This window comes from Photorhabdus sp. RM71S (assembly GCF_042879355.1).
Classification (GTDB): Bacteria; Pseudomonadota; Gammaproteobacteria; order Enterobacterales; family Enterobacteriaceae; genus Photorhabdus; species Photorhabdus kayaii.
The window spans coordinates 1-57,671 of record NZ_JBHFKV010000025.1 but is presented as its reverse complement, the minus strand read 5'-3'; the positions used below and the strand labels follow the sequence as shown (position 1 = coordinate 57,671).

The 57,671-nt window shown below is 42.2% G+C and carries 49 protein-coding genes, 1 tRNA gene, 2 other RNA genes and 7 pseudogenes (1 of these 59 running past the window's edge); 13 read left to right on the top strand and 46 right to left on the bottom strand.

Going from position 1 to position 57,671, the window contains the following annotated elements:
- The 14 genes in view from ACGF5R_RS14180 to ACGF5R_RS14115 are tightly spaced (at most 57 nt apart) and all read right to left on the bottom strand, a layout consistent with a single transcriptional unit that may run on beyond the window.
- On the bottom strand, positions 1 to 42 hold the start of the coding sequence (locus ACGF5R_RS14180; protein WP_011145751.1) for a hypothetical protein. 333 nt of this gene lie to the left of the window's left edge; 42 of the gene's 375 nt are visible here — the first part of the coding sequence; the start codon lies at positions 40 to 42; the stop codon falls past the left edge of the window.
- 20 nt (positions 43 to 62) lie between these two features.
- Positions 63 to 701 carry an FMN-binding negative transcriptional regulator gene (locus ACGF5R_RS14175; RefSeq protein WP_387691364.1) on the bottom strand — a complete coding sequence of 213 codons (639 nt, stop codon included), beginning with the start codon at positions 699 to 701 and terminating at the stop codon, positions 63 to 65.
- 10 nt (positions 702 to 711) lie between these two features.
- The gene (locus ACGF5R_RS14170; RefSeq protein ID WP_262980787.1) at positions 712 to 1,176 is read right to left on the bottom strand and encodes a VOC family protein; all 465 of its coding nucleotides are present in this window, start codon (positions 1,174 to 1,176) and stop codon (positions 712 to 714) included.
- 13 nt (positions 1,177 to 1,189) lie between these two features.
- Positions 1,190 to 1,468 carry a hypothetical protein gene (locus tag ACGF5R_RS14165; protein WP_387691362.1) on the bottom strand — a complete coding sequence of 93 codons (279 nt, stop codon included), beginning with the start codon at positions 1,466 to 1,468 and terminating at the stop codon, positions 1,190 to 1,192.
- A gap of 25 nt (positions 1,469 to 1,493) precedes the next feature.
- Positions 1,494 to 2,285 carry an aminotransferase class I/II-fold pyridoxal phosphate-dependent enzyme gene (locus ACGF5R_RS14160; protein WP_387691360.1) on the bottom strand — a complete coding sequence of 264 codons (792 nt, stop codon included), beginning with the start codon at positions 2,283 to 2,285 and terminating at the stop codon, positions 1,494 to 1,496.
- 41 nt (positions 2,286 to 2,326) lie between these two features.
- Complete coding sequence (locus tag ACGF5R_RS14155; RefSeq protein ID WP_387691358.1) at positions 2,327 to 3,517, bottom strand: MFS transporter; 1,191 nt, start codon at positions 3,515 to 3,517, stop codon at positions 2,327 to 2,329.
- A gap of 57 nt (positions 3,518 to 3,574) precedes the next feature.
- Positions 3,575 to 6,037, bottom strand: coding sequence for an ATP-grasp domain-containing protein (locus tag ACGF5R_RS14150; protein WP_262980790.1), 2,463 nt, complete (start codon positions 6,035 to 6,037; stop codon positions 3,575 to 3,577).
- Positions 6,037 to 7,290, bottom strand: coding sequence for an acetyl-CoA carboxylase biotin carboxylase subunit family protein (locus tag ACGF5R_RS14145; protein WP_262980791.1), 1,254 nt, complete (start codon positions 7,288 to 7,290; stop codon positions 6,037 to 6,039). The genes ACGF5R_RS14150 and ACGF5R_RS14145 overlap by 1 nt, the downstream gene beginning before the upstream one ends.
- 39 nt (positions 7,291 to 7,329) lie before the next feature.
- Complete coding sequence (locus ACGF5R_RS14140) at positions 7,330 to 8,079, bottom strand: cyclase family protein (protein WP_262980792.1); 750 nt, start codon at positions 8,077 to 8,079, stop codon at positions 7,330 to 7,332.
- A 32-nt stretch (positions 8,080 to 8,111) separates the two neighbouring features.
- Complete coding sequence (gene ilvE, locus ACGF5R_RS14135) at positions 8,112 to 9,041, bottom strand: branched-chain-amino-acid transaminase (RefSeq protein WP_262980793.1); 930 nt, start codon at positions 9,039 to 9,041, stop codon at positions 8,112 to 8,114.
- Positions 9,042 to 9,055: 14 nt separating this feature from the next.
- The gene (locus ACGF5R_RS14130; protein ID WP_387691355.1) at positions 9,056 to 10,678 is read right to left on the bottom strand and encodes an FAD-dependent oxidoreductase; all 1,623 of its coding nucleotides are present in this window, start codon (positions 10,676 to 10,678) and stop codon (positions 9,056 to 9,058) included.
- A gap of 9 nt (positions 10,679 to 10,687) precedes the next feature.
- Complete coding sequence (locus ACGF5R_RS14125; protein WP_387691353.1) at positions 10,688 to 11,974, bottom strand: hypothetical protein; 1,287 nt, start codon at positions 11,972 to 11,974, stop codon at positions 10,688 to 10,690.
- Positions 11,975 to 12,022: 48 nt separating this feature from the next.
- Positions 12,023 to 13,165, bottom strand: coding sequence for an aminotransferase class V-fold PLP-dependent enzyme (locus tag ACGF5R_RS14120; protein WP_387691351.1), 1,143 nt, complete (start codon positions 13,163 to 13,165; stop codon positions 12,023 to 12,025).
- A gap of 5 nt (positions 13,166 to 13,170) precedes the next feature.
- A complete protein-coding gene (locus tag ACGF5R_RS14115) occupies positions 13,171 to 13,872 on the bottom strand; it encodes a tryptophan 2,3-dioxygenase family protein (RefSeq protein ID WP_387691349.1) in 702 nt (233 codons plus the stop codon).
- A gap of 405 nt (positions 13,873 to 14,277) precedes the next feature.
- On the opposite strand from ACGF5R_RS14115, the gene ACGF5R_RS14110 reads away from it, so the two are divergent.
- Positions 14,278 to 14,406, top strand: a complete 129-nt coding sequence (locus ACGF5R_RS14110; protein WP_387691347.1) for a hypothetical protein — start codon at positions 14,278 to 14,280, stop codon at positions 14,404 to 14,406.
- Positions 14,407 to 14,621: 215 nt separating this feature from the next.
- On the opposite strand, the pseudogene ACGF5R_RS14105 reads toward ACGF5R_RS14110, so the two are convergent.
- The 11 genes and pseudogenes from ACGF5R_RS14105 to sdhC all read right to left on the bottom strand — a co-directional run bounded on the left by ACGF5R_RS14105 (position 14,622) and on the right by sdhC (position 26,036).
- Positions 14,622 to 15,382: pseudogene (locus ACGF5R_RS14105) on the bottom strand (IS5 family transposase).
- Positions 15,383 to 15,417: 35 nt separating this feature from the next.
- A complete protein-coding gene (locus tag ACGF5R_RS14100) occupies positions 15,418 to 15,699 on the bottom strand; it encodes a hypothetical protein (protein WP_387691375.1) in 282 nt (93 codons plus the stop codon).
- Positions 15,700 to 15,740: 41 nt separating this feature from the next.
- A pseudogene (locus ACGF5R_RS14095) lies at positions 15,741 to 15,839 on the bottom strand (hypothetical protein); the annotation flags it as partial.
- Between the two features lie 429 nt (positions 15,840 to 16,268).
- A complete protein-coding gene (gene sucD, locus ACGF5R_RS14090) occupies positions 16,269 to 17,144 on the bottom strand; it encodes a succinate--CoA ligase subunit alpha (RefSeq protein WP_262980800.1) in 876 nt (291 codons plus the stop codon).
- 3 nt (positions 17,145 to 17,147) lie between these two features.
- A complete protein-coding gene (sucC, locus tag ACGF5R_RS14085; protein ID WP_112895774.1) occupies positions 17,148 to 18,314 on the bottom strand; it encodes an ADP-forming succinate--CoA ligase subunit beta in 1,167 nt (388 codons plus the stop codon).
- A gap of 162 nt (positions 18,315 to 18,476) precedes the next feature.
- Positions 18,477 to 19,697 carry a 2-oxoglutarate dehydrogenase complex dihydrolipoyllysine-residue succinyltransferase gene (gene odhB / locus ACGF5R_RS14080; RefSeq protein WP_262980801.1) on the bottom strand — a complete coding sequence of 407 codons (1,221 nt, stop codon included), beginning with the start codon at positions 19,695 to 19,697 and terminating at the stop codon, positions 18,477 to 18,479.
- 14 nt (positions 19,698 to 19,711) lie between these two features.
- Positions 19,712 to 22,519, bottom strand: coding sequence for a 2-oxoglutarate dehydrogenase E1 component (gene sucA / locus ACGF5R_RS14075; protein WP_112876194.1), 2,808 nt, complete (start codon positions 22,517 to 22,519; stop codon positions 19,712 to 19,714).
- A gap of 266 nt (positions 22,520 to 22,785) precedes the next feature.
- Complete coding sequence (locus tag ACGF5R_RS14070; RefSeq protein ID WP_036780842.1) at positions 22,786 to 23,502, bottom strand: succinate dehydrogenase iron-sulfur subunit; 717 nt, start codon at positions 23,500 to 23,502, stop codon at positions 22,786 to 22,788.
- A 36-nt stretch (positions 23,503 to 23,538) separates the two neighbouring features.
- Positions 23,539 to 25,305 carry a succinate dehydrogenase flavoprotein subunit gene (sdhA, locus tag ACGF5R_RS14065; RefSeq protein ID WP_112895771.1) on the bottom strand — a complete coding sequence of 589 codons (1,767 nt, stop codon included), beginning with the start codon at positions 25,303 to 25,305 and terminating at the stop codon, positions 23,539 to 23,541.
- On the bottom strand, positions 25,306 to 25,653 hold the full coding sequence (sdhD, locus tag ACGF5R_RS14060) for a succinate dehydrogenase membrane anchor subunit (protein ID WP_112876196.1): 348 nt from the start codon (positions 25,651 to 25,653) through the stop codon (positions 25,306 to 25,308).
- Positions 25,647 to 26,036, bottom strand: a complete 390-nt coding sequence (sdhC, locus tag ACGF5R_RS14055; RefSeq protein WP_112876197.1) for a succinate dehydrogenase cytochrome b556 subunit — start codon at positions 26,034 to 26,036, stop codon at positions 25,647 to 25,649. Before sdhC ends, sdhD begins: the two co-directional genes overlap by 7 nt.
- Positions 26,037 to 26,905: 869 nt before the next feature.
- Here sdhC and ACGF5R_RS14050 point away from each other — a divergent pair.
- Positions 26,906 to 28,189 (top strand): citrate synthase, encoded by a 1,284-nt coding sequence (locus ACGF5R_RS14050; protein WP_112876198.1) that lies wholly within the window; start codon positions 26,906 to 26,908, stop codon positions 28,187 to 28,189.
- A 426-nt stretch (positions 28,190 to 28,615) separates the two neighbouring features.
- Here the strand turns inward: ACGF5R_RS14050 and ACGF5R_RS14045 are convergent, their stop codons facing one another.
- The 5 genes and pseudogenes from ACGF5R_RS14045 to ACGF5R_RS14025 form a co-directional block, all read right to left on the bottom strand.
- On the bottom strand, positions 28,616 to 29,014 hold the full coding sequence (locus ACGF5R_RS14045) for a Panacea domain-containing protein (protein ID WP_112876199.1): 399 nt from the start codon (positions 29,012 to 29,014) through the stop codon (positions 28,616 to 28,618).
- A gap of 152 nt (positions 29,015 to 29,166) precedes the next feature.
- Positions 29,167 to 29,286 (bottom strand): annotated as a pseudogene (locus ACGF5R_RS14040) (tail assembly protein); the annotation flags it as partial.
- Between the two features lie 55 nt (positions 29,287 to 29,341).
- On the bottom strand, positions 29,342 to 30,085 hold the full coding sequence (locus tag ACGF5R_RS14035) for a type 2 GTP cyclohydrolase I (RefSeq protein ID WP_162120198.1): 744 nt from the start codon (positions 30,083 to 30,085) through the stop codon (positions 29,342 to 29,344).
- A 66-nt stretch (positions 30,086 to 30,151) separates the two neighbouring features.
- Positions 30,152 to 30,361, bottom strand: coding sequence for a YbfA family protein (locus tag ACGF5R_RS14030; protein WP_112876201.1), 210 nt, complete (start codon positions 30,359 to 30,361; stop codon positions 30,152 to 30,154).
- 715 nt (positions 30,362 to 31,076) lie between these two features.
- Positions 31,077 to 31,670: pseudogene (locus ACGF5R_RS14025) on the bottom strand (helix-turn-helix transcriptional regulator); the annotation flags it as partial.
- A gap of 175 nt (positions 31,671 to 31,845) precedes the next feature.
- Between ACGF5R_RS14025 and ACGF5R_RS14020 the strand changes: the two are divergent.
- Positions 31,846 to 31,938 (top strand): helix-turn-helix domain-containing protein, encoded by a 93-nt coding sequence (locus ACGF5R_RS14020; protein WP_387691344.1) that lies wholly within the window; start codon positions 31,846 to 31,848, stop codon positions 31,936 to 31,938.
- Positions 31,939 to 32,102: 164 nt separating this feature from the next.
- Here the strand turns inward: ACGF5R_RS14020 and ACGF5R_RS14015 are convergent, their stop codons facing one another.
- A complete protein-coding gene (locus ACGF5R_RS14015) occupies positions 32,103 to 33,281 on the bottom strand; it encodes a MalY/PatB family protein (RefSeq protein WP_112876203.1) in 1,179 nt (392 codons plus the stop codon).
- Positions 33,268 to 34,278 (bottom strand): annotated as a pseudogene (locus ACGF5R_RS14010) (Na+/H+ antiporter NhaC family protein); the annotation flags it as partial. The gene ACGF5R_RS14015 and the pseudogene ACGF5R_RS14010, both read right to left, overlap by 14 nt.
- 1,589 nt (positions 34,279 to 35,867) lie before the next feature.
- Between ACGF5R_RS14010 and kdpF the strand changes: the two are divergent.
- Genes kdpF through kdpE form a run of 6 tightly spaced genes read left to right on the top strand, consistent with a single transcriptional unit; the run spans position 35,868 to position 43,735 of the window.
- Positions 35,868 to 35,957, top strand: a complete 90-nt coding sequence (gene kdpF / locus ACGF5R_RS14005) for a K(+)-transporting ATPase subunit F (RefSeq protein WP_041379999.1) — start codon at positions 35,868 to 35,870, stop codon at positions 35,955 to 35,957.
- Positions 35,958 to 37,664 carry a potassium-transporting ATPase subunit KdpA gene (gene kdpA / locus ACGF5R_RS14000; protein ID WP_387691342.1) on the top strand — a complete coding sequence of 569 codons (1,707 nt, stop codon included), beginning with the start codon at positions 35,958 to 35,960 and terminating at the stop codon, positions 37,662 to 37,664.
- Between the two features lie 20 nt (positions 37,665 to 37,684).
- Entirely contained in the window at positions 37,685 to 39,751 is a 2,067-nt protein-coding gene (gene kdpB, locus ACGF5R_RS13995; protein ID WP_387691340.1) for a potassium-transporting ATPase subunit KdpB, read from the top strand.
- An 11-nt stretch (positions 39,752 to 39,762) separates the two neighbouring features.
- Entirely contained in the window at positions 39,763 to 40,344 is a 582-nt protein-coding gene (gene kdpC / locus ACGF5R_RS13990; RefSeq protein WP_112876209.1) for a potassium-transporting ATPase subunit KdpC, read from the top strand.
- An 8-nt stretch (positions 40,345 to 40,352) separates the two neighbouring features.
- Entirely contained in the window at positions 40,353 to 43,046 is a 2,694-nt protein-coding gene (gene kdpD / locus ACGF5R_RS13985) for a two-component system sensor histidine kinase KdpD (RefSeq protein ID WP_112876210.1), read from the top strand.
- Positions 43,043 to 43,735 carry a two-component system response regulator KdpE gene (gene kdpE, locus ACGF5R_RS13980; protein WP_192880967.1) on the top strand — a complete coding sequence of 231 codons (693 nt, stop codon included), beginning with the start codon at positions 43,043 to 43,045 and terminating at the stop codon, positions 43,733 to 43,735. Before kdpD ends, kdpE begins: the two co-directional genes overlap by 4 nt.
- 70 nt (positions 43,736 to 43,805) lie before the next feature.
- Here kdpE and ACGF5R_RS13975 read toward each other — a convergent pair whose 3' ends face one another.
- The 6 genes from ACGF5R_RS13975 to ACGF5R_RS13950 form a co-directional block, all read right to left on the bottom strand.
- Positions 43,806 to 44,618, bottom strand: a complete 813-nt coding sequence (locus ACGF5R_RS13975; RefSeq protein ID WP_262980808.1) for a Cof-type HAD-IIB family hydrolase — start codon at positions 44,616 to 44,618, stop codon at positions 43,806 to 43,808.
- A gap of 29 nt (positions 44,619 to 44,647) precedes the next feature.
- Positions 44,648 to 45,322, bottom strand: a complete 675-nt coding sequence (locus tag ACGF5R_RS13970; protein WP_112876212.1) for a formyltransferase family protein — start codon at positions 45,320 to 45,322, stop codon at positions 44,648 to 44,650.
- Positions 45,319 to 47,175 carry an aminotransferase class I/II-fold pyridoxal phosphate-dependent enzyme gene (locus ACGF5R_RS13965; RefSeq protein ID WP_262980809.1) on the bottom strand — a complete coding sequence of 619 codons (1,857 nt, stop codon included), beginning with the start codon at positions 47,173 to 47,175 and terminating at the stop codon, positions 45,319 to 45,321. Before ACGF5R_RS13965 ends, ACGF5R_RS13970 begins: the two co-directional genes overlap by 4 nt.
- 111 nt (positions 47,176 to 47,286) lie before the next feature.
- On the bottom strand, positions 47,287 to 48,483 hold the full coding sequence (locus tag ACGF5R_RS13960) for a hypothetical protein (protein ID WP_112876214.1): 1,197 nt from the start codon (positions 48,481 to 48,483) through the stop codon (positions 47,287 to 47,289).
- Complete coding sequence (locus ACGF5R_RS13955) at positions 48,476 to 48,871, bottom strand: ParB N-terminal domain-containing protein (protein WP_387691337.1); 396 nt, start codon at positions 48,869 to 48,871, stop codon at positions 48,476 to 48,478. The genes ACGF5R_RS13960 and ACGF5R_RS13955 overlap by 8 nt, the downstream gene beginning before the upstream one ends.
- Entirely contained in the window at positions 48,837 to 50,069 is a 1,233-nt protein-coding gene (locus ACGF5R_RS13950; RefSeq protein ID WP_387691335.1) for an MFS transporter, read from the bottom strand. Before ACGF5R_RS13950 ends, ACGF5R_RS13955 begins: the two co-directional genes overlap by 35 nt.
- Positions 50,070 to 51,044: 975 nt before the next feature.
- On the opposite strand from ACGF5R_RS13950, the gene ACGF5R_RS13945 reads away from it, so the two are divergent.
- On the top strand, positions 51,045 to 51,473 hold the full coding sequence (locus ACGF5R_RS13945; protein ID WP_387691333.1) for an EamA family transporter: 429 nt from the start codon (positions 51,045 to 51,047) through the stop codon (positions 51,471 to 51,473).
- A gap of 63 nt (positions 51,474 to 51,536) precedes the next feature.
- On the opposite strand, the gene pgm is transcribed toward ACGF5R_RS13945, so the two are convergent.
- The 5 genes from pgm to ACGF5R_RS13920 all read right to left on the bottom strand — a co-directional run bounded on the left by pgm (position 51,537) and on the right by ACGF5R_RS13920 (position 56,285).
- Positions 51,537 to 53,177 carry a phosphoglucomutase (alpha-D-glucose-1,6-bisphosphate-dependent) gene (gene pgm / locus ACGF5R_RS13940; RefSeq protein WP_387691331.1) on the bottom strand — a complete coding sequence of 547 codons (1,641 nt, stop codon included), beginning with the start codon at positions 53,175 to 53,177 and terminating at the stop codon, positions 51,537 to 51,539.
- A 61-nt stretch (positions 53,178 to 53,238) separates the two neighbouring features.
- The gene (gene seqA, locus ACGF5R_RS13935; RefSeq protein ID WP_112876220.1) at positions 53,239 to 53,763 is read right to left on the bottom strand and encodes a replication initiation negative regulator SeqA; all 525 of its coding nucleotides are present in this window, start codon (positions 53,761 to 53,763) and stop codon (positions 53,239 to 53,241) included.
- 798 nt (positions 53,764 to 54,561) lie between these two features.
- A complete protein-coding gene (glk, locus tag ACGF5R_RS13930) occupies positions 54,562 to 55,527 on the bottom strand; it encodes a glucokinase (RefSeq protein ID WP_112876221.1) in 966 nt (321 codons plus the stop codon).
- A 135-nt stretch (positions 55,528 to 55,662) separates the two neighbouring features.
- Positions 55,663 to 56,016, bottom strand: coding sequence for a hypothetical protein (locus tag ACGF5R_RS13925; protein WP_112876222.1), 354 nt, complete (start codon positions 56,014 to 56,016; stop codon positions 55,663 to 55,665).
- Complete coding sequence (locus ACGF5R_RS13920; protein WP_262980811.1) at positions 56,013 to 56,285, bottom strand: hypothetical protein; 273 nt, start codon at positions 56,283 to 56,285, stop codon at positions 56,013 to 56,015. Before ACGF5R_RS13920 ends, ACGF5R_RS13925 begins: the two co-directional genes overlap by 4 nt.
- Positions 56,286 to 56,471: 186 nt before the next feature.
- Here ACGF5R_RS13920 and ACGF5R_RS13915 point away from each other — a divergent pair.
- The 3 genes and pseudogenes from ACGF5R_RS13915 to nadS all read left to right on the top strand — a co-directional run.
- Positions 56,472 to 56,570, top strand: a pseudogene (locus ACGF5R_RS13915) (addiction module toxin RelE); the annotation flags it as partial.
- A gap of 124 nt (positions 56,571 to 56,694) precedes the next feature.
- Positions 56,695 to 56,862: pseudogene (locus ACGF5R_RS13910) on the top strand (type II toxin-antitoxin system RelE/ParE family toxin); the annotation flags it as partial.
- Position 56,863: 1 nt separating this feature from the next.
- The gene (gene nadS, locus ACGF5R_RS13905; RefSeq protein WP_387691329.1) at positions 56,864 to 57,148 is read left to right on the top strand and encodes a NadS family protein; all 285 of its coding nucleotides are present in this window, start codon (positions 56,864 to 56,866) and stop codon (positions 57,146 to 57,148) included.
- Positions 57,149 to 57,217: 69 nt separating this feature from the next.
- On the opposite strand, the gene ACGF5R_RS13900 is transcribed toward nadS, so the two are convergent.
- The 3 genes from ACGF5R_RS13900 to ACGF5R_RS13890 all read right to left on the bottom strand — a co-directional run.
- Positions 57,218 to 57,342, bottom strand: a non-coding RNA gene (locus tag ACGF5R_RS13900) — RtT sRNA.
- Between the two features lie 50 nt (positions 57,343 to 57,392).
- Positions 57,393 to 57,532: transfer RNA gene (locus ACGF5R_RS13895), tRNA-Lys, on the bottom strand.
- A 39-nt stretch (positions 57,533 to 57,571) separates the two neighbouring features.
- Positions 57,572 to 57,671, bottom strand: a non-coding RNA gene (locus ACGF5R_RS13890) — RtT sRNA; the annotation flags it as partial.

Here is a 57,671-nt window from a genome sequence, read left to right as displayed (position 1 = left end):
ACTACAAGTTTCAGATAAGTCATTAATAGTAGGATTATTCATAATGTTTTTACCTTTCTTTTTTAATTTTCAATGGCTTGTGCTATTTGTTTTGCGACCTGATGTGCACTAGGATCGGATTGAGTACGCAAGCCTTCTATAATGGCTAAGCGGTCATCAATGTTACGTTGCTGCATCAACTGCCTTTTTCCCAGTAGATTGTGAATAGTCAGCTCGATCCCAACGACATGCTGTTTTAAGCCGTCTATAAAATCTTTCGGTGCTTCTGCGACTTGCCATGGATCCGGTAATCCTGCTTCAAAACAATTAACGGATTGCTCAAAATGCGCCTTTATCCAACTGTCATCATCAATAAACTTGATGGAACACATGGCATGAACTGCCGTGTAAGCCCAACTAGGTTGAACTCGACCATTGATATGTCGTCTAGGTAACCAACCAGGTGAAATATAAGCGTCTGGTCCTTGGAAAATAACCATCACTTCATTAGTTTCAGCCACGCTTTTGTGCAAAGGATTTCCGCGTGCAATGTGTGTTTTCAGCACGCCTAGCTCTAAACCATGCCTATCTAAAGTAAAAGGCAGATGATCAGCACTCAATCCATAACTGCCATAGACGGTCAAAGCCCCCAGAGGGTTTTGCTCTATCAAGTCATGCAAAACAGAGATTCGATTTTCTTCAAATACTTTTTGTATATACATTGCTTGAATCTTATGAGTTCAAAGAAGACAAAGGCTCACTATAACCTTGTTCTTCAAGCTCCCGTTGTGCATGGTCGTTTTTCTTCAAGTCTGCTAATCCCATACCATTGAGAACACCAGGAGACTTAGTAAATTTAATATTCTCGTAGCTGACCACTTCGATATGATTGCCCCAAGGATCCAGAAAACCCAAAAATCGGCCAGGCAAAGGTTCAATATTGAATTGCTTTAATGCCTCACGAACCTTTTCTTTATCATCAACAACGAACCCAAAGTGACCTGGTTTGTGAGCTTGTTCTCCTTGGCTGCAAGTAAAGGCAATAAACTGATCACCCAGTTCAATCGATCCCTCAGTCTCTGATAACGGCCCGGGTTTAATGCGCATAAGCGCACCATAAAATGCAGCGGCTTCATTAATGTTACCAACTTCAATAGACACATGGTTGATCCCTACGGCTCTGGCCTTCTCTGTCATGATTCCCTCTTCATCAAATTTTTTTTAAGTTCAATTTGTCTACAACGATATCAAGTGCCGAAATAAATTTTTCGCAATGTTCGAGCTGTGAAATGGTTACTCTCAGCCAACCTTTTAAATTACTCTGTTCAAACGGACGTCTGATTAAAATACCCTGCTCTTGAAACAATTGTTCTATCTCTTTTGAATCGTATCCGGCAAACTGTACCAACATGAAATTGCCGTGAGTATCTTTGAAAGTCTGTTTTCTTTCGGTTAAAGCTTCTATCATATAGGCTTTTGCCTGCCTCATCTTCTCCTGAAAACGTTCAAGCACTTCAGGATGATCTAGCAGCCCATGCCGATAACGCACTAATCTCATATAGCGGTCTGACATTTGAAATATGGCCGATTAACTCTGTCTCTCCGATCAAAAAGCCGACTCTTGCTCCTGCCAATCCATGAGCTTTAGAAAGAGTTTGTGCCAAAATAACGTTCGGAAATTTCTGCAAGATATTCAGGTTTGCGCTTTGTTTTCCTTCTACATATAGATAGGCTTCATCAATCAGCAGCAACACACCCTTGTTATAAAGCGCTTCAGCCAAGCCATGCATTTGGGAATAAGATAAACGCGTGCCGACAAAACCACTCGGATCTTCTACAACCACTAATTTAGTATTTTCTTTGACTGCATCGATAATAGCCGCTACATCAGGTTTCCAATCTTCGGTGACCGGTGTGGACGAGATTGATACCCCAGCATACTTTGCGTAGTTTTCAAACATAAAGTAGCAAGGGTTATGTAAAACCACATGGTCTCCCTCTCTTAAGCATGCATCAAATAATGCTTTTATCGCCAGGTCTGAACCCGAGCCGAGGTAGATGTTGCGCTCTTCAACGCCAACCAGTTCGGCTATTTTTTTATATAAGTTATTTAGCACCGGATAATTACACAAATGCTCTGGTTTTAATGAGGCTCGAAACGCTTCAAAAAGATCTTCATCCATTGGATGGTGATTCTCATTTTTATCTAGCATCAAGTAATTGGGACGTTCTTCCAGATAGTTCCATAAGCTTTCCCTTTTATTTTCAACTACATGCTCTTTGATTACTGCTTGTATATTGAACATTTATTTTTTCCCTAACTTTTAAGAGTGAGCCATTTGTCCATCTAAGATGAGGATTTGCTTTCAATGGCTAGTGATTGTTTTATGCTGATTGCAACAAATAAAATTTGACCAATAGTAATTACAGCTGCGGTTGCAAGTGCGTATTGGAAGCCTAATTCATGTGCGTAAGAGATCACCATGGCGACAATCCCGATATGCACTGAGGATACGATATACTTAATACTACTTAGCCTACCTATCATGTGAGATGGCAGCTGTTTATGTAGCAGTGTGCGCCAGTAAATACCTGAGTAACTTTGAAACAAACCGATACTCACAATCGCGAGCGGCATCAAATAGACCGCCTGTTCTGTAAAACATAAACCCAGATAGATTAGAAAAGCGACCTGAATAGCGATAACATCGCTTAGAGAAGTACTTTTGTTCCTTATTTGCTTCGCAATAACAGCGCCACCAACAAACGCACCAATAGCGAATGAGGCATCTAATCCGGCAAGCCAGTATGTGCTGCCGTCAAATGCCTGACTGACGACGGAAACCAGCATAATGTTGAATATGGCTACAGTGACGAAGTCAAAATTACTTAGAACAAAATAGCGCATGTAGGGTTTACTAGCTTTAAACAACTGCCACAGGTTTTCTGGATCTTCACGTTTATCTATATCTGAAGGAGACTCAGCTAACGTCAAATTGGCTGTTGCTCGCCAGTAAAAAAAGCTCGCGGCACTATATAGACAGACGACAAATATCAAAATTGCTATAAAGTCAAATTTATCCAGCAACCAGGCAGATAAGGCCATACCAATCAACTGACCGCCCTGAAATGCGGAAGTCAGTGTACCGTTATCTTTTTCTAAGCGATCATGTTGAGAAAGAAGTGGTGTAACACTGAATAAGGCCATTTTTGAAATTGGCCCAAGAAAACTCAAAAACACCGATATTAGCAATAAAATCGACACAGACATGCCCAATTGCGTCAATGCCAATACACCTGCCAAACAAAAGACAACATGACAAACGGCTGAACCAATAAGCACCTTTTTAATACCTTGGTTATCAACCGACTTGCCAACCAATATTGGTAAAATGGTTGAGATCAAGATTTCAGCGATGAAAATTAAGCTTATTTGCCATATTTGACCTGTTTCATCATACATAAATTTGGCAAAGCTCAGTAGCAATATAGCTTTACCTATATTGATGAACAACTCTGCAATTGCTAACGACTTCATTCATGTTTCCCTTCAGTTAGATACAGTACTAAGTACTTGGATGAACCTATGGTTACACTACTTACCTACAACAAATTCAAGTTTCTGAATGGCTTCCTCTGCAATACTTAGCGCCTGTTCAGCACTGTCGCACAACACCAACACTGAGGCTGAGCGGTCGAAGCTGTTTCCTATTTGGGGCAATACTTCACCTGCCTGATGAGTGATAGATACATCTTCAACACCACTCCAATTTTTGATTTCTTCCTCGCCGTTCACTCGAATAACCTTTTTCCCAGGATGATCGTTGAGTTTAAATTTGATACACGCATGTTTACCGTTTAGTTTTGGTGTTAATTCGTCTTCATCGATAGGCAAACCCAAACTTTGCAGAGCTTGCAGACGATACATATCTATTCCTGTCGTCATCTGTACCAGGTCAAAAATTCTATCTCCACCTACTCGAGTGTGTGTTTCTATTAGCTCTATCTTTTCACCCAACATAATTTCGCTGTGCGTAATACCCGACACAACCCCTAGAGCAGGTAGCACCTTGGCAATGAATGCAGCAATTTTCTCGTGCTCATCGCTAGATAAACGGGCAGGCACCAAATGCCCTGTCTCGATAAAGCTTTGCGCATCTTTGAATTTTTCAGTGATTGCAAAAATATAGCATTTACCTTCTTGCATGAATGCTTCGACACTGAATTCGCGACCTTCGACAAACTGTTCCACCAGCACAGGGTAAACGTTGTCTAAGTTAGCGGTTTCAAGCTCTTTACGTTCTAGCGATCGAACATTTTCACTACCTGTACCAGCAACTGGTTTAACGATAACTTTATCTATTTGTGGATAAAGCTTGAAAAAATCATGTAAATCTTGCTCATTCTCCGCTATCGCCGATTGCACTTCTGTCAGGTTTTTTTCGCGTAAAATCCGGCGACTTAATTGTTTATCTCTCGTGTTGACTATAGCCCCCATTGACAAACTAAAAGGTAGCTCTAGAGCATTTGCAATAGTCAATGCATCAAGCTGGGCTCCATCATGAAAAGACACAACTGAATCGATTTTTTGTAGTTGATCAATTGAACGCGCTAAACTGATTAACTGAGTTGCAGACTCGTTGCTGTACATTAATATTCGCTCGCAACGATTGTGATCTTCAGTCGCATGCGTAAAATTAGGTACTTTTTTATACATCCAAGAAATAGCATATCCCTGTGCTTCCAGTGTCTTATGAGGTTGGCGAACATTGCCAATCACAAGAACGTGTTTCTTTTTCTGGGGTATACACTCGCTGTAAGGCAAAGGAGTATCGACAGATATTAGTTGTAACTGTCCAAACAACCTATCAATCAGATCTGTTAGTTCTTTAGCGGATTTGGCTTTTAATAATCCGGCTAACGGAATTTCACTTTCTTTATAAGTAACCGCTTTGACTAAAGGTTGTTGCATCGTAAGCTGATTCAGCATTACAATCTCTTCCTTGCCATAAAGAAACTCATGCCCCGACACCAAGCCATAGTTTCCTGGCAGCTGGTGTCCAGGCACAATAAACCACGCATATTTGTACCCGGTATCATAGTTAAGTTCGAATTTGAAGTCTGGGTCTAGCAACAATCCAAGTTCCAGTATCGATGGATGAATCCCTGTCTGTAGCGTCAACGTTTCAGCTATTCTAGCTCCCCCGATACGATGAGCGACTTCAAGAAACACCGGCCCTGTATCTGTTTGAATCGCTTCCAGGTGGAACGCCCCCAAAGATATATCAACCGCATTTAAGATTTGAAGCACCCAAGTTTTCATCTCTTCCGTGGTTTCTAACTGCACAGACCCTGCTGGATAGCCGTTGGCAAAATCCAGCAACGTATTGATATATTGGCTGACGACAATCATCTCTATTTGTCCGTTACGGATCATGCCGTCGATATGCAATACAGGACCAGATACAAATTCTTCAACTTCAAAGTTTTCAATCCGTTCAGGTGTTTCTTTATCAAGAGCCACAATTCCAGTTGTGCGATCTATAAGCGCCTGTTCCAAAACTTTCTGACTGTCAAACTTGACCACATCAACTGACGAAGCGCCATCCAGAGGCTTCAAAATAACTTGTGAAGAGGGAAGAATCGCTAGTCGTTCTGAGTTCATAAAATCGGACAAAGACATGTACTGCGGAGTACGAATATTTGCAGCGCCAACACAGTGTTTCATCACAATTTTGTTTCGAACTTTTTCGACATCGGCCACTTTAGGGCCCGCAATGTTGAGCTTTTCTCGTATCAAGGCAGCCTCAATCAATTCAAACTCATTAATTGAAACAACGTGATCAAAGCAAACATCAAGATTTTCTATTTGTTCGAGGACTTCTTTGTGTACAGCATCCACGCCGGGTCTTACTATTTTTGTACAACGTAGATCGGCAGGGATTTCATTCAGATTTTCTTCGATACCAATGTAGTAAACATTATGTAGTTCGTGATCGATGGACTGATGGTAAAGTACGTCAACATACCTAACTCGGTGTAAAATAAGTATATTCATTAGCTTTCACCCATTTCGAAAATTTGTTCAGTCAATTGTTGTGTAAGCATCAGGTACTCTTTCGGTTTTCCATTTAGCTCATAGTCTGGCCAGAAGAATTCAACATAACCCTCAAGTTCTGCGTTGCTGTATAGTGGATTGACCCGAGCTCCTTCGGATGTCCAAAGTTGTAGTCCAAACGCCTCTTTTGGTAACTCGTGCTGAGCCGGCAACTTAATTCGCTCAATCGTTCCTTGCTTAGCTTTCATAAATCCAATCGCAGCTAGTCCAGACATGTGATATGCAGGTACTTCAACTTCATCGTATAGATAAGAGCGAGAGTGAAGCTCGAGCATATTCACTCCGGCTATTTTCTCGAATATTTCAGGAATGCCGCCGCCTGGAGTACGCGCATTCAACTCCAGTAGGTAAATCTTGCCACTGTGATCAATCATAAATTCAACATGAGCTATACCATGTTCAACATCCAAGACTTCACAGGCTTTAAGCGCTGCTTGTTTAAGCGCTTCGTTATCAGATTCTATACTAGGTAAGGAATGGCCGATTTCAACGAAATGAGGCAACGGGGTCAGTTCTTTATCGGTCACTGCCAATACACGTCTTCCAGTTTTGGTATTTAGTACTTCAACCGAAAGCTCAATTCTAGCATCGACAAACTGTTCTATCTGATAGTCGTTATCTGCCATACCAAACTTACTACCATAATTTTCGGTCACTCGACGCAAGTTAGCAAAAGCACTAGCCAAATCATCTTTGCTAGCTACGTAGGTTACACCTTCACTACCCCCAGCGTTGGTCGGCTTTACAACTGCTGGAAAAGGAAAATCTTCAGCAAGGGTCGCTAGCTGCTCAAGGTGATTAAAACGTGCAAACTTCGGAACGTTCAACCCACCTGCATGTGCAGCCTTACGCATTTCAAATTTGTTGCGGGTTAATGTCAGCGCTTTTTCAGACAAATAATTTAAATTATAGTACTGAGCGATACGAGCTCCCGGGGCTATCGTCATTTCTGTCAATGGAACAACTGCGCCCGGTTGCATTCCTTCTCGCTCGGCAAAGGCCTGTACTGCAACCAGAGCTTGTTCAATGTTTTCTGGGTTACCCTCAATCACTAGATCAGCGTAACGGTTTCCATTAACATAACCACTTGGGGCCATGATCGCTATTTTCATGTTGGTTGCCCTAGCCGTAGCAACCAATGCACGAAATCTGTTTTTCTCTGTTCCTAGTAACAAGCAGTACTTTGAATACATTGACTTTTCCTTAAAAACTCTTCGCAAATTAACTTTGTGTTATTCAACAAGCGCCAACACCCTGCAAGGGCTTCCTGAACCACCAACGATGGGAAGCGGCGCTATCATGATCACTGCACCTGTTGGCGGTAACTTTGCTAGGTTCTTCAACTGAGTCAGGCCATATTTTCCCGCCCCATGAAAGTACCAGTGTACGGGGTAAGGTTGTTCAAATTTTCCAGCTTGACCTGCGTCGGTTCCAACAGTCTCCACCCCGATACCTATAATTGGTGTTTGCTCAGCCAACCATTTTGCACAAGCTTCACTTACCCCTGGAGTATGGCCATGATTAAGAAAGGTATCAGCATCTGAGTCTCGACTGTCCCAACCTGAGCGGAATAGCAACCAACCACCTTCAGGTAAAGGTCCATGGACTTCGCACCATTGATCGACATGTTCACGTTCGAGTAAAAAATCTGGGGCTGTTACTTGATCAGATACATCAATTACAACGGCAGGCGCGACCAAGTGCCCAGGAGGTACACTTGAGACATCGATAGAATCTTTACCTGACCGCCAATGAACAGGGGCATCAAAATGAGTCCCTGTATGCTCGGACATCTGGATATTATTCCAATAAACTTCTTTGCCTTTTTCGTCATAACGGCTTATTTTTTCCAACTTAAAAGGCCAAGGTTGCCCTCGTTCAGGCGGCAAACGGATCACAGGTGTTTCCGTTGACAACGGCGCTGTAAGGTCAAATACCTCAACTTTCCCCTGCATGAACTTCGCATAGATTGAAGATGTCATAGTATTAAGATTTCCTTATTCTCATTATGGGTTTAATAGACAGGGGTTGAATATTCAGATGCCGAATTCGACATCACCTCGTCTTCATAAGCAACCTGAAGCTTACGGGTCATCAAACCTGGACGCCCGTCCCCAATAGACTTTCGGTCAACACTAATCACAGGAACGATTTCAGCGAGAGTGCCACAGGTGAAAACTTCATCAGCCAAATACAACTCGGTACGATCAATTTCTCTTCGTTCACATTCAACCGAAAACTTATCCTTCGCTAGTCTTATAATGCTGTCTACTGTAATCCCTTCAAGTACGCCTGCTGAACCTGGCGGCGTGATCAGTCGGTTATTTTTGACCATCATGATGCAAGATCCAGGGCCTTCAGCCACAGTGCCTCTGTGATTTAGAAAAAACGCAGTATCAAAACCATTTCGCATCGCTTCATGCTGAGCTAAGCGGCTATTATGGTAATTTGCTCCTGTTTTAATCCTCGGTGGCATTGAATCGTCACTGATTCGTCTCCAAGTTGAAAATGAAGCCGTCATCCCTGTTTCATAACGCGCAGACCTTGGCATAGGTAATGCTGTAATATGCATACCAGTGTCTTCGGTATAAATAAGCGGATCGAAGTTTTTCCCCATCGCAAAATAAGGAGCGATAACCAGATGCACATGTCGCTTAAAGTTGTTTTTTCGTACTAGGTCGATGCAAGCTTCAACAATCTCTTGATCTGTGAAAGTGACAGGCATGTCAACACACTTCATGGAATCGCGCAGGCGCTTGATATGCTCTCGTATCCGATACATATACATTTGCTTATCCGTTTTATTCCAATAGACTCGCACACCTTCAAAAACATTTGCGCCCCAAAAAGCGCCCTGCGTTCTGGCATGTAAGGTACACTTTTCCCAAGGCACGCATTCACCATTTAGCCATGCGAATTCTGGCGTATTGTGGGTAGACGACATAAGTTAATCTCCGTTTATGATGCTTCACGCTGAAACGTTAAGGAATCAGTACCGCTGACTTTTTCCAGGATTAAACTAAGAGACGGTGCGTTATCAAGCAGGTAATGTCCGGCTAAATGGCCATCAGGACGGATAACAAACAATGAATCTTGTTTTTCTGTCAGAGTTTCAAAAAACAGAATATCGTCGTAAGTAACACTGATAAGTCTCTCATCCACTTTTGGCGAGAAATATCCTTTTGGTACAGCAGCAACCAAACTAAAATCCAAACCATTATAGGTGTGGCTTTGCTTATTTAAATACTGCTTCACCTTATTTGGATCTGCGCAAAAAAGACAAACAAACCCTTCTCCGAACAACTTACGTAAGCGGCTTTTTTCTCCGTCGATATAAACCACTACATCCGGAGCGAACGCACCGACATAGGGTGTCCGATGGTTATAATCAATCAAACTAGAAGATTCGTAGGTAAAAGGTTCTGTCATTTTCCCGTGATTCACTTGCTTACGAAACGGTTTCCAGACTTCTGAAATTCTCAGCACGGTGTCACGCCAGATTTGCTTCAAAGGTGTTGGCGGGACCATGAACTGTATCGTGGCTTCCGTCAGTCTCAAATTCTCTTTCGCTGCAAGGAACCTTTCCTCATGATAAGTATCCAACAATTCATCCCCTGCGCTTCCTCTAATTACTAGCGCCAATTTCCATGCCAGGTTGTCTGCGTCTTGAATCCCGCTGTTCATGCCGCGAGAGCCATAAGGTGGAAATGAGTGAGCCGCATCACCAGCAAAAAACAGTCGATTGAGTCTGAACTTCTCCACGACTCGCTGGTTAAAACGATAGGTACTGATCCAGTCAATCTGATACGGAATATCACCGATGACAGACTTGATACGCTTGTCTAGTTGGCCATTTTTCTTTTCAGCTTCAATATCCGCATCTGGAGGCAATTGCCAGTCGATGCGCCATATATTGTCGGGCTGAGGATGCATCACCAACTGACGGCCTGGATTAAACTGAGGATCAAAATGAAAGTGACGTTCTTTGGTTAAAGCAATATTTGCTTTAATATCAGTAATTAAAAAACGATCTTGGTGAGTGTATCCGGTAAAGTTAACCCCTGTCAGATCGCGTAACGTGCTTCTAACTCCATCGCAGGCAATTACATAATCAAATTCTAGGGTCTCCGTTTCGGTACAGTGTTTTACCTCTAGCTTAACCTTGTCCTGTTGTTGTGAATAACCAACGACTTCACTTGACCACCTGAGTTCACATAAGGGATTAGCTTCCAACAGCTTAACGAGCTCTTGCTCTATACGGTATTGGGAAATATTGACAAATTCACCATAACCGGGGCGTTCGGGGTATTCTTGGGTGATCCTTTCAACATTTCGAATATAGGTGTGCGCTATCCGCCAATGAATCCCTTCTTTTGCAATCTGTTCTCCACATCCGACTTTATCAAGTACTTCTAGCGCATCGCCGTGGATCAGGCAGGCTTTAGAACCTTTTCGAAGCAGATAAGAGGCTTTATCCATCACGATGCTCGTAATACCGAATGAAGCCAGTCGAGCTGATAAAATCAGGCCAACTGGACCTGCGCCAATAATAGCAATCTTGGTTTTATTTGAACTATTCATCTTAGTAATCTACTCATCAAGCTGGGTTTCAAAAACAGGGATGTCTTTGACAAAAGCCAAATAAGGAGTGCCTTCCGTGTAACCAGTACCCGAGCCCTCACCCAACATCTTCATCGCAAGACCATAATGGGTTTGCTTCCAACGTTTCAGCGTCGTAGCAAAACTTTTCATGGCTTGTTTGACCTCACCAAAGTCGTTGCTATTGAAACGACCACTCTGTTGCGCTTGACTTAATGCAAGGTCTAAGTTATTTGGCCGCGCCAACAGTTTTTCTTGAACTTCAGGGACAGAGCCGTAAGCAATAGAGTTCAACCGATCCTCATCCGGTTGTCTGCATAGTGATTCAATACGCTTGTAGTTTCTTGATTGGATCGCGCTTGCGCCTTCAGTATATGCACGAAACACCTTAAAGGATTCTGCACGCATAGAAGACAATAAATGGAAAAAACCGATGGCTTCTTTAATTTTTTTCTCGCAACTTTCGACCAGAATACTTGTCTGGCTAGGCGAATCAGCGCAAGCTTCAATTGCCTCCCTCAAACCAACTGCAATCCAAGAGAAAGTGTATTCGAACGTTTGTAAGACCCGAATGAACATATATTCGTCGTGAATGAGATAGACGGGTAAATTAGTTGTCATCAGCATTTGCTCATCGTTGTGTGTCTTCCTTTGCTCTACTGCGGCAATAAAATGTTTTGCTGATTCGATAACATATTCCGATGAAATATAGGACAACTTAGCCCGTTGTACGTATGGAGTCACCGCTTTTAGAGCCATAGCACAACGTTTTTCAACTAAAGTACGTTCTGGCAACTGATGTCTAAAATTTTCCTCTGTTTCTAACCCGCCAAGTTCAAATTTGAGTAGATCCGCCGTAAGCAGTAACGTCATACGGTCAATGTGGGATTGCGCTTCTGAGTATGCTTTAATCCCTGTCTGGTCATCAGGCATGTTTAACAGTTCAAGCGCCAGATAAGAGCGGTAGTCATAAGTACCGTCGTATTTATCCAACAAGACATTCAAAAAACGTGTGACTTGTTCGATTTCCTCACGGTTTAATTTTGCGTACTCTTTTCTAGTAATATTCAACAGCTCGATAAAATATTCAGGAACGAAATGTTTACCTGTCTTATGATACATGCGAACAACATCCTGATATGGGAAGGTTGTTTTATTTTCCTTGGCAAACCGCAATATGGTGTGAATGCTAAGATTAATAGTGATTTTTTCTGAATCACTGTAATCACAAAGCAAACTAGTAAATTTTGGATGCTCAAGTTCTAATATATCCAGCACAGTAAAACTTTCCTTTTATTATAATTTATTGAAATAATTAACTTATATTCACCATATTTGGGTTTTGAAGTACGCGCAAATCAATCTACATGTTTGAACAACTTCGTCTGCCGTATTAAAGTGATGAAACGCAAGTCTGAGCATCTCACCTCGCGGGCTTGTAATTATCTTGTGCTGCTTTAAGTACCTGTCCAATGCAGGAACATTTGGAACAAGAAAAGCAATATGCGCCGAAAATAATGTTCCGGGGACCTTTACGATTGTCACGTCGCCTTTTTCCAAAATGTCGATAGCAAGTTCAACTAATGTCTGAATATGCAGCCGACCTTGCTCAAAATCTAAAGTCAAAAGCGCAGTTAAGGCGCTGCTTGCCGCATAAAGCGCGGGCACAGCAGGAGTTCCGGTTTCAAATCGTTTGGCGCAATCGGGGAAATCCACCAACGATGGGTTAAAAGCAAATGGCTCTTTACGTCCTTGCCACCCAGTCAGCCCCAGTGCAACGGTGTTACAAATGCCATCTTTTACATAAAGGAATGCAATACCTGGCAAACCTAACATGTACTTCATGCTGCCGCAGATCAGGTAATCACAATTCAATTCACTGACATTAATTTTTTCAGCGCCTAGTCCTTGGTATGCATCGACTAATATTGGAACTTGTGATTGATTAGCAAGTTCTGTTATTAATTTGACCGGGTATCGTCTACCTGTGCGGAAACTGGCTAACGGTACTGAAACTAAACATGTATTGCTGCCCAACATTGCGCGGGTAATGGTGACAAAACTTTCATCTGAAACCTGACTTTCTATGCAACGCGTGACGAGTCCACGACTCGCTTGTTGCAACCAAACATGGGACAGAGACGGAAATTCATCTTCCGTGCAAAGAATTTGTTCTCCGGAATTGGCTACTAGCGTTGAAATAACCTGATAAGCAGCTATCGTTGCGTTTGGCAAAATCGCTATTTGTGATGCATCTGCGTCTATAAACTCAGCAAACAAGCGCCTGGCCTGTTCGGTTTGCTGCTCGAAATACACCCACGCCAGCTCATTTTTTGCCATATCACCTAGCATCGTTTCCATCGCTGCATCAAGGAACTGAGAACGAGGAGAAATACTACAACTGGCAAGATGGACAAGGCCATGCAGCCCGCTAAAATAATTGTCCCGAAATGCTTGAGGTGAATACATAGCGACTAATAACTGTTTGTATTAGTCATTTCGGTACGCAATTCCCACAGTTCTGGAAAGAATTGCTTATTCATCAGCACCGTCAGTTTTTCAACCGGAGTTCCCTTGGTGCCTATCGTGTTAAGTCCGATAGTACGTACTGCGATTTTATAATGTCTGCTGCGCCATAAACTGACCATTTTATCCCAGCTCACCATTTCTTCCATTAGGAAATAAAGCGGCGACTTGTCTTCCTCGGTATAAACGCCCATCAGGTCGATACTCATAGACTTAACAATACGAATAAAAGTTTGATGGAGTTCCCGCCCAACTGATTGCAACCGCCTCCAGCCTGGAGATTCGAAGCCTGAGCCGTTGCCTAATGCAAGTCTTACTTTCTGAAAGTCATACGGAGTCATGTATTTGAACATTTCGAGTTGCTTAGTAATTAACTCAATAGGATAGCTGGATCGCTTAATTAACTCGGTTGCAGCAACAAAGTCTTTCTTGGATAGCTTTTTTATCGCTTCAGCCAACTCACTATTGCTCAGTTTCAGCCAAAGCTCAGTAGATTGATGAACCACCTGAAACAATAATTCATCGCGGTGGAGCATCTTTTCTGGCGTTACTTGCAAATTGAGCAGCGTAGGAATGCGCATATACTTCTCATAATCGCTATCCCCTTCACCAGACAGTACACTTGTTGAATAATCCCTATTTCCTATCACGTTCTTTATCTTTCTCAAAAACGGATCAAAGCCAGCCTTTTATTTGCAAAATATCAGCCGTCAATGTAGTGAATTAATAATTCGAACGGGCGTCAATGTATATAAAATAGCGACAAATCGCAACATAAAAAAAACAAAAACAACAAAAAACATACAGTTAAATAACTTAATGCGTATTTCGGTGATTGTGATTGCCTGTTTCCGCTTTTTCTCTCTCTTCCTATTTTTACGCCGCTGTTTTTCAAGTTAGTTGTCGCTAAAATCGCATTTATTTTTCTATATTTTCAGAAAATCAATTAAACGCTGACTTTTGCAGTGGCTTTCTTCACGCTGGCCTGATGTTTTGCACTCTGGATGGCGATGATAAAAAACGGGGATTCGTGTTTTTGCTGGGAGGGGGCTGTCATGGCGTGCCTGTGCGGGCACGGTGGTGTATACCGACAATCGACACCCACCGGTTATGCAAGCATTGAATTGACACGGTTTGCGACCATATATCCGGCGTCATTGTGGGCTAAATCACCTGCGCCATGATGTCATACGAACCCTGTTTTCTTATCACTACATAGGTATGTCGCTATCTTGGTCAAGAACAGGTTAATACAGGGACGGTAGCCGTTTTCTCATCAGTGTTTGCAAACTCAATAAAACGTCTCTTTGAACCTCATTAATTCACGGCTTTCTTCATAATAAAATCAACATCATCCTTTAAGATATGCTAGGGGCTGTTGACGTTTTGAGTTCATCATTTATTCAGCCCACATTGGCAACCAGACAATAATAATGCCAGTGCCAACATGCTGGCGTAATTCCGTTCAAGTTTGTCGTATCTTGTTGCTATCGCAAGAAAATGTTTGATTCTGGCAAAGGCATTTTCCTCCAAATGTCGGTAACGATATAAACATTTGTCAATTTTTTGACCTGATTTTCGGCTATTTTTGCGATAAGGGATCACCGGAACCGACTTTTGTTCTTCGATAACACGTCTCAAACGCTGACTGTCATATCCCTTATCAGCAATTAAAAAATCGGATAAAGGTGACTGAGATACAAGACTTTCCGCATGAACAATATCATTGACCTGACCACCAGACAGTTCAAAATGTACAGGTAAACCGTAACTGTCTACAGCCAAATGGATTTTGGTTGAACGTCCTCCACGACTTTGACCCATTGCTTCATCCGCTTCAGAAGTCGCTCCGGCACTATGCTGATAGGCTCGAACAATACTCCCGTCAATGAACAACCACTATGAATCAGAATATCTAGATAGCCAATTGAACATTAAATACAAAACACCCTTTTTTGACCAAGCGTTAAAACGTTGAAAGACGCTATTCCATTTTCCGAATTCGGAAAGCAGGTCGCGCCACGGAATGCCTATTCTCATACGATAAAGAATGCCTTCAAGCGCCTGACGATGTTTTGTTTTGTGGTAAATAAATCCAGTATGGCGCATGAATGCAGATAGCTTATTCCATTGTGTATCTGTTAACATAGTTCGCAGCATGATGGTGAGGTCTGGTTATTTTTTGGCGAAAACGATTATACCAAATCATGTTGTTCAATAATTCCTCTCAAAACGTCAACAGCCCCTAACAGAATGATGTCATAATCCCGCTTTCCGGAAGGGTTACCGCGATCAATTGCTGCCAATAACCTGAGCAGATCGTCTTTTTTCCAGACAGAGGGTATTTTGGTTTGCTTGCGTGTCTGCATACAGGGAAGCGAATCAGAGAAATGTGTGGCAATTCTCTTTTCGTTATAAAGAAACCGAAGAAAACATCGGAGTTCGCAGGGAACGAACTGTCCAGCTCCAGCACCCAATTGACTTTCCTCTCCATAATTGCCACATTCAGCGCGTCCAGTGCATCGTGCTGCCCTCTGCCTGGTCTGAACCCATACGAGAAGCCGAGAAAATCGGTCTCGTAGATTTGATTTAAGACCGTGACAACCGCTTGCTGCACGATTTTGTCCTCCAGACACAGTATACTCAATGGCCTTTCTGTCCCGTCCTCTTTCAGGATCCTCACCTGCCTTGTCGGCTGGGGTCTGTATTGCCCACGATGAAGTCTGCCGTGGAGCGCATGGAGGTTATTTTGCAGATTCTCTGCATAGTTTTCCCATGTGATACCCTCGCAGCCCGGTGCAGATTGACGTTTAAGTTGCTGAAAAATCTGACATCACAGTTCTTCACTGATGTGATAAAAAAGGTGAGTAAGCTGTTGTTTCCTATTCTTCTTTGCTGCTTTTCGCACAGCCAGCAAGCGTAACGTCGTATTGACAAAGATGGAATTTGAAATTTTCGATGCTAAAGAACCTATTTTTAACGGGATTTTTTAACGATCTGAGGCCACTTCACAGCGGCCTCATAGATAAATATTTCTTATCAACGCTTACTTACCAGCAAGTAAATCTTTCACAGCATCACCGATGTCTGCCAAGCTACGAACAGTTTTCACGCCTGCTGCTTCCAGAGCAGCGAATTTTTCGTCCGCCGTTCCTTTACCACCTGCAATGATGGCGCCAGCATGCCCCATACGCTTACCTTTTGGTGCAGTCACACCCGCGATGTAAGCAACAACCGGCTTAGTGACGTGTTCTTTAATATAAGCCGCCGCTTCTTCTTCTGCCGTTCCACCAATTTCACCAATCATTACGATGGCTTCTGTTTGCGGATCTTCCTGAAACAGTTTCAGAATATCAATGAAGTTAGAACCTGGAATTGGGTCGCCACCGATACCAACACAGGTAGATTGCCCTAAACCGGCATCCGTTGTCTGTTTTACCGCTTCATAAGTCAGTGTTCCTGAGCGGGAAACAATGCCAACTTTGCCTGCTCGATGAATGTGTCCCGGCATAATACCGATCTTACATTCATCTGGCGTAATGACTCCCGGACAGTTAGGGCCGATCATACGCACACCTGCTTCATCCAATTTTACTTTAACCGCCAGCATATCCAGCGTTGGGATACCTTCAGTAATCGTGATGATCAGTTTAATACCAGCGTCGATCGCTTCCAGAATAGAATCTTTACAGAATGGCGCAGGAACATAGATAACAGAAGCCGTTGCCCCTGTTGTGTCTACCGCTTCACGAACGGTATTGAAAACAGGTAACCCTAGATGTTCAGTACCACCTTTACCCGGCGTTACCCCACCAACCATTTGGGTACCATAAGCAATCGCTTGCTCTGAATGGAAAGTACCTTGGCTGCCAGTGAAACCCTGACAGATAACTTTGGTGTTTTTATCAATTAAAATAGACATTATTTATTTTGCCCCCACTGCTGCTACTGCTTGCTTAGCTGCATCTGTCAAGCTGGTTGCGGCAATGATATTTAAACCACTGTCAGCCAGTTTTTTCGCGCCCAGATCAGCATTGTTCCCTTCCAAACGAACAACAACCGGTACGTGAACTCCTACTTCTTCCACCGCACCAATAATACCGTCAGCAATCAGGTCACAACGAACGATACCACCAAAGATATTAACCAATACCGCTTTCACATTTTCATCTGACAGGATAATTTTAAACGCTTCTGTCACACGCTCTTTGGTTGCGCCACCACCTACATCAAGGAAGTTAGCTGGCGCGCCGCCATGCAATTTAACGATATCCATCGTTCCCATTGCCAAACCTGCACCGTTTACCATGCAACCAATATTGCCATCCAGCGCGACATAGTTCAGCTCCCACTGCGCCGCCTGAGCTTCACGCGGATCTTCCTGAGATGGGTCATGCATTTCACGCAGTTCAGCCTGACGGAACAGTGCGTTACCATCAGCGCCTAATTTGCCATCCAGACAAATCAAATCACCTTGAGTCGTGATAACCAATGGGTTAATTTCAACCAGAGCCAGATCGCGTTCCAGGAACAGATTTGCCAACCCTAAGAAAATTTTAGTGAACTGGCTGACTTGTTTACCGGTTAAACCCAATTTAAATGCCAGTTCACGCCCCTGATAAGACATAGGGCCAATTAGTGGGTCGATAATCGCTTTATGAATCAGTTCCGGGGTCTCTTCCGCAACTTTTTCAATTTCAACACCACCTTCAGTAGAAGCCATGAACACTACACGACGTGTACCACGATCAACCACAGCACCAAGATACAGCTCCTTCGCAATATCAGTTGCCGCTTCCACTAAAATCTGACGAACAGGCTGCCCTTGCGCATCTGTTTGGTAAGTGACCAGACGTTTGCCCAGCCATTGTTCAGCGAAAGCGCGAATTTCTTCCTTACTGTTAACCACTTTCACGCCGCCCGCTTTACCGCGACCGCCAGCGTGAACCTGACACTTCACCACCCAAGGGCCAGCGCCGATTTTAGATGCAGCTTCTTCTGCTTCACGCGGTGTCGTGCAGGCATAACCAGCCGGAGCGGGTAAACCATACCGTGCAAAAAGCTGTTTTGCCTGATACTCGTGTAAATTCATGATGTTCTATCCATAGTTAGTCTGATAAGAGCAAATTAGCAAATTGCTCCCTTATTTTTTTGTTGCTCTGGATATAGCCAATCTCTAAAGATTGGCTGTTCATATACATTTGTTTACTTCAGACTGGGCAGATATTAGCGCGTATCTGCCCTGATTATGTTGCTATACGTCCAGCAGCAAACGTGCAGGATCTTCCAGCATTTCTTTGATGGTCACCAGGAAGCCTACAGACTCACGCCCGTCAATCAGACGGTGGTCATAAGACAGTGCCAGATACATCATTGGAAGGATCTCCACCTGACCATTAACCGCCATTGGCCGATCTTTAATAGCATGCATTCCAAGAATCGCACTCTGTGGTGGATTAATGATTGGTGTAGACATTAAGGAGCCGAATACACCGCCATTGGTAATGGTAAAGTTACCACCCGTTAGCTCTTCAACGGTCAATTTGCCGTCGCGGCCTTTGATAGCCAGCTCTTTAATGCGTTTTTCGAGATCAGCCATGCTCAACGCATCCGCATCACGCAGTACTGGCGTTACCAGACCACGTGGTGTCGATACCGCAATACTGATATCGAAATAGTTGTGGTAAACCACATCAGAGCCATCAATAGAAGCATTCACTTCTGGATAGCGTTTCAGTGCTTCAACCACGGCTTTCACATAGAAAGACATAAAGCCCAGACGCACACCGTGGCGTTTTTCAAACGCTTCGCCGTACTGCTTACGCATTTCCTGAATTGGCTTCATGTTAACTTCGTTAAATGTTGTCAACATCGCCGTGTTGTTTTTCGCTTCCAGCAGACGTTCAGCCACACGTTTACGCAGGCGAGTCATTGGAACACGTTTTTCACTGCGGTGTGGCAACAGAGAATCCTGGACAGAAGAAACAGGGGCTTCTGCTGGCTTGCTAGCCACTTTTTCGTTATCAGCCATGTATTTTTCCACGTCTTCACGGACGATACGTCCACCAACACCACTGCCTTTAATCGCTTTAGCATCAAGATTATGCTCTGCAATCAAACGGCGGACCGCCGGGCTGAGCGCATCATTGCTCTCTTCTTCTAAACCGGCAGTCTGGCGTTTCGCCAAAGTTGCTTCTGTTTTTTCTTTTATTTCTGTCGGCTTGCCAGTGCTATCGCCCAGACGGATACGACCAAGAAGCTGACGGGATAGAACGGTGGCATCTTTCACTTCCAAAATAGCTTCTAAAACACCCGCTTCACTGGCAGGCACTTCCAGCACAACTTTATCTGTTTCGATTTCAACCAGCACTTCATCACGCTCAACACGGTCACCCTCTTTTTTGTGCCAAACTGCCACAGTGGCATCAGCAACAGACTCAGGCAGATCCGGAACCAGAATATCTACGCTACTCATTTTATATCCTTTATTTATTCAACGTTCAGTGCGTCATTAACCAGCTCTTGTTGTTGTTGCTGGTGAACTGACGTATATCCAACTGCCGGGGAAGCAGACGCAGGACGACCTGCATAACGTAAAGAAGCCCCGAACGGGATCACTTCACGGAAGTTGTGCTGACTGCAATACCAGGCCCCCTGATTTAATGGCTCTTCCTGGCACCAGACAAAATCATGTACATGAGCATACTGTTCCAGTGTTGACTGAACATCCTGATGAGGGAACGGATATAGTTGCTCAATACGCACAATAGCGACATCAGTTTGTTCATTTTTACGGCGTTGCTCTAACAGGTCGTAGTAGACTTTACCTGAGCAGAGTACAACCCGTTTAACACCTTTCGGATCAAACTCATCAATTTCACCAATAACCGTCTGGAATTTACCATTAGCCAGTTCATCCAGGCTGGAAACGGCTAATGGATGACGCAACAGCGATTTTGGCGACATAACGATCAACGGACGACGCATACCGCGCAAAGCCTGACGGCGAAGCATGTGGTAGACCTGAGCTGGCGTTGATGGTACACAAACCTGCATGTTCTGTTCTGCGCATAGTTGAAGATAACGCTCCAAACGGGCTGATGAGTGTTCAGGCCCCTGCCCTTCATAACCATGCGGCAACAACATCACCAGACCGCACATACGGCCCCATTTTTGCTCACCAGAGCTGATGAATTGGTCAATAACAACCTGTGCACCGTTGGCAAAATCACCAAATTGAGCTTCCCAGATTGTCAGAGCACGAGGTTCTGTTGTTGCATAACCATACTCAAACGCCAACACCGCCTCTTCAGACAGAACAGAATCCCAAACATTAAATGCTCCCTGACCGTTATGAACGTTCGCCAGAGGAACATAAACAGAACCGTTAGCCTGATTATGGATAACTGCATGACGATGGAAGAAAGTACCACGGCCGGCATCTTCACCAGACAAACGTACCGGAACCCCTTCATCCACCAAAGTGGCATAGGCCAATGTTTCTGCGGCACCCCAATCGAACAATTTATCACCGTTCGCCATCTCTGCACGGTCGTTATAAATTTTCGCTACACGGGAGTGCATTGTCACTTCTTCCGGGACAGAACTGATGCGTCTGCCCAGATCTTGCAAACGCTTAACATCAACTTTATGCAGGTACTCTTCATCCCATTCGTGATTAAGATAAGGTTCCCAAGTAAATGAATGCAGCCCCATTGAGCGCCATTCATCAACGACGCAATCACCACGGTCGAGCGCATCACGATACAGGTTAACCATCTCAGTCACATCATCGACTGATATCAGCTTTTCCGCCACCAGCTTGTCACCATAGATTTTACGTGGCGTTGGGTGTTTCTTAATTTTCTGATACATCATTGGCTGAGTGGCACTTGGCTCATCAGCTTCGTTATGACCATGACGGCGATAGCAGACCAGATCGATCATCACATCGCATTTGAAGGTATTACGGAAATCCAACGCCAAACGGGTAACAAATGCCACCGCTTCTGGATCATCTGCATTAACATGGAAAATCGGCGCCTGTACCATTTTGATAATATCAGTACAGTATTGTGTTGAACGGGCATCTTTCGGGTTAGACGTTGTGAAACCGATCTGGTTATTGATGATGATACGAATTGTACCCCCCACTTCATAACCACGAGCTTGAGACATGTTCAGGGTTTCCTGCACCACTCCCTGGCCGGTAACAGCAGCATCACCGTGGATAGTGATTGGCAATACCATATTACTGCGGCCTTCATCCAGACGGTCACGGCGGGCACGTACTGAACCAATAACCACAGGGCTGACAATCTCAAGGTGAGATGGGTTAAATGCTAACGCCAAATGAACCTTAGCACCCTCAGTAGCAAAATCAGACGAGAAACCTTGATGATATTTCACGTCACCGGTACCAAGATGCTCTTTATGCTTACCGGCAAACTCATCAAACAGATCTGCCGGTTTTTTACCTAAGATATTAACCAAGACGTTGAGGCGACCACGGTGAGCCATTCCTAGTACGACTTCTCGTGTGTCATGTTTACCCGCATGACGGATAAGATCCTTCAACATCGGGATAAGCGCATCACCACCCTCAAGAGAGAAACGTTTCGCTCCCGGAAACTTCGCTCCCAGATAACGCTCCAAACCTTCGGCTGCCGTCAGTTCCGCCAGAAAACGCTGCTTTTCCTCTACGCTAAACTGAGAATTGACAGTAACAGATTCCAGACGCTGCTGAATCCAACGTTTTTCTTCCGTATTGGTGATATGCATGTATTCAGCACCAATAGAACCGCAATAAGTGCGTTTCAGTGCTTCATACAAATCAGCCAATTTCATCGTCTCTTTACCGATAGCAAAAGAACCTACGTTAAATGTCTCTGCAAAATCAGCTTCCGTCAGATTATGGAAAGCAGGATCTAAATCAGGAACACTATCCTGTTTCCATAATCCCAACGGGTCAAGGTTCGCATTTTGATGACCGCGGAAGCGGAATGCATTGATGAGCTGCAAAACTTTAACTTGTTTTGCATCCATTGCCGGATCGCTGACAGAGGAATGATAACGCGTAGTATCTTTCGCAAGACGGCGGAAGTAATCACGCGTCTGCGAGTGGAGTTGTTCACCGCTGAGTCCCGCATTCGGCAATTGTTGGAAAATCTCTCTCCAACTTGCATCAACGGAGTTTGGATCGGTTATATAGTCTTCATAGATCTGCTCTACGTAAGACTGGTTTGAACCAGCCAGGAAGCTTGAATCCAGCCAGTCCTTCATTGCGCCGTTCTGCATTGTGATCCCTTAAGCTTTAAAAGCTTTAGTTTTCGCCGTGGTTAACTATTACCGTTTAAATACGGTATCGATAAAAGGTTCATTTGGACGTGCTTTATGCATGTTCTCTTTTGGGTTTCAGAACCCTTCAAGGAACCTTTAAAAACGGTTAGGCTGTTTTTAAAGGTTCCTCACTTCAAGCTTTTGTCATCATTAGCAGTTGGCAACTCATTATTCTTCAATTCTTTGTGCCCTCCACAGAGAAAATCTCGCGGAGGGCAGACCTATTATGCACTATGTTTCAGCAACATAGACTTAATATGGCCAATAGCTTTTGTTGGATTCAACCCCTTGGGGCACACACTGACACAATTCATGATGCTATGGCAACGGAAAACACTGAAAGCATCATTCAGCTTGTCTAATCGTGAAGCCGTTTCAGTATCACGGCTGTCAATCAGGAAGCGATATGCTGCCAGTAAGCCCGCAGGTCCGATAAATTTATCAGGATTCCACCAGAATGACGGACAAGAAGTTGAACAACAAGCACACAGAATACACTCGTACAGACCATCGAGTTTTTCCCTTTGTGCAGGCGATTGTAAATGTTCACGTGCCGGCGGGTTTTTGCCGTCATTTAGCAAATATGGGCGAATCTTCTCATATTGCGCATAGAATTGCCCCATATCTACAACCAGGTCACGAATAACCGGCAAGCCTGGCAACGGACGGATAACAATTTTCTTGCTACCACGCCGTAAAGCCGAAACAGGCGTAATACAGGCCAGACCATTTTTACCGTTCATGTTGAGGCCGTCAGAACCACAAACACCTTCACGGCAAGAACGACGGAAAGAGAGTGTTGGGTCCTGCTCTTTAAGCTGGATCAACGCATCCAGCAACATCATGTCACGCCCTTCTTCTGCTTCCAGCGTGTAATCCTGCATACGAGGAGCGCTGTCAACATCCGGGTTGTAACGATAAATCGAAAATTCAAGTTTCATAATCTATTCCTCCGCAACTGGATTATCAGCAACTCATTAGTAAGTACGCGCTTTCGGCGGAAATGCTTCACGCAGTTTTGGCTGCATGTTGACATCACGACGAGTCATGGTCTCAGTTTGCGGCAGATAGAGAGTATGGCATAACCAGTTCGCATCATCACGATCCGGATAGTCGAAACGGCTGTGAGCACCGCGGCTCTCAGTGCGGAAATTAGCAGCAACAGCAGTGGAAAGTGCTGTTTCCATCAGGTTATCAAGCTCCAGACACTCAATTCTCTGAGTATTGAACTCTAAGGAAGTATCGTCCAAACGCGCACTCTTCAGGCGTTCACGGATAACTTTAAGTTCTTCCAGCCCTTTCGCCATTGCATCACCTTCACGGAATACCGAGAAGTTGTTCTGCATACACGCTTGCAAATCTTTACGAATTTTAACCGGATCTTCACCCGTACGGGTACTATTCCAACGGTTCAGACGTTGCAAGGATATTTCAATATCCGATTCGCTGGCTTCACGGCTAGTCCCCTGCTCCATCAACGATTCTTTCAGGTGCAAACCAGCAGAACGGCCAAACACCACTAAGTCCAACAGCGAGTTACCCCCCAAACGGTTTGCGCCATGAACCGATACACAGGCAATTTCACCGACAGCAAACAGGCCCGGAATAACCACATCTTCGCCTTTCTCGTTAATAGTCAGTGCCTGACCAGTCACTTTAGTGGGGATTCCTCCCATCATATAGTGGCAAGTTGGAATCACCGGAATAGGTTCTTTTACTGGATCAACGTGGGCGAAAGTACGGGATAACTCAAGAATGCCCGGCAGACGAGATTCCAGCACCTCTTTGCCTAAATGATCCAGTTTCAGCTTGGCATGCGGCCCCCAAGGACCATCACAACCACGGCCTTCGCGGATTTCGATCATAATGGAACGTGCTACTACATCACGACCAGCCAGATCTTTAGCATTTGGCGCGTAACGCTCCATAAAGCGCTCGCCATCTTTATTCAGCAAATAACCACCTTCACCACGGCAGCCTTCTGTTACCAGAACACCTGCCCCGGCAATACCGGTTGGGTGGAATTGCCACATTTCCATATCCTGTACAGGTACACCCGCACGCAATGCCATACCGACACCATCACCAGTATTAATGTGGGCGTTAGTTGTTGATTGATAAATACGACCTGCCCCCCCCGTTGCCAGAATAGTTGCCTTCGCTTTAAAATAAACCACTTCACCAGTTTCAATACAGACAGCAGTACAACCAACAATAGTGCCATCCTGATTTTTAACCAGATCCAACGAATACCATTCAGAAAAAATAGTGGTGTGATTTTTTAAGTTTTGCTGATACAACGTATGCAACAGGGCATGCCCGGTACGGTCTGCCGCAGCAGCGGTACGTGCAGCCTGTTCACCACCAAAGTTTTTTGACTGGCCACCGAATGGACGTTGATAAATACGACCGTCATCCAAACGCGAAAATGGCAACCCCATGTGTTCCAGTTCCAGAATTGCCTCGGGCCCGGTCTTACACATGTACTCAATCGCATCCTGATCACCGATATAGTCGGAGCCTTTCACCGTGTCATACATGTGCCATTCCCAGTTATCGTCATGGGAATTACCCAACGCAACGGTGATCCCCCCCTGCGCAGATACAGTATGAGAACGGGTTGGGAATACTTTGGAAATCAAAGCACAGGATAATCCCATTTGTGAAATTTGTAGTGCAGCGCGCATGCCAGCGCCACCCGCACCAATAACGACTGCATCAAACTCTCTTACTGGCAGCTTCATCTATACCCCCCACACCACAATTGTTCCATAAATCAAGTAAGCCATCAGTGCAACAATAATCGCCAATTGCAGCATTAAACGCAGTGCCAACGGCTTTACATAGTCAGTTAGTACTTGCCACATACCAATCCAAGCGTGAGCCAGAATGGAAAACAGTGCCAGCACAGTGAAGACTTTAGTGATGGATGAGGCGAAGAAACCCCGCCAAACTTCATAAGTGATATCCGGCGTTGTGACGACAAAGCCCAGCATATAAAGAACATATAAAACAATAATCATTGCGGACGCGCGCAATAATAGCCAATCATGGATACCCGTGCGACCCAATGCAGATGCGTTACTTACCATACCAGTACTCCAGCCAGAATCGACAGAATAACAGCAATCCCGATTGCCACTTTGGCAGAGAGACTACCGACCGCTAAGTTTTCTTCCAAGTAGCCGAAATCCATCAGCATATGACGGACACCACCACAGATATGGTAAGCCAGTGCGGTCAGAATGCCCCACACAATAAACTTAGCGAAAAATCCCGTCATAATATCGGCGGCTTGCTGAAACCCTTCTTGCGAGGAGAGAGACATTCCTAACAACCAGAGGAGAATTCCTACTGCTACGAAAGTAATGACGCCGGAGACACGGTGCAAGATCGAGGTTATTGCAGAGACTGGAAAGTGTATCGTCTGCAAATCAAGGTTGACAGGTCTTTGTTTTTTCACAATTTTGCCCACACAGCTCTTTTATTATTTTCCTTCCTCCGGACCTGGGCGGAAATCAGACAGCGATAAGAGGATACAAAGACACAACATTTAATCAAACGATAGATCCTTCATGTTAAAAAATGTTGTGATTTAGTTACGCTGGGTGCTCCTACAGCAGGGTAATCCGGAGACCTGGCGGAAGTATATGTGCTTCACATTATTATTACAATTACAACACAATATGATTAGCTACATTTCCACTGAACAGTGATTAAGATCACGATTCAAACATATTGCACAAAATTAATTATCTTGTTTGACAAACTTTAAACATTTATCTTACATATATGGTTGAAAACACTTTTGAGATTGATTTTTGATAAGAGGAAAGACCTCAAGAAAAGCTAAAGTTATGTAACTGTGTAGTCCACACGAATCATAATCATTTTTGTAGTCAATGCATAAAACATAACTCTCAAAAATTCGCTAACAACCTAAAAACCATTGTCGTCCGGGGTGAGATTTCAGCCTTAAATGTGATATTGGCCTGATTTCAGCTTTTCCCCGGTAGTACAGTGTCAGGGGACACAGTATAAGAACCAATTCCACCAGGCATCATGGGTGTAGGTCATTTTTGTCAATAAATTGGGAACACAGATTGCACAGCAACCGGAGTATGCGCACAGTCTGTAAGAGACGATTCACTCACAAATCGCTCACCGGCGCGGGCCACACCAAAGTGCATTCAAAAGTGACCGCTTTTGTCAGAGCACCGTCCAAGCCCGTTCTTGATGACAAAGAATGGTCGATAAAATAGCCTGATTAAGATAAATTCTATACGGTGTCTTTCCGCCGTGGTTGTTAAAAGTTATAAAAATGAAAGCGCTAAGGAGACTGTAATGGCAGATAACAAAGCAACTCTAACCCCAGATGGTTCAGTTGCTATTGAATTGGACGTGCTAACACCGACCCTTGGGTCTAAAGTCATCGACGTTCGTACTCTCGGCTCCCAAGGTTTCTATACCTACGATCCTGGTTTTACTTCCACAGCATCTTGCGAATCCAAGATCACTTACATTGATGGTAACGAAGGTGTATTGCTGCACCGTGGTTTCCCTATCGACCAGCTAGCGACAAAATCCACTTATCTGGAAGTCTGCTATATCCTGCTGTATGGTGAAACACCAACACAAGAACAGTTTGATAAATTCAAAAAAACCATTACCCGCCACACCATGATTCACGAACAGATCCATCGCCTGTTCAATGGTTTCCGCCGTGATTCGCATCCTATGGCCGTACTGTGTGGCGTTACTGGCGCTCTAGCTGCTTTCTATCATGATGCTCTGGACGTGAACAATCCACGTCACCGTGACATTACCGCATACCGCCTGCTGTCAAAAATGCCGACAGTGGCCGCCATGTGCTACAAATACTCTATTGGTCAGCCATTCGTTTATCCACGCAATGATCTCTCCTATGCAGGCAATTTTCTAAACATGATGTTCGCTACGCCATGTGAAGAATATAAAGTGAACCCAGTACTGGAACGTGCTATGGATCGCATCTTTATTCTACATGCGGACCATGAACAAAACGCGTCTACCTCAACAGTACGAACCGCGGGCTCTTCCGGTGCCAACCCATTTGCCTGTATTGCCGCAGGTATCGCTTCTCTTTGGGGGCCTGCTCATGGCGGTGCAAACGAAGCTTGTCTGCGTATGCTGGAAGAAATTCAGTCGGTTGAACATATTCCGGAATTTATTAAACGTGCCAAAGATAAGAATGATGCTTTTCGTCTGATGGGATTTGGTCATCGTGTTTACAAAAACTATGATCCTCGTGCAACCGTCATGCGTGAAACCTGCCATGAAGTGCTAGATGAACTTGGCCTGAATGATAGCCTGCTGGAAGTTGCTATGGAGCTTGAACGTATTGCTCTACACGACCCCTATTTTATTGAGAAGAAACTGTATCCGAACGTGGATTTCTACTCAGGCATTATCCTGAAAGCAATGGGTATTCCATCCACTATGTTCACTGTTATTTTCGCCATTGCCCGTACTATCGGCTGGATCGCTCACTGGAATGAAATGCATGATGCTGGCGTGAAAATCGCTCGCCCACGTCAACTCTATACCGGCTACACAAAACGTGATTTTGACAGCCAGCTTGAAAAATAATAATAAAATCCAATTACGATAAGAGCTCTAACTTAATAGTTAGGGCTTTATTTAATTGGAAGAGGGAAGCCCTGCCGGTGATATTTGAGTCATCCGTTTTTAATTAACTGTTGATGCCAAATGAGGCATAAATTTTTGGCAGAAATCATCGATACCGCAGAAAATTTAAACTAACTTGTTCATTGCCTGTTCCTCCCCGGAACGGTTTTTGGCGTTCACCAAAACTTTGCTCTAGGAACAGGCTCTTCTTCAACTTTTTATCCAGAATTCGGGTTACAATATTTTTTATAGAAATCTCGAATTTCTAATAAAAGGATGATCGCCACAATTCAATATACATGTTCGATCATACAGTATGTCCGGTTTTAAAGAGCTAATATTTACAGCCAGAAAACATGTCTTAGTTTTTTAGGGTAAAAAACTGGATCACAGCAGATAATATATAAGTGATCTGTATACCCGGATGGGATAAGTAAACTTCCTTTCTTTAAAATCCCACCCGGCATTACCGCAATTCATATGACCGAACTGTTCCCAAATGGCATCCAGAACCCCTAATTCAGCATCAGAAAGAGATTCAAAATCATCCCTTGTTACATCTTTTTTCCGTTTGAGTGAAATTTCATAATTCTTTTCACTTTTAATCCACGCCCCCCATCCAAATTCATCACTGGCGTAATCTCCAGTAATTAAATTTAAGGTTTGCGATAAAACTGGCCCTTTAGGCATAGATACCATTCGATCACCAGTGATAGAGTAGCCGTAGTCATTCATAGATACTCTATCTGCCAGATAAAGCAACTTCATAAGTTTCAGATATGCCATGCGTCCGCCGCACTCATGCAGCAGTTAGGCAGCCATTTGAGCTACTTTTTCTTCGCAAAACATAGAAACCTCCAAGACTTTTTCGAAATACCAGACTGGCAATTTACACATATAATGTACCTCTAAATGCGCAACCCCAGCAACATCACAGCCCCAATGAGCGCAGCCCCTAATATTGTTTGAAATAATCCAGCACGCTTACTACCAACAATAACAGGCAAAAAATGAATATCCTCAGTGCCCTTTGTCATATCAAGTTCATCTTTGTTGATATTCTTCCACCGACCTTAGTCGGTGGTTGTTGAGTTCCGTTTTAAGAAAACGTGATTAAACCGGGTTTGGAATATCGATAAAAGTGACATCCAGACCATAATGACCAGCCAGCCACTCTCCCAACGCCTTAACACCATAACGCTCGGTGGCATGATGACCCGCAGCATAAAAATGCAATCCCATTTCGCGGGCGATATGAACCGTCTGCTCTGACACTTCACCGGTAATAAAAGCATCAACACCGAATTCGGCCGCTGCCTGAATAAAACTCTGACCACCGCCGGTACACCAAGCAAGCTTACGAATCTCTGCCGGTGCGTTATCGCCCAAATAAAACGCTTGGCGACCCAGCGCCTGTTCGATACGTGCAGCCAACTCCACCGGCGTTATCGGCTGTTCAAATTCCCCATGCGGCACGAATGGCTCAATCAACCCGACAACTTTCGCATTAATCAGGCGGGCCAATTGCGCGTTATTTCCCAGTGATGGATGAGCATCAAGGGGCAGATGATAACCATATAAATTGATATCATTACAGAGCAGAGTTTTCAGGCGATTACGTTTCATACCACGGATCACTGCTGGCTCATTTTTCCAAAAATAGCCATGATGAACGATAATGGCATCAGCCTGATGACGAACCGCTTCATCCAATAAAGCCTGACAAGCAGTAACACCCGTAACAACCCGCTGAATATGAGCACGCCCTTCAACTTGTAAACCATTGGGGGCATAATCCTGAAACTCATCAATTTTCAGTTCTCGGTTAATCACATTTTCCAGCTCAATATTACGCATCATATTCGTCCTGTGTATTGATTGTATTGCAATAATATACCGTTACCTGCCACCAATTGTCAGTTGTCAGCTACTTCTGACTGCCATAACCTGCTCTGACTGTTTTAACCATACGGGCTTATCGCTGGTTTTTACCCATACACGATACAAATAACTGTAAAAACGGACGCGATCACGACGAAACAACATAACCGGAAACGACAGGATACCGAAAGTGACAACGCCAATACGACGTAAGAGAACCTGATACCAAGGATATTCACGATATGAAGACATATTAGCCCTCCTTTAAAATGATCCCACTTTTCCGCAGAATCTTAAAAATAATCAATCTGTAAATTGTTTAAAATTTTATCGCAAGAAATGAAAATTTACCACTTATCCGACCACTTTTAAGCCGTTATTATCGCTATATTTTCTATTTTATGTAATTTTATTACACAAAATAGAGTAAAGGTGTAATATTACAAACAAATAATGAACATTTAATTAACAATCAGTGAAAATGTTATTAATAGCAATAAGAGTCAATTTTTTCGTAATCCTTACTCATATTCCTGTCATCATCGGTTCCACTTTGCTCAAGGAATGGATTGGACTCAATAGATAATCCTATTGAAAAAAATGTCTACGGATAACAATATCAGCCGGTTAATGCCTTTATCACCGAGGCAATGATTTTCGCCCTGTTGGGCGACACGAATGATTAAACACTATAAAGTCGTTAAAAATAATTCAAAAAACACACTATTATTAATGGATTAATATTTGAGCGAAAAAATACCTAAACAGTTTTGTTTTATTATGAGATATATGTCAAATTTTTATATCTCATTATTATCATAGATAGCTTTTCAACGTTAAATAAACTGCCGTTTTTTCCTTAAAATAGGCAGTAAATGAGGTCGTTGCGCAATAAGTCATGCCCGCTTTTTCCGATAAATACGGTATATAACGATAACTCAGTTCGGCCACTTCCTGTCGTTGAGACTCAAAACAAAATGCTGCTTTCAGAGCGTAAAAATTTTTTTGGTACATAAAGATCATAGTTGTTAAAGCGACAGTATTCCTCCAATTGCTGAGCAGATCTAACACCAACCTTTCTGTATATTTGTGCCGTATAGTGTTCAACAGTACGATAAGAAATGTTCAATATTCTGCCAATTTGTTTACTGGTATATTTATGTAAAGAGAGAAAAATGACATCCCATTCCCGTTGGGTAAATAAATGAGTAGATGGTTGAAATATAATAGATGCCGGGAGTTTTCCATAAAATAGACGGGTTAATGAGAAATCCTGAGCTTCCCATCCGTGGAAAATGACTCCGACACATTCGTTTTCATCATTATATAGTGGGTATTTTTCACAAATATAAGATGATAAGAATTTATTGTTTCCATACATATGTGTTTCAAGCGAACATACTGTTGTTTCGCTCTTCATTACACTTTGATCATGAAGAACGAATTCTTTTGCAAACTCAGCGCCATCCCAAGGAAGCTCATAATCATACCGTCCTTCATAATTAAATGAATCTGGAAGATTTTCAAGATGTTTAAGTGCCAGATTGCCATAAATAAAGCATGGCAGATTCGACTAATAAGTGCAATTTTTCAGAAGGGCGGTCAGTTGCTATAGTAGGCATCTTTCTCGCCAAAGGAAAATGCACTATGGCCTATACACAACTGACCGAAACAGAAAGATACCAGATTTCCAGTTTAAGAGAAGCAGGGCTTGCATCATCCCTTTATCAAATGCTTTGCATCGTCCGTGGCCTAAAGGTGAACAGCTCATTGCTACTGCTTTGAATCGCGAGCCTTTCGAAATATGGCCAAGCAGATATTCTAAATGAATTAAAATAAACTTCTCGAAAAAAGTTAATGAGAAGAGATTAAATACCTAAAACTTTTCTTGTGGAAAGCCTCAGGTATGATCATCGAATTAAAACAGGGCTACTAACGCCCTGCTTTGTTATCGTGCTAATATTTCTACTAATTTCGTGGATACTTTCTTATTTTATAACGCCAATTGAATTAAACCGCCGATTGCCTTTTCAAGATAGGCACGAGGACAACCCAAGTTTATCCTAATAAACCCTTTCCCCTGATTGCCAAAACTCAATCCCATTGAAACAACTATTTTGGCTTTTTGTAGTAAGGCCCGTTGTAAAGTGTCATCATCCAGACCTAAATTGCGACAATCCAGCCAAGCCAGATATGTACCTTCCGCTTTTGTCATTCGGCACCAAGGAGTGGCAGACGTTAAAGCTTGCTCGAACCAGCAACGATTTTCCGCCAGGTAATATTGTAGCTCATCAAGCCAAGCATCCCCATACTGGTATGCTGCTGTTGCCGCAGCCATAGATAGCGCGTTGAAGACATCCAGCCCATGCGCATTCAACCGATCGATAAAGGCACGTCGAAGTTCGGGATCTGGAATGAGAAAGTTTGATATACGGAGTGATGAAAGCCCAAATGCCTTACTTGTCGAGGTAGCGGCAATGACATTGCCATGCCATTCACTCCCCAGATGCAGTATTGAGGTGAATTTTCCCCAAGGCAAAATTAAATCAGCCCAAATTTCGTCGGAAATTACCGTCGTACCGTATCTTTTGCAGAGTATCAATATTTGGAGTAGTTCGTCACTATTCCAACACCTACCAGTAGGGTTATGTGGATTACATAACAATAGCAGAGGCGGTCTGTGTCGCTCCAACATCTGTTCCAGATGATTATAATCAATTTTATAACCTTCCAGACTTTCAAGAAGCGGATTTTCAATCATCATCCTGCCATTCATAGTAATAATTTTGGCGAATGAAGCATAGTACGGCCCTTGTACAATGACACCTTCCCCCGGTTTACTGAGCATTTGTATCAATAACGCTAATCCGGGTATGACGCCTTCTATCGACGTAAACCAATCGCGGTACAAGGTCAGTTTATGGCGCCTTGAAAACCAGTCTATTGCCGCCTGGTAATAGCAATCGTCGCGTTCGCTATAACCAAAAATACCGTGGTCAATTCGGGAATAGAGTGTTTGTAAGACCTCTTCCGGGCATTGAAAATCGAAATCAGACACCCACATTGGCAGCAGGTCAGTCTTATTTAAGTGCAAGTGACGATTTAAAAAATCCCACTTAACAGAGCTTGTATTGTGGCGATCGATTATCCGGTTGAAATCAGGCAATTTCACTTTGGATTTCCTTTTTATTCAGGGAGTTTTCCGGCGTGATTTTTGCGATACCGAAACCAGTAAAGCCATAAATGAGAGCCAAGAAGACGGCAGCATAGCACTGGATAGCCCAGGGCAGTAGCTCAAGCGTACTGACACCCAATGTAGTCGCCATGTAAATACCAGCAGCAGTCCAGGGGATCAACGGCTCTATGACAGTACAGCCATCTTCTATTGTTCGTGACAGATTTTTATTATCCAGTCCCATGCGACGATAAGCCCCTTTGAACAGCTCCGCCGGGATGAGGAGAGCCAACTTTCCGTTGCAGGTTGCGCCCGTTACCAGAATAGTTGTTGCCAAGGTTGCAGCAATAAGTTGCCCGGTTGTGCGAACAACTAGTAGAAGCCGGTTAATGATGATGGTCAAAGCACCAGTGAGTGCTAAAGCACCGGCAAATGCGAATGCACAAAATGCAAGCAGGATAGTACTCATCATCGAGAACATGCCACCCCGATTGAGCAGACGGGAAACATCGTTAACGACTCCGGTGATGTTATGTCCCTGGTCAGAGAACATTGAGAGATTGAAACCATCTATCAACGCATTAAGGCCCTGCTTCAGGGTGAGCCCCTGTAGACCTATTCCAAGCACAATAGCTAATACACAGGCAGCAAGCATGACGGGTATCACCGGACGTTTTGTTATTGCGCCCCACAAAACCAGTATCGGTGGCAAAATAAGCAATAAATTGAATTGATACAGGCTTTCAAGAGATTGCACGATTTCTGTGACTTTTTCAGGTGTTGCCACATTACCTGTTAAGCTTGTATGACCAGCAATAAAATAAACAATAGCGGCCAAAATAAAGCTGGGAATAGTGGTATACATCAAATGTTGAACATGACTGTAAAGATCAGTATCGGCAACAATGGCAGCGAAGTTAGTTGAGTCAGATAACGGTGAAATTTTATCACCGAAATACGCGCCTGAAACAACCGCTCCGGCTGCTGCGGCTAAACAACAGTATGAGTGGTCCCAGATTAAGATTGTTCTTAATCATACAGTTCAAACTCCCATTTCAAATTGTTTGTTACAATAGAGTAACGAATTCATTTTAGATGAAATGTGAGATAAGTTTGATGTTCATGTAACCGGTTCCATGAAGTTTGAAAATGTGATTTATATATCAATTTTTTATCTTGCTTATAACCAAGCATCCGTAATAACCACTAACTTTTTGTGGAATATTTCAATGAATGTTCTTAATATCCCATAAGAGGCTATATGAACATAATCACATCCTAAGAGATCTTCCTTCAGCCAATGTCGCTATGTCTCCACCACGTTAAACCTCCTGTGGATCTCGTGACGGAGTTCTTCAGAATCTGTCAGGCTATCCTCCATTTTTCGTATGAAATGAGCCAGTGAAATCCGTCCCCACCAAAGAGGAGAATGAACAATAGCGGAGTCGTACTATTGTGAGTAAATGAGGGGATAATTGGATGAACGAAAATAATTAGACATCAAGCTTAAGCTATAAAAATTATGACAAACTATAATGGTAAAATTATTATCTCTATATCACCCTCTATTATGAAACTGTAATTTAAATTGTGCAATTATCTAGTATTTATATATTCCTTCCAACAACGTAGGCAGGTAAATTATGAGCGAAAAGAAACTTAAAGCACTCACAGCCGAACTGGCTAAGCATCTGAACGACCATTTTTAATCGTGGCGGCAATTATACAGAACTACACACAGACTCTATATATACCCGTTATCTTTCAAGTTGCCTCTTTGTTGGCTGCACTCACTCACCCCGGTCACATAGTTATCTATGCTCCCGGGGACTCGCTCCCTTGCCGTCGCGATGCATCTTGAAATCCATAGGGTATAAATAAGTGGTATCAGCCTTCTTTCTCTAATATCCACTCCCTAGATTAGATACTTTGATTTAGTACATGGTGTATCCATGGCATAAAAATCGCAATCAATTTAAGTTCGGGTATTTTCCAATACGAGCCGTTACAATTAGTAAAATACGAATATTATACACCAAGTTTTAATATTGTGATTACTTTAGCGAATTATCAATATTATATGAATAATCAGAATATTGATGCACAGGATTATTTATTAATTTAAAATTATCTAATACCTCTAACAATTCAGGCAACAAAATCCAATTAATTATCAACTGAAAGATTTCAGAGTAAGAAAAGTCAATGAGAAAGGAACTCAATGCCTTAAGAGTGTTTATACCCTTCATCCTTCAAATTGCTGCTTTGTTGGCTGCTTTCACTTACCCCAGTCACATAGTTATCTATGCTCCTGGGGATGCGTTCACTTGCCGCCGCGCTGCGGCTTGAAATCTATTGGGTATAGATCTTTTACCATAGTATTAAACTTTTCTATAAAAGTATCTTCTGCTGAAAAAAGGAAATACGACAGTAATACTAAACCGAGTAACCTTTGACGGCGGTTCTTCTTACCCTCACTTATTATCATTTTTACACTTTTTTTACACATTCATTCACTCTTTTATCAGCATCTTTGCATCTCCTTACCTAATCTTTACTATCCAAGTTTTCAGGAGATAAGCAGTGAGCATATTCTTCATTTCCGGCGCGTTATTAGTAGCCCTGTTACTGGTTTATCTGATTTATGCGTTACTCCATGCGGAGGATTTTTAAATGGCCGCATCCGCTTTTTTATTGATCACCAGTTTTTTACTGATTCTACTGATGCTGGCAAAACCACTCGGAAACGTTATCGCCAACATGATCGACGGTAATATTCTTCGCGGGCTGACTAAAGCAGAATCTGGCCTTTGGCGTTGCTGTGGCTTACAAAAACCTGGCGGCACAGTCAAAGAAATGAACTGGTGGCAATATGCATTAGCTATTACTATTTTTAATCTAACTGGACTATTGCTGCTATTCACGCTTTTAATCACACAACAAGCTCTTCCCCTTAATCCTGAACATTTCCCAGGACTCAAATGGGACTTGGCGCTGAATACAGCCATCAGCTTTATCACCAATACTGATTGGCAGGCATACAGTGGAGAAAACACACTAAGTTACTTTAGCCAAATGACAGGTCTAACCGTGCAGAACTTTCTTTCTGCAGCGACCGGTATTGCAGTAGCATTTGCGCTGATACGCGCATTTTCCCGTCATGGCGTCAAAACCGTAGGAAACGCCTGGGTTGATATCACACGTATCACACTTTATCTGCTACTACCGCTGTCTATGGTTATCACGCTCGTTTTTGTCAGCCAAGGAGTGATTCAGAATTTCGAACCGTATCAATTAGCCCATACCATTGAAGGCCAACCACAATTGATCCCGATGGGTCCCGTCGCTTCACAGGAAGCCATCAAATTATTGGGCACCAATGGGGGTGGATTCTTTGGGGGTAGCTCATCACACCCCTTTGAAAATCCAACTGCTATCAGCAATTTCACTCAGATACTGTCTATCTTCTTGATCCCTTGTGCACTCTGTTTTGCCTTTGGGCAAGTGGTTGGTGATAACCGTCAAGGGCACACTCTATTGTGGGCAATGAGCATCATCTTTGTCATTGCCACCGTAGGAGTCATGTATGCCGAACTGAAAGGGAATCCCCATTTCAGTCTGTTAGGCGCCAACAGTAATATCAATATGGAAGGTAAAGAGAATCGCTTTGGCATCCTCGCAACCTCAATTTATGCCGTCGTAACCACCGCCGCTTCCTGTGGCGCCGTCAATGCTATGCATGATTCTTTCACTGCGCTTGGCGGCATGATCCCAATGTGGTTGATACAAATTGGCGAAGTCGTGTTTGGCGGTGTGGGTTCTGGTTTATATGGTATGTTACTGTTCGTTCTGCTGACCGTTTTTATCGCCGGTTTAATGATAGGCCGTGCGCCTGAATATCTCGGTAAAAAAATCGAAGTATTCGAGATGAAAATGGTGGCACTGGCGATTTTGGTTACCCCTACACTGGCTCTTTTAGGAACGGCACTTACCATATCCACTGCCAGTGGACGTGCCGGTATTCTGAACCCCGGCGCTCACGGTTTCAGTGAAGTGCTCTATGCCCTCTCCTCCGCTGCCAACAATAATGGTAGTGCTTTCGCGGGCCTCAATACCAACAGCATGTTCTACAACTTGTTGCTAGCTATCATCCTATTTTTAGGGCGCTTCGGCCTGATCCTGCCAGTACTTGCTATTGCCGGTTCTTTAGTCGTAAAAAAACGCCAGCCTGCCAGCAACGGTACACTGCCCACCTATGGCCCACTGTTTATCAGTCTATTGATTTTGACCATCATGCTAATTGGTGCGTTGACTTTTATTCCGGCTCTGATCCTTGGCCCGGTCATTGAACATTTACAAATCTGGCTAATGTCCCGGTAAGCGCCAAAGAGAGGAATACCATGACCAACAAACAACAGACATTATTCGAACCTGCTTTGATTCGTAATGCCCTGATTGATTCAGTCAAAAAATGTCATCCGGCTGCACAATGGCGTAACCCAGTGATGTTTGTCGTCTATCTAGGCAGTGGGTTAACCACCATTTTATGGATTGCCATGTTAGCGGGTCAATTTAAGGGAAATGCGCTGTTCACCGGTAACATCGCCTTATGGCTGTGGTTTACTGTGCTATTCGCTAACTTTGCCGAAGCACTGGCAGAAGGCAGAAGCAAAGCTCAGGCGGCCAGCCTTAAAGGGGTAAGAAAAACCAGTTGGGCAACTAAACTCACTTCAACCAATCGTAATGGTTCCAGAGAAAAAGTCCCTTCTGACAGCCTGCGCAAAGGGGATATCGTCATTATTGAAGCCGGTGAAACGATCCCTTGCGATGGTGAAGTTATCGAAGGTGGCGCTTCTGTTGACGAAAGTGCAATCACCGGAGAATCTGCCCCCGTTATCCGCGAATCTGGCGGTGATTTTTCCTCTGTAACAGGTGGCACACATGTGCTATCTGACTGGCTGGTGGTCGAATGTTCAGTTAATCCCGGTGAAACTTTTCTTGACCGCATGATTTCAATGGTGGAAGGGGCTAAACGTCGTAAAACCCCAAACGAGATTGCACTGACTATTTTGTTGACTGCTCTAACAATCATCTTTCTATTGGTGTGTGTCACTCTACTGCCATTTTCAATATTCAGCGTGGAGACTAACCAATCTGGCCAACCTATCACTGTCACGGTATTGATAGCGTTATTAGTTTGTCTTATTCCTACCACGATTGGGGGGTTACTTTCTGCCATTGGTGTCGCAGGCATGAGCCGCATGCTAGGTGCCAATGTTATCGCCACCAGCGGACGAGCCGTTGAAGCAGCGGGTGATGTGGATGTGCTGTTACTGGATAAAACTGGCACCATCACTTTGGGAAATCGCCAAGCCTCTCAGTTTCTGCCCGTACCTGGCATAACAGAACAGCGGTTGGCAGATGCCGCCCAACTCTCTTCTTTAGCCGATGAAACACCAGAAGGCCGCAGCATTGTCATTCTGGCAAAACAGCGATTCAACCTGCGTGAACGTGATTTACACTCACTGAACGCCACTTTTGTCCCTTTCTCTGCCATGACTCGAATGAGTGGTGTTAATGTGGAAAACCGCATGATCCGCAAAGGCGCTGTCGATGCCATTCGCCGCCATATTGAAGTCAATCACGGAAAATTCCCAGAAGCAGTGGAAATTTTGGTACAGACAGTGGCACGTAAAGGAGGTACCCCGCTGGTTGTCGCAGAAAATCAACAGGTACTGGGAGTTATCGCGCTAAAAGACATCGTAAAAGGCGGTATTAAAGAGCGATTTAGTGAGATGCGCCGTATGGGAATCAAGACCGTTATGATTACCGGCGATAACCGTCTGACTGCGGCTGCGATTGCCGCAGAAGCCGGAGTAGATGATTTTCTGGCGGAAGCTACCCCCGAAGCCAAACTAGCCCTGATCCGCCAATATCAATCCGAAGGGCGTCTGGTCGCCATGACAGGTGATGGCACTAATGATGCCCCTGCTCTTGCTCAAGCCGATGTTGCCGTTGCTATGAATTCAGGCACTCAGGCAGCCAAGGAAGCAGGCAATATGGTGGATCTGGATTCCAACCCAACCAAACTGATTGAAGTTGTCCATATTGGTAAACAGATGTTGATGACACGGGGCTCTCTGACCACATTCAGTATCGCCAATGATATCGCAAAATATTTTGCCATTATCCCGGCGGCGTTTGCCGTCACCTACCCACAATTAAATGTCTTAAATATCATGCATCTGCACTCGCCTACTTCGGCGGTTTTATCGACAGTTATCTTTAATGCACTGATTATTGTTTTCTTGATCCCATTGGCTTTAAAAGGCGTGAGCTACCGCCCAATGAATGCATTGTCACTTTTACGCCGCAACCTGTGGATTTATGGTTTAGGTGGTCTGATAGCGCCTTTCATCGGCATCAAACTGATAGATATGTTGCTGACTTTGCTGATACTTAATTAAAGGTGATGAAAATGATTTGGTTACGTTCTTCTGTTGTGTTGGTGATATTCCTGACATTGATTACCGGCGTAGCTTATCCATTGCTGGCAACAGGTTTGTCAGAACTGATGTTCCCTTATCAAGCACAAGGCTCCATGGTAAAACAAAATGGTCAAGCCGTTGGCTCTGAGCTGATTGGTCAACCCTTCACTAAAGCGATCTATTTTCAGGGGCGCCCTTCTGCTACCGTAGATTATCCCTATAACACTCTGTCCTCTGGTGGCAGCAATTTAGCGGCTTCCAACCCGATATTGGATGATGAAATCAAACGCAGAGTTGAGCAACTGCGGCAATTTAACCGCCAACCAGACATTCCTGTGCCAGTTGATTTGGTCACCGCATCCGCTAGCGGCCTTGATCCTCACATCTCACCCGCCGCCGCTGACTTTCAAGCACAGAGAGTCGCTGATGCACGCCATTTACCGATTAAAGTGATAAAGCGATTAATCAGGGATAATATTGAGCCACCACCATCGGAATTCCTCGGTGAGCCAGTGATTAATGTGTTAAAACTTAATCTTGCCCTTGATAATTTGCACAAGAAAAAACAGTAAGGCTGAACATGGATCAACACGAACCACAGCGCCCTGACCCGGATGAATTACTGACACTGGTTAATGAGAAACAGCGCGGTAAATTAAAAATATTTTTCGGTGCCTGCGCTGGCGTGGGAAAAACCTATGCTATGTTGCAGGAAGCGCAAAGATTGCGTGCTCAAGGGTTGGATGTGGTTATCGGCGTGGTAGAAACCCATGAGCGGCAAGACACCGCCGCTTTACTTGATGGTCTGCCACAATTGCCCCTGAAACAGATCCAATATCGACGGCGCAGAATCAGCATCTTTGATCTTGATGCCGCCATTGCCCGCCACCCAGCCATCATCTTGATGGATGAGTTGGCATTCAGTAATCCTCACACCAACCGTCATCCCAAACGCTGGCAGGACGTTGAAGAATTACTTGAAGCTGGCATAGATGTACTGACTACCATCAACGTTCAGCATCTAGAAAGCCTCAATGATGTTGTGGGGGATATTACTGGTATCCGGGTCAGGGAGACCGTCCCTGATCATATCTTTGATCAGGCGAATGAAATTGTCTTAGTTGATCTGCCCCCAGATGATCTGCGCCAGCGGCTCCATGAAGGTAAGGTCTATATCCCTAGCCAGGCAGAACGCGCCATTGAACATTTTTTCCGCAAAGGTAATTTAATTGCATTACGAGAGCTCGCTTTGCGCCGGACGGCTGATCGCGTGGATGATCAAATGCGTGCTTTCCGCGACACACAAGGGCATGAACCGGTCTGGCATACCCGTGATAATCTTCTACTCTGCATTGGTAATAGCTCAGGCAATGAAAAGCTCATCCGCACTGCCGCTCGCCTCGCAGCCCGATTAGGCTGTATCTGGCATGCAATTTACGTTGAAACCCCAAAACTGTACCAACTACCCGAAGGTAAACGGCGCACTATCTTAAAAGCACTCAGATTAGCGCATGAATTGGGGGCTGAAACCGCGACACTTTCCGATTCAAACAAAGAAAAAGCGGTATTACGTTATGCCAGAGAACATAACCTCGGCAAAATTCTGATAGGCCGTCGCTGTACCTCCAAACAGAAGCTGTTTGGCTGGCAATGGCGCCCAGGTTTTGCTGACCGACTGGGAAAACTAGGACCTGACTTAGATCTAGTGATTGTCGCATTAGAAGAGCGCAGCCGATGGGATAAAGAACAGGACAACCGCTCTGTCAGTGAAAAATGGCGGGTACAGATTCAGGGCTGCCTGATCGCTATTGCGCTCTGTACACTTATTACCCTGTTCTCCCGAACATTCTTGCTGACCCTTGATAAAGCCAATCTTGTCACGCTTTATCTGCTTGGCGTCGTTATCATTGCGCTATTTTACGGACGCCAACCATCAATATTTGCCGCTTTTATTAATGTCATCAGTTTCGATATCTTCTTTGTACAGCCTCATTGGTCTCTTGCTGTTACCGATATGCAGTACCTGCTGACCTTTACTGTCATGCTAATAGTCGGTGTCGTTGTCGGAAACCTCACTGCGGGCATGAGATATCAGGCGCGAATTGCCCGTTACCGCGAACAACGAACCCGCAATCTCTATGAAATGACCCGTGAACTGAGCCGGGCGCTGAATGAAGAAGATATTGCCCGTACCAGCTACCATTTCCTTGCCAATGGTTTTCAGGCTAAAACCGGCCTCTTTTTACCCAACGAGGATGGTAATTTATGTCAACTCACGACCAATAATGGCGGTCATATGTTGATTGATGATGCCATTGCAAAATGGAGTTTTGATAAAAATCTGCCGGCTGGAGCGGGAACAGATACCTTACCTAGCGTACCTTACCAACTACAGCCTATCGCTACACCTTCTCAGACACTGGCTGTATTAGCTATTGAGCCATCCTATTTGCGCCAATTACTGATCCCTGAACAACAGCGATTGCTGCAAACATTTACCGGCCTGATCGCCAATGCACTGGAAAGATTGCAACTCTCACGCCGGGCAGAATCCGCTAAATTGGATACAGAACGAGAACAGTTACGTAACTCGCTTCTGGCGGCCCTGTCTCATGATTTACGCACACCGCTGACCGTCCTATTCGGACAAGCGGAAATCCTGATGTTGGATTTATCAGCCGAAGGCTCTCCACATACCAAACAGGTGAATCAGATTCGTCAACAAATTCTCAGCACTTCCCGTCTGGTTAATAATTTACTGGACATGGCGCGTATCCAATCGGGAGGCATTCAGCTCAATCTGGAATGGCAATCGCTGGAAGAGATCGTCGGCAGTACCTTACGTTCGCTGGAATATGCACTCAACCGTCATCCCGTCGCAGTTTCCCTGCCATCCGATTTACTATTGCATTGTGATGCCAGTTTACTGGAGCGGGTATTTATCAACCTGTTGGAAAATGCAATCAAATATACCGATGAGCAAATACCACTAGGTATTAAAGCAACAACAGAAAAAAATCAAATTCATATTGAAGTTTGGGATGCAGGTAAAGGCATTCCGCCGGAACAAGAACAATTAATTTTCGATAAATTCTCCCGCACTCGTAAAGAGTCTGCTATTCCAGGAGTGGGCCTTGGATTAGCAATTTGCCGAGCAATTATTGAAATCCACCAAGGAAAGATTTGGGCAACCAATAACGAAAAAGGTGGAGCAAGTTTTCACTTTGTTCTACCGTTAGAGAAACCACCTGAAATTATTACTGAGGAGATGTGATTATTACCAACAATAACACCATTTTGATTATTGAAGATGAAAAAGAGATCCGACGCTTTGTTCGACTAGCGTTGGAAGGTAAAGGCTATCGCGTATTTGACAGTGATACGCTGAAATGGGGCCTAATTGAAGCGGGAACCCGCAAGCCTGACTTAATTATTCTTGATTTGGGCTTGCCGGATGGTGACGGTATTAACTTGATCCGTGATCTGCGCCAATGGAGCGCAATTCCCGTTATTGTTCTCTCTGCCCGCGATAAAGAAGCGGATAAAGTTGCTGCACTAGATGCCGGCGCTGATGATTATCTGAGTAAACCTTTTGGTATCAGTGAACTATTGGCAAGAGTCCGGGTTGCCTTACGCCGTTTTGCCAGAACTAATAAAGAAGAATCGATCATTCATTTTTCTGATGTCGTTGTTGATCTGGTTAACCGCCGAATCACCAAAAACGATGAAGAACTGCATCTAACCCCGATTGAATTCCGGTTACTAGGTGAATTATTGGCGAATAGCGGCAAAGTACTCACCCAACGCCAATTACTCAACCAAGTTTGGGGCCCTAATTATGTTGAACACAACCATTATTTACGGATTTATATGGGGCATTTACGACAAAAATTAGAAACCGATCCAACCAGACCAAAACATTTATTGACTGAAACGGGTATTGGCTATCGGTTTATGCCTTAATGCCTGAGACACGTATTGAATCACTTCATGTCTCAGGCAATTAATATCTCTCAGCAAAGCTAATATCCGCTTATTTCACCTGACACACATGTTCAGATAAATAATAAGCGACAGACTCTTCACAGCAAGAACCAATAATATCAGCGTAAGGAAGCGCTTGTTTCACCCTATTATGCGCCGTTCCCATGATGACACCTTTAGCTACGGTTGAAAGCATTTCCACATCATTCATACCATCACCAAATGCAATCGTTTTATTAATTGGGATATCAAGAAAACCGGCGAGCTGAATTAAAGCTTGCCCCTTCGAAACACCACGGTCCATCACTTCCAGACACCAAGGAAATGAGAAAGCAACACTGACATGATCAGAAAATAGATCAATTAAATGACGTTCTAATTTAACCAACGCATCATGATCTCTCTTCTTGTGAATGAAAAAGATTTTCTCAACCGCATCACAAGGCATTTCATCAGCCTGCCTAACCGCGGGATTAAAATTATCATTCTGATTAAAATCATTGAAACTATGGTGTAGCTCACTGGTTAACCATTGAGAACCATAATACATATTAATCACTAAATCCTGATCCGCCTGTATTTCCTCAATCACTCTTTTTACTACGTGACTTGGCAAATGTCGGCTAATATCCAGGTTCTTACAAGCACTGGTTAATCTAGCGCCATTCGACGTAATCAAATGCACAGGGATATCAAAATCACCAATAATGGAATTTACATCAGCATGATGTCTACCCGTTGCAAATACGATTTGCTTTCCCATACTTGATAAATCAGTAAGCACCTTGCGGGTAAACTTACCAATTGTATCTCCTTGAAGTAGAAGCGTCCCATCGAGATCTGTGGCAATGAGATTATACATAGAGCGTTCCAGTGTTAAGGGCCGATCACTTAAGCTTTATTAAGTAATTCGAGCGATGCCTGCTTGGTAAATGTCATCCTTTCTTCCAGACTATGATTGTCCTTTTCATAATAAATTGTTGCCTCTGAATCAATCTGAGGTCTTGGAGTTATTTTTTCCAATATTGGCATCGTGTCAAGGAATAATTGTCTGGAATAGTTAATAGCCCTTGTATAAGTATCAATAACCTCTTCAAATTCAGGGTAAATAGAAAATGAGATCTGATTGACAATTGGCCCGGCATCAATACCCTCATTAATTTCATGGATCGTCACACCGTGGGACTGTTCTCCATTTTTCAAAGCCCAGTTTACCGGCCTTACGCCGCGATATTTAGGTAAATAGGACAGATGGATATTCAAGATTTTCTTACACGAATTAATGAATTTTAACGGTAATATCCGCTTATGAAATACAACAAAACATAAATCGCAAGTGAAATCACCACTTTCATAGCCAGGTAGATTTTCAACCTTATTATCTTCAATAACAGAAATATTATTTTGATAACAGAAGTCGATTAACGTCTGATCAGTGCTTACAGGTTCGAATTTATCTGCTACCACATGCGATATTTTATAGTCTTTATGATTTAAGAAATATTGACAAATGAAAATTGCCAATTCTCCTTTACCACAAATTACCACTGTTTTGGGATTATTCATTCGCAAACCTCTTTAACTTCCCTGATCGCTTTAATATCATTAATATTTATTTGCCATTGCATGATTGTACGTAATGCATTTATTAAAATTTCATTATCGCTTGGTGTTCTGCAAGAAATACGTAAATAGAGATCAGAGCCTGCATTCCCTTTACCAGAACACTCTTTCACATACAGCCCATGAATATCTAAAAGTAACCGCGATATCGTCTTCGCATCAGAAATATGTAATTTACAGTAAACAAAATTAGAGTCTGTCTCAAATGCGGTAATACCCTCTATTGAGTTTAATTCTTGCTGTAATTTTAACGTATCACTAATCACTTTTTCACAGCTTAATTTGTAACTCTCTCTATATTGAGGTAATCTCAATAAAAACTCTTCAGCAAAACCATTAATATTCCAAATGGGTAACACAGCTCTTATTTTACCAAGTAATTCCTGATTTGCAGTGGCAATATACCCAATACGAATACCACCAATCCCGAAGGTTTTGCTCATGCTTCTAATAACAGATAAATTCTTATAGTTATCTAAATGCATTAACATTGTCTCATCACGCATTTTAGAGAAATCTAAGAAAGATTCATCAATAATTAAGTCGATATTTAATGCCAACAATTCGCCAGCCAAATATAACAGACTATCAATAGGTGTCAATTTACCTGTCGGATTATTTGGTGACTCAATCACCACCACATTTGGCTTTTCTTCTTTCGCCAACATTAATAGTTCATCAATATCTATCTCAAACTGCTGATGCTCTTTGGTATAACTATATATCGTCCTTGCTTTTCCAAAGCAATTAGCATATTCATTAAATGATGGCACAGTAACTAATACTTTACCTGTATAAACATCAGGAAGCCGTTTAATTATCTCCGCAGCACCATTTGAAATACATAATTGCGTTCTTTCTATCCCGATAAATTCAGATAAAGCATGCTCGACTAAACGATTCCCGCCAGGATAATTTAACAATATTTCATCAAAATTATTCTTTATTTCATCTTTCAATTTTTTAGGTGGAAAGTTGAAATTGTAAATTAAGCCAAAGTCAATAATAGGATAACGCCAGTATCCACCATGCCTATTTTGAATAAAATCTAATTTATTATTACTTGAAATGAAGTCACAAATAGCAAGATCATAAGTATTATCTACCTCATACCATTGTGAATGATCAACAATACTTACTTTAAATTCAGCTACATTATTAAGTAAAGACTGTTTAAATATATCCTCATAATATATCCCAGTCGATCCACCATTAATGTAACTTTCTAACTCTTTAGTAACATATTCAGCAAAATTAGCGGTGCAAATATTATAAATATTTACTGTTTTATATTGACCATCTTCAACCTGATAATGACTATCCTTAGTAGAATTTAATGCAATAATATTATCTTTATCTATTTTTGCATAAGTCCCTTCCATATTGCCACTAAGAGGAGAAACAAGGACATTGAGATCTCCTGCTTTTAACATCACTGTTTCCAAACATTTCTTTGTGAAGAAGATATCCCCTTCAAGGATCAGCGTATCTTGCTTAATCCAATTTCTGGCAAGGTATAAAGAATAGATATTATTGGTTGATTCCCACTTTTCACTATTAACAAATTCAATATCCAAATTATATGTCTTTTGTTTAATATGAGATATTAAAATATCACTTTTATAACCCACCACAATAATCACTTTCTTAATACCGACAGCTTCGATATTTTTCAGCGCATTATCGATAAATGATGTTTGATTTGTTTCTACCAAAGGTTTTGGTTTATTTGATGTTCTGGTAGATAACCGGCTGCCTCTTCCTGCACAAAGCAATATTACTGTTTTTTCATTCATAGTCTTGATAAATTATTTTAAATGGATGTTAAAAGGCTATTGTTATTCTTAAATAAGAATTAACCTAAAATATAGTTCATTAATGATATAAAATTGATATTGAATTAAATATCAATTAAATACGATGTCATATATAACATGTTGATACACCCAAACCCCATCAATTCTTCCGTGGAAACTTGCCTCACCACCATTTTCACCACCCGTCTTTACGCCAGACCCCAGACCAAATGTATGAAAATTATTGAGCGCGTCACCTGACGTTGATATAGGATTTAACTTTGCATTAGTTAACAAACCGTATTTATCACTTTTAAATTCAATAGGCGTATTATTCTCATTAACTATTTCAATAAGTTTAGAGTGATAGCCAGTACAATGAATAAGCAAATCATCACAGTTAATGAGTTTAATAACTTCATCATCAGAAATTTCTGAAATATTCAAAATAGCAATATTTTCATATTTTCTTTCCTTAATTTCTTGTGCAAAAGCAAAAGAATCATATCTCAAACCTGAATATCGGTTAACCCGTCCACTTAAAGGACAGATATCTTCCTGAGTGAAATCATAGCCATAAGATTCTGCACTTGCAGGTGAATCAAAGAACAATTTAAAATCTTTATTAACCAGAACGTTTATCTTACCGGTAAACTTTAATTGCTCTATCAACCGAATTAAACAAGAAACTGAACTGTGTGACGAACCCAATATTGATATACTTTTTATATCACCTTTATTTATAACCTCATCATAAAAACCTTTAATAAAATCACCAGAGGTAATATTATTACTATTATGCAATAATCTGGATCCGTTTGGATTTCCACCTATATTAAACAGTACTTTTCGCGCTGATACAATATAATCTTCATTATTTTTATGATAAGTTATATCATAGTTACCATCTTCATTCTGTTTAATCTTTTTTACTTCCGCATCAGTCAAAATATTAAACCGATCACCATATTTGTTTTCCTGAATAAAGCGTGCAATTTTCTCCAAATATTGGCCGACAAACCTCAATTCAACTGGCTTATCTTTATTGGCACTAAAATATTCCCACTCTGATGTTGATCTTATATATTGACTAAGCTCATCATCACAACCGTCAAATTTCTCTAAAAATACACTACCTAAAGAGTTCGCGGTAATTTTATATTTCTTTAATGAACCAGAACCCACCATCTCTGTTTTTTCTAAAATCAAACCATTTTTTATGGCTTCATCTTTTAATAAATCTGGGATTAATGAAATATTTGCAGGACCTGCACCACACATTACCACATCATAAAACGGCTTATTCATTGACAAATCCTAACATTTTTAACGAAATTTGAGTTTCAATAACATTCCCGGAAAACTCATGACGAGTCTGTTTATAACCAAGAGGTTGCCCATCCAAACCCGTTTTAATAACATCACTATGACTAATCTTTTTATCCTCATTGCGGGAATAAACCAACAGTTCCTTCTCATAATCAAATGCCAAACAAGGAATACAACTTAATTTTAGTGTTTTGGCTAATTCAAGTCTATGATGACCATCAATAACCACATTCGTTGCTGCATCAATCCAGATTGGTTGGGTCCAAAATCCTTCAAGTTTAACTTTATCTATTAACTGCTCAACACGAACAGAACAATGTAATTCAGTTGGTCTAAGATTTGAGACTTCTTCTAATATTAATTTCATGTTTATCCCTTAGTTTAAACATCCGACAGAAAATTACCAACATCAACACACTTAATATCGCTAATAATTGAAATAACACTCCACCATCAAATAATTGGATAATAGCACCACCAACTAATGGAGATATAGAAAAACCGATACTATAAAGTGACGCTGCACCAAAATATGCGCCACGTAAATCATTTGGCGCCAAACGATCAATAAAAACATTCACACATGGAAATAAAATAGTTTGACTAATACTCATGGTAAAAGCAGCTACATACCACAATAAATAAACATCATAATACTTGAATGAAATAAAGAACATTAATTCAGATAAAATGAGTAACACAGACCCTATATTTATTTTAGTTTCTAACTCCATTTTTTGCGTTAACATGGAAAACGGTAACTGCATAACCACAATGGTTATCGCATGTAACATAATAAGCGAAGCAATAAACTCAGAATACCCATTAAACCCTAATGAAGTAATTAACTGTGGCAAAGTTGAATCAAAATGGCCAAAAATAAACATCATGAGAATATTATTGATGACCAACATTAAAAACACACGGTCATTTAATAAAACCTTCATCGTTCCTTTAAAGTCATCATTATTTGTTAAGTTTATTTTTATTTTCTTACCAAATAAATAAACAGGGATCATAAAAATTACATAGGATATCGAAACAATCAGAAAAGAGATAGAATTAATATCCAGGCTTAATTTTACACCTAAATAAGGCCCGACTACCGCACCCGCATTAAGAAATAAATACCTTAAGTACATGGCATTCTCTCTTACCTGCTTTTCCTCGATAATATCGCCGATAACGGCTTTTATTGGATTATTCACAAGCGCCCAGGAAATATTCGCCAATAAAGTACCAATAATAAAACCAGACTGATGTTCAGATAACCATAATATTAAATATGCCAATGCAGATATAAGACATCCAATGATAATTATCTTAGCCCGGCCGACTTTATCAGAGAAGTAACCAGCATAAAAACTTAATATTGATGAAATCGCAATGGATAAAGAGAGAACTAATCCAATCATCGATGCAGTAAAATGGAACTTTGTATATAGTATGATGGATATAAAAGGCCATACCATCATTGATGTTGATCTTGTTACAAAAGTCCCAAGAAATAGACCCCATATACATGCCGGTATGGATGTATAACTATTGAGAGAAAAATTTTTCATTTTAATATTCTTAGATTATTAAATTAATATTTTTTTAATACCAGGATATCTATTTTATAGTGTTCATGAAGGTACATAAAATCAACCTGCCTCTCAAAAATTTAATAATAGAAGCAAGTGTTAGGATTATCTGCACGTTAAAAATAAATTCTATTTTATATATAAGTAACTTTTAATATAGTAACAAACAAAATGTGAATTGCAAATAAAAATATGACATTTTTGTTACATGTTTAAATATAGATCGATTCCTGGCGATTTTGATGCCGGACATAATGACACAAATTCCTAACACTTTAACAGTGGAAAACACAGGTAAAAATGGCTCTTAATCTCAGATAAAAACCTTTCAATTCAATCTTTATCTATTCAAATAGTAATCAATCAACTGAAAAACTCAGCTTAATCTAATCCCAAAATAAACTGTAATATTATATTCAAAGTGAAATAAATAAATAAAACTGTATTTTAGAGCCTATCCCAATAGGCGTAATTGTTGCAGGCCGTTTGAACACGGACAGCGCGGAAAAACCGGAGCGTACACGTAGTACGTGAGGATTTTGAGCACTGCCCAGGTTCAAAATGGCAAATAAAATAGCCCTATTGGGATTGGCGGTTAGTTTAATAGCTAAATTCTGGTCAAGATAATTATTATTTATAGATTTATATGAAGCCATCCGAGATTAAAACTGGAAATTATCTCACAGGCCCAAAATATTCACTAACTAAAATGGGGATTAGTAATGAGTTTATTCTTTAATTTCCTTAATGAAATAAATGATACATTCAAACAAAGAGAACTGTCTTATCATCTCAACTCATTTGATACTATACCCTATGGATTTCAAGATGCATCGCGACGGCAAGAGAGCGAATCCCCGGGAGCATAGCGAACTATGTGACCGGGGTGAGCGAGTGCAGCCAACAAAGAGGCAACTTGGAAGATAACGGGTATAACAACAGGATTTATTCGCGATGAGTACCTGGCTTATCTATGCCTTATTATCAGCGTTTACTGCCGCTTTAGTCGCTATCTTCGGGAAAATCGGTTTGCAAAATCTTGATGCCAATACAGCAACAGCAATACGCGCAGTCATTATGGCGTTGTTTCTTGTCAGTGTCGTTGTAGTACAAGGAAAATTAAATCTGGTTAGTGAAGTGCTGGCAAACCACAAGGCGTTGCTTTTTATCGCTTTAAGCGGTGTGGCGGGGGCATTTTCATGGTTGTTTTACTTTCTGGCAATTAAAAACGGTAACGTTTCTCAAGTTACCCCGATTGATAAACTCAGTGTCGTGTTTGCTGTTATCTTGGCCGTTATCTTATTTGGTGAAAAAATATCACTGATGACCGCAGGTGGTGTTGCACTGATTACTGCCGGTACGTTAATGGTTGCTCTCGGCTGAAAAATAAAAAATCCGCAAAAGTTGTTATCACTGTTGCGGATTCTTTTTAATCGGCCAAAAAGATCAACCGGCGGCAAAAACCTGGTTAACGATATCCAGTGCTTCCTGCTCAATTTTCTGCCGGTGCTCAGGGCCAAGGAGGCTTTCACAATAAATTTTGTAGGCTTCTTCTGTCCCCGATGGGCGAGCAGCAAACCAGCCGTTTTCTGTTATCACTTTTAGACCACCTATTGACGCTCCGTTACCAGAAGCTTTTGTCAACCGGGCTGTGATTGGATCACCGGCAAGCTTATCCGCTTGCACCATTTCTGGTGATAACTTGGCTAATAATGCTTTCTGCTGATAAGTTGCCGATGCCTGGATGCGGCTATAGCTTGGCGTACCGAAGCGAGCTGCCAACTTGTTGTAATGCTGCTGCGGATTTTCCCCTGTTACCGCAGTCATCTCTGCCGCCAGCAAACACAAGATAATCCCATCTTTATCTGTAGACCACGGCGTACCATCAAAACGCAGGAAAGAAGCCCCCGCACTCTCCTCTCCACCAAAGCCCAACTCACCTTTATGTAACCCATCAACAAACCACTTAAAACCCACCGGTACTTCTACCAATTTACGGCCAAGATCGGCAACGACCCGATCAATCATGGCACTGGATACCAATGTTTTACCTATCGCAACACTTTCTGACCATTGCGGACGATGGCGGAATAGGTAATTTATCGCGGTTGCCAGATAGTGGTTCGGATTCATCAAACCAGCGGGAGTGACAATACCGTGGCGGTCATAATCCGGATCGTTTGCAAAAGCCAAATCAAACTTATCACGCATGGCTAACAAACCCGCCATTGCCCAAGGGGATGAGCAATCCATACGAATGACGCCATCATGATCCAAGTGCATAAAACGGAATGTCTGATCAACTTGATCATTAACCAATGTCAGATCCAAATTGTAACGCTCACCGATACGCTGCCAGAACGCAATGCCAGAGCCTCCCAAAGGATCAATACCGATTTTCAGCCCGGCCCGCTGGATAGCGGCCATATCAACCACATCACCCAACGCACTAACATATGGTTCAACTAAATCCTGCTGATGCAAATATTCGCTGTTCAATACCTGAACAAATGGCAAACGTTTAACGCCTTTTAGACCTTCTGTAAGCAACTCATTAGCACGACGTTCTATAATTGCTGTCAAATCCGTATCTGCGGGACCACCATCAGGTGGATTATATTTAATCCCCCCGTCTTCTGGTGGATTATGGGAAGGGGTAATAACAATCCCATCAGCCAACGCTTTCCCCAAGCGGTTATAACAGAGGATGGCATGAGAAATCGCAGGTGTTGGCGTAAATCCATTATTTTCCTGCACAATCACATTCACGCTGTTAGCTGTCAAGACTTCCAGTACGGAAATAAATGCCGCTTCTGATAAAGCATGGGTATCTTTACCCACATAACAAGGGCCATTGATTCCCCGTTGCTTGCGAACTTCCGCAACAGCTTGAGTAATTGCCAGAATATGCGCCTCATTAAAACTGTGACGCTGAGAACTGCCACGATGACCGGATGTACCAAATTTAACTTTATGCTCTGAGTTTTCCGGCTGAGGATGCAATGTGTAATACTGTGATGTAAGCTGCGCTACATTTATCAGATCACTTTGGCGGGCAATCTGCCCCGCGCGCGGATGATTTACCACTTTAAATCTCCCCTGGACAAGAGCTGCACTGTACTTTGTCTGTCAGCACAGCCTTGATCAGTTAAATTGTGCCACACACCTTGTCGATAAAATTGGCTGAGAATTTCATATCCTGCATAATTTGCTCAACCATACTACGCTTACGGTCAGTGTTAGTGTTAGTAATGACCCAAAAAGGCGTGCCCGGAATGTGACGAGGTTTGGTTTGTTTGCCACTGGCGAGCAATGTCTGTTCATCACCAGCAAAATAAACACGGGTACGACCGTGCATGGCATCAGTCGTCTGGGAAAAAATTTCACTATTCAGGCTGTATAATGTAGATAGGATCAACATAAAACGCTCAACAGATTTTTTCTTGTCAGAATAGTCATCTGAAAGTAATAATTCGCGTATCACACGGACAGAATCACGCTGGCGGGCTACTGGCGCTTTCTCCACAGCACTGAGAGGCTGTACATTTTGTACTGGCTGCTCGGCGTTAAATTTTAGCATTCGCCGTAAAATATCAGATGCACTTTCACCAATATGTTGTGTGTGGCTGGCAATATAGCGGTAAAGGTCTTCATCAACTTCTATCGTTTTCATTTCTATCCAGTACTGTTCTAAATAAAAAATTTTGACAGATTATAAAGTATAAAAAGAGAAAACAAAACAATTAAAATTTCAATAAGTTAAAAGTATTTAAACATGAAAAACAGCATAATAAAATATCCGTTTTTCATCTAAAATAAATCAATCAGTTACATAAATATTGTGAATATAAATCTCATTGTCAAATGTCATATCGATCTTTTAATACCACTTATTTAGGCGTTGATAATCACATAATAATTTATTCTGATATTATACCAAAATAATGATAAAACTTGGTTTCAACATTGCCGATAATCAATTCAATCAAGGGAGATTCAGCAGCGAATAGGAGGATTGATTATAGATAGTAAAACAGTTTAAATTCATGGGGATGTATGTTTGTTACCAGTAAATCTTGACAGAAAATGCGCTTTAATAAATTACACACCTTTTATTTACATATAATGTTCATGATTTACCAGAAAAAATTGCAACCATATAAATTATATGGAAAAATTAGCAACTTCATTATTATTGAATTTTATAAAATTAATATCTTGAACTGAAATTTCATATCCTATTTTCAATGTTAATTATATAAACAACAATTTTATCCATTAATTGTATAAATCATAATATATATTCTTTAAATTTATTCTTAAAAACTCATAAGATTATTATGAAATCCAGATCTCATATAAATAAAATAGATTTTCATTGCTTTCAATATTAATACACAGTTACAATAAAAAATTCTAATCAGATATATACTATCATTAATTTCGAAATGTATATATCTGACCTTATAATTTAATCAATAAGTAAAAGCTGTTGCCGTAAATAGGTACCTGAACCTAATAATCCTGGTTGTGGATGAGTAATCAAATAAACAGGAATCTGTTGTACTAACGGTTTAAAGCGCCCTTTATCTTCAAATCCATGAAGAAAGTTCGATTGCTTAAAGAAATCAAGAAACCGCGGCACTATACCGCCAGCGATATACACACCACCAAAAGCCCCCATATTTAACGCTAAATTCCCGCCAAATCGCCCCATAATTTCACAAAATAGTGTCAGCGCACGATGGCAATATTGGCAACTTTCATCCAATGCTCGTTGCGTCACGGTTTCTGGTTCTAAATCTTCCGGCTGACGATGATACAAAATGGCAATGGCCTGATAAAGGTTTACCAACCCACTACCGGACAAGATTCTTTCTACCGAAACATGTCCAAGTTTACGACGTAAAACAGCCAATATTGCATCTTGTTCTTCACTATTCGCTGCAAAATCTACATGACCACCTTCACCAGGTAAACTGACCCATTGCTTGCCTGCTTTGATCAAATGAGCTACACCAAGGCCAGTCCCTGCACCGTAAACCGCTATCGGTTTGTCTTTAACCGCTTCTCCTCCTCCTAATTGAACCTTGTGTTCTTCTGTTAACATTGGAATCGCCATAGATACAGCCGTGAAGTCATTAATCACATCTAATTTTTCTAGCCCAAATGTCTGTTTCAGCTCACTAATAGAAAATGCCCATTGGTGATTGGTCATTTCTACCCAATCACCATTTATCGGGCAAGCAATAGCAATACATGCATAAGTCACCACTGTTTTTTGCGCAGCCAAATAGTGACTGATAATAGATTCTAATCCGGTGTGTTGTTTTGCACTATACGTTTCGATCCACTCAATAGCCCCATTTTCCAAATTGCAAAGTGCTAATCTGGCATTGGTGCCGCCAATATCAGCAACAAGTCCGTAGAGATTCATTTTTATATCCTAATAATCAGCTAGTACAACAATTAGGTAAAGCTTATCCTATCTGGCATTATTGGTATAGATCGTTAAACCAACCTCACCAGTTGGTTTTTTACATTTATATACTATGCAGCTAAGACTATGTAGTTAAGCAGCTTTATGACGTTTATTGGATTTTCTTTTTTCACTTCTCATTGCTTTGCTGTGAGCTTCGGCGAGTACCCGTTTTTTCTCACTATTAGCAAAACGATTTAAAACTTGCCTGATCAATGGCTGGTAGCCTAAGCCATTAAGGTCAGCTATCATTTTCAAATCTTCAATCAGAGATCTATTTAATCTGATTGAAATGGGCTGTAACTCCAGCGCTTCGTTAATCAGATCTTCTGTTACATCATCAGATACTTTAACGTGAGCTTCACTACAACCAAGCTCACCGTTCTCCCATGCTTCATCAGTGGAAGCTATCAGGTTATTTGCTCGCTTATCAGTTTGTTTGCTCATTTCTCTGTTCCTAGGCCGTATTTTCGGTAAATTCTCAATTCATCTTCGTTAGGTGTATAAGCTGTCCTTATAGCAACCCCTTTTTCAGGGTGATAGATAAAGACTATCTTTAACTTAACACCATAATCTGTTTCAGATATAAACCATTTAGTAGGAGGATCAGTTCTGTTATCTTCCCTTGTATCCTCAAGAAAACGTCCAACCCGATTAGAAAAACACTGGAGTATATCCTCTTCATTAACCGGCGGGTTTTTGCCTGCTAATTTCAATCTGATGTTGATGATATCAAGAGCTTCATGTGCTTCGGCGTTTTTAACTCATGGTTAATTTGTATATACAGAATACTCCGCCAGACAGATCTAAACAACTCAAAATGACTCACAAAATATCAATGGATTTTGTATCACTAATAGATAAGATATATTATTTTAGCGTGAAATTTGTATATACACATAATGATGAAGCTTAAAGAACTGCAACGAGAGCTTATCGAATCACCAGACAAAGGTGATCTAATACGTGGTACTGGGGGGTTACGTAAAATCAGAATGGCTATAACCCGTCATCTTTCAAGTTGCCTCTTTGTTGGCTGCACTCACTCACCCCGGTCACATAGTTATCTATGCTCCCGGGGATTCGCTCCCTTGCCGTCGCGATCCATCTTGAAATCCATTGGGTATAGACTCACAAGGAAAAAGCGGTAGTGCCAGAGTTATTTATCTTCTAGCGACTGAAGATATTATTTATCTGGTGATGACTTATCCGAAAAGTAAAAAAGATAGCTTAACGGATGCCGAGAAAGCAGAACTGAAAAAACTAACAAAATTACTAAAAGATGAGGTGTAACATGAGTTTTTTTGACGAATTGAAAGCATCCCTCGAAGAAGCAGTTGAAATTAAACAAGGTAATAAAGCCGCAGCGCGTGTGACCCGATACGAAGTTGCCGACGTTAAAGCTATCCGTGCTCAACTTAACATTTCACAGGCAGAGATGGCGGAGGCTTTAAGCACTAGCCTTGATACAATTAAAAGCTGGGAGCAGAAGCGTCGAAATCCGACAGGACTAGCGGCAAAGGTGTTAGCTATCATCCAAGAAAACCCTAATTTCTATAAGGCTCTGGCGACTCATTGATTAGCCGGTGTGCCATAAAGTACTAAAGTTACTTACCTCATCTTGGCTCTACCTGTTTCCAAGAGGCCATAGTTTGAGTGTTCGCATTGCTCGTGACTTTTTTGCTGCGGGCCAGCGCTCACGCGCTGTTGTCTCGCTTCGCTCGGCTCGAACCTGCGACCCATTGATTAAAAGTCAACTGCTCTACCGACTGAACTAACGACCCATCTGTATGATTAGATTATTCTGATTGCGTCTTTCGAGATGGTGGGTCGTGCAGGATGACTCGGCCTATGGCCTCGCCCTTCGGGCCAGCGCTCACGCGCTGTTGTCTCGCTTCGCTCGGCTCGAGCCTGCAACCAGTTGATTAAAAGTCAACTACTCTACCGACTGAGCTAACGACCCATCTGTATGATTAGATTATTCTGATTGTGTCTTTCGAGATGGTGGGTCGTGCAGGATGACTCGGCCTATGGCCTCGCCCTTCGGGCCAGCGCTCACGCGCTGTTGTCTCGCTTCGCTCGGCTCGAGCCTGCAACCAGTT

Coding starts and splice junctions, on each gene's coding strand:
- ACGF5R_RS14160 (WP_387691360.1), bottom strand. CDS start 2,285: ATGTTCAATATACAAGCAGTAATCAAAGAGCATGTAGTTGAAAATAAA.
- ACGF5R_RS13960 (WP_112876214.1), bottom strand. CDS start 48,483: ATGAATAAGCCGTTTTATGATGTGGTAATGTGTGGTGCAGGTCCTGCA.
- sucA (WP_112876194.1), bottom strand. CDS start 22,519: ATGCAGAACGGCGCAATGAAGGACTGGCTGGATTCAAGCTTCCTGGCT.
- ACGF5R_RS14175 (WP_387691364.1), bottom strand. CDS start 701: ATGTATATACAAAAAGTATTTGAAGAAAATCGAATCTCTGTTTTGCAT.
- ACGF5R_RS13975 (WP_262980808.1), bottom strand. CDS start 44,618: ATGTATAATCTCATTGCCACAGATCTCGATGGGACGCTTCTACTTCAA.
- ilvE (WP_262980793.1), bottom strand. CDS start 9,041: ATGTCGTCTACCCACAATACGCCAGAATTCGCATGGCTAAATGGTGAA.
- ACGF5R_RS14035 (WP_162120198.1), bottom strand. CDS start 30,085: ATGCGTAATATTGAGCTGGAAAATGTGATTAACCGAGAACTGAAAATT.
- ACGF5R_RS14150 (WP_262980790.1), bottom strand. CDS start 6,037: ATGAATATACTTATTTTACACCGAGTTAGGTATGTTGACGTACTTTAC.
- kdpB (WP_387691340.1), top strand. CDS start 37,685: ATGACCAACAAACAACAGACATTATTCGAACCTGCTTTGATTCGTAAT.
- nadS (WP_387691329.1), top strand. CDS start 56,864: ATGAGTTTTTTTGACGAATTGAAAGCATCCCTCGAAGAAGCAGTTGAA.
- ACGF5R_RS14170 (WP_262980787.1), bottom strand. CDS start 1,176: ATGACAGAGAAGGCCAGAGCCGTAGGGATCAACCATGTGTCTATTGAA.
- odhB (WP_262980801.1), bottom strand. CDS start 19,697: ATGAGTAGCGTAGATATTCTGGTTCCGGATCTGCCTGAGTCTGTTGCT.
- ACGF5R_RS13925 (WP_112876222.1), bottom strand. CDS start 56,016: ATGAGCAAACAAACTGATAAGCGAGCAAATAACCTGATAGCTTCCACT.
- ACGF5R_RS14045 (WP_112876199.1), bottom strand. CDS start 29,014: ATGGCATATCTGAAACTTATGAAGTTGCTTTATCTGGCAGATAGAGTA.
- ACGF5R_RS13955 (WP_387691337.1), bottom strand. CDS start 48,871: ATGAAATTAATATTAGAAGAAGTCTCAAATCTTAGACCAACTGAATTA.
- ACGF5R_RS13945 (WP_387691333.1), top strand. CDS start 51,045: ATGAGTACCTGGCTTATCTATGCCTTATTATCAGCGTTTACTGCCGCT.
- ACGF5R_RS14145 (WP_262980791.1), bottom strand. CDS start 7,290: ATGTATTCAAAGTACTGCTTGTTACTAGGAACAGAGAAAAACAGATTT.
- ACGF5R_RS13970 (WP_112876212.1), bottom strand. CDS start 45,322: ATGAATAATCCCAAAACAGTGGTAATTTGTGGTAAAGGAGAATTGGCA.
- sdhA (WP_112895771.1), bottom strand. CDS start 25,305: ATGAAGCTGCCAGTAAGAGAGTTTGATGCAGTCGTTATTGGTGCGGGT.
- sdhD (WP_112876196.1), bottom strand. CDS start 25,653: ATGGTAAGTAACGCATCTGCATTGGGTCGCACGGGTATCCATGATTGG.
- ACGF5R_RS14120 (WP_387691351.1), bottom strand. CDS start 13,165: ATGTATTCACCTCAAGCATTTCGGGACAATTATTTTAGCGGGCTGCAT.
- ACGF5R_RS14165 (WP_387691362.1), bottom strand. CDS start 1,468: ATGAGGCAGGCAAAAGCCTATATGATAGAAGCTTTAACCGAAAGAAAA.
- ACGF5R_RS13965 (WP_262980809.1), bottom strand. CDS start 47,175: ATGAATGAAAAAACAGTAATATTGCTTTGTGCAGGAAGAGGCAGCCGG.
- ACGF5R_RS14050 (WP_112876198.1), top strand. CDS start 26,906: ATGGCAGATAACAAAGCAACTCTAACCCCAGATGGTTCAGTTGCTATT.
- ACGF5R_RS14070 (WP_036780842.1), bottom strand. CDS start 23,502: ATGAAACTTGAATTTTCGATTTATCGTTACAACCCGGATGTTGACAGC.
- seqA (WP_112876220.1), bottom strand. CDS start 53,763: ATGAAAACGATAGAAGTTGATGAAGACCTTTACCGCTATATTGCCAGC.
- ACGF5R_RS14140 (WP_262980792.1), bottom strand. CDS start 8,079: ATGACATCTTCAATCTATGCGAAGTTCATGCAGGGGAAAGTTGAGGTA.
- kdpD (WP_112876210.1), top strand. CDS start 40,353: ATGGATCAACACGAACCACAGCGCCCTGACCCGGATGAATTACTGACA.
- ACGF5R_RS13950 (WP_387691335.1), bottom strand. CDS start 50,069: ATGAAAAATTTTTCTCTCAATAGTTATACATCCATACCGGCATGTATA.
- sucC (WP_112895774.1), bottom strand. CDS start 18,314: ATGAATTTACACGAGTATCAGGCAAAACAGCTTTTTGCACGGTATGGT.
- kdpC (WP_112876209.1), top strand. CDS start 39,763: ATGATTTGGTTACGTTCTTCTGTTGTGTTGGTGATATTCCTGACATTG.
- ACGF5R_RS14155 (WP_387691358.1), bottom strand. CDS start 3,517: ATGAAGTCGTTAGCAATTGCAGAGTTGTTCATCAATATAGGTAAAGCT.
- glk (WP_112876221.1), bottom strand. CDS start 55,527: ATGAATCTCTACGGACTTGTTGCTGATATTGGCGGCACCAATGCCAGA.
- kdpA (WP_387691342.1), top strand. CDS start 35,958: ATGGCCGCATCCGCTTTTTTATTGATCACCAGTTTTTTACTGATTCTA.
- ACGF5R_RS14110 (WP_387691347.1), top strand. CDS start 14,278: ATGGCGTGCCTGTGCGGGCACGGTGGTGTATACCGACAATCGACACCC.
- ACGF5R_RS14030 (WP_112876201.1), bottom strand. CDS start 30,361: ATGTCTTCATATCGTGAATATCCTTGGTATCAGGTTCTCTTACGTCGT.
- ACGF5R_RS14130 (WP_387691355.1), bottom strand. CDS start 10,678: ATGAATAGTTCAAATAAAACCAAGATTGCTATTATTGGCGCAGGTCCA.
- sucD (WP_262980800.1), bottom strand. CDS start 17,144: ATGTCTATTTTAATTGATAAAAACACCAAAGTTATCTGTCAGGGTTTC.